53 protein-coding genes (2 of these 53 only partly in view) are annotated in these 54785 nt (G+C 67.7%); 27 read left to right on the top strand and 26 right to left on the bottom strand.

All coding sequences use genetic code 11. The features are described 5' to 3' along the window. The 4 genes in view from ACEYYA_RS01730 to ACEYYA_RS01715 are tightly spaced (each overlapping or abutting the next) and all read left to right on the top strand, a layout consistent with a single transcriptional unit that may run on beyond the window. A protein-coding gene (locus ACEYYA_RS01730) for a zinc-dependent alcohol dehydrogenase family protein (protein WP_374796934.1) crosses the window boundary here: on the top strand, positions 1 to 539 show its 3' portion. It extends 487 nt beyond the left edge of the window; only the last 539 of its 1026 coding nucleotides appear in the window; its start codon lies off the left edge, out of view; the stop codon is at positions 537 to 539. After that, positions 530 to 2005: a class I adenylate-forming enzyme family protein gene (locus tag ACEYYA_RS01725; protein ID WP_374796932.1), complete on the top strand. Its 1476-nt coding sequence runs from the start codon at positions 530 to 532 to the stop codon at positions 2003 to 2005. Before ACEYYA_RS01730 ends, ACEYYA_RS01725 begins: the two co-directional genes overlap by 10 nt. Continuing rightward, positions 1998 to 3152, top strand: coding sequence for a thiolase family protein (locus ACEYYA_RS01720; protein WP_374796930.1), 1155 nt, complete (start codon positions 1998 to 2000; stop codon positions 3150 to 3152). Before ACEYYA_RS01725 ends, ACEYYA_RS01720 begins: the two co-directional genes overlap by 8 nt. Beyond that, positions 3149 to 3913 (top strand): SDR family NAD(P)-dependent oxidoreductase, encoded by a 765-nt coding sequence (locus tag ACEYYA_RS01715; RefSeq protein ID WP_374796928.1) that lies wholly within the window; start codon positions 3149 to 3151, stop codon positions 3911 to 3913. The genes ACEYYA_RS01720 and ACEYYA_RS01715 overlap by 4 nt, the downstream gene beginning before the upstream one ends. Here the strand turns inward: ACEYYA_RS01715 and ACEYYA_RS01710 are convergent, their stop codons facing one another. Continuing rightward, the gene (locus tag ACEYYA_RS01710) at positions 3914 to 4525 is read right to left on the bottom strand and encodes a riboflavin synthase (protein ID WP_374796926.1); all 612 of its coding nucleotides are present in this window, start codon (positions 4523 to 4525) and stop codon (positions 3914 to 3916) included. A gap of 124 nt (positions 4526 to 4649) precedes the next feature. Between ACEYYA_RS01710 and ACEYYA_RS01705 the strand changes: the two genes are divergently transcribed. The 3 genes from ACEYYA_RS01705 to ACEYYA_RS01695 all read left to right on the top strand — a co-directional run bounded on the left by ACEYYA_RS01705 (position 4650) and on the right by ACEYYA_RS01695 (position 9256). Then, the gene (locus ACEYYA_RS01705; RefSeq protein ID WP_374796924.1) at positions 4650 to 5975 is read left to right on the top strand and encodes a capsule biosynthesis protein; all 1326 of its coding nucleotides are present in this window, start codon (positions 4650 to 4652) and stop codon (positions 5973 to 5975) included. A gap of 146 nt (positions 5976 to 6121) precedes the next feature. Beyond that, entirely contained in the window at positions 6122 to 7219 is a 1098-nt protein-coding gene (locus ACEYYA_RS01700) for a polysaccharide biosynthesis/export family protein (RefSeq protein ID WP_374796922.1), read from the top strand. 3 nt (positions 7220 to 7222) lie between these two features. Then, positions 7223 to 9256, top strand: a complete 2034-nt coding sequence (locus tag ACEYYA_RS01695) for a capsular polysaccharide biosynthesis protein (protein ID WP_374796920.1) — start codon at positions 7223 to 7225, stop codon at positions 9254 to 9256. 65 nt (positions 9257 to 9321) lie between these two features. On the opposite strand, the gene ribD is transcribed toward ACEYYA_RS01695, so the two are convergent. The 7 genes from ribD to ACEYYA_RS01660 form a co-directional block, all read right to left on the bottom strand. Beyond that, a complete protein-coding gene (gene ribD / locus ACEYYA_RS01690) occupies positions 9322 to 10320 on the bottom strand; it encodes a bifunctional diaminohydroxyphosphoribosylaminopyrimidine deaminase/5-amino-6-(5-phosphoribosylamino)uracil reductase RibD (RefSeq protein ID WP_374796918.1) in 999 nt (332 codons plus the stop codon). Continuing rightward, positions 10317 to 10775 (bottom strand): transcriptional regulator NrdR, encoded by a 459-nt coding sequence (nrdR, locus tag ACEYYA_RS01685; RefSeq protein ID WP_374796916.1) that lies wholly within the window; start codon positions 10773 to 10775, stop codon positions 10317 to 10319. The genes ribD and nrdR overlap by 4 nt, the downstream gene beginning before the upstream one ends. A 153-nt stretch (positions 10776 to 10928) precedes the next feature. Then, on the bottom strand, positions 10929 to 11348 hold the full coding sequence (locus ACEYYA_RS01680) for a secondary thiamine-phosphate synthase enzyme YjbQ (RefSeq protein ID WP_374796914.1): 420 nt from the start codon (positions 11346 to 11348) through the stop codon (positions 10929 to 10931). Positions 11349 to 11351: 3 nt separating this feature from the next. After that, positions 11352 to 11768, bottom strand: coding sequence for a BLUF domain-containing protein (locus tag ACEYYA_RS01675; RefSeq protein ID WP_374796912.1), 417 nt, complete (start codon positions 11766 to 11768; stop codon positions 11352 to 11354). A 77-nt stretch (positions 11769 to 11845) separates the two neighbouring features. Then, entirely contained in the window at positions 11846 to 13822 is a 1977-nt protein-coding gene (rpoD, locus tag ACEYYA_RS01670) for an RNA polymerase sigma factor RpoD (protein WP_374796910.1), read from the bottom strand. A 105-nt stretch (positions 13823 to 13927) separates the two neighbouring features. Beyond that, on the bottom strand, positions 13928 to 15907 hold the full coding sequence (dnaG, locus tag ACEYYA_RS01665; RefSeq protein ID WP_374796908.1) for a DNA primase: 1980 nt from the start codon (positions 15905 to 15907) through the stop codon (positions 13928 to 13930). 162 nt (positions 15908 to 16069) lie between these two features. Next, positions 16070 to 16657, bottom strand: coding sequence for a TetR/AcrR family transcriptional regulator (locus ACEYYA_RS01660; protein ID WP_374796906.1), 588 nt, complete (start codon positions 16655 to 16657; stop codon positions 16070 to 16072). 75 nt (positions 16658 to 16732) lie between these two features. Here ACEYYA_RS01660 and ACEYYA_RS01655 point away from each other — a divergent pair, with 75 nt between their 5' ends. Together ACEYYA_RS01655 and ACEYYA_RS01650 are read left to right on the top strand one after the other, a co-directional pair. After that, the gene (locus ACEYYA_RS01655) at positions 16733 to 17005 is read left to right on the top strand and encodes a hypothetical protein (RefSeq protein ID WP_374796904.1); all 273 of its coding nucleotides are present in this window, start codon (positions 16733 to 16735) and stop codon (positions 17003 to 17005) included. Between the two features lie 67 nt (positions 17006 to 17072). Then, positions 17073 to 18365: a homoserine dehydrogenase gene (locus ACEYYA_RS01650; RefSeq protein ID WP_374796902.1), complete on the top strand. Its 1293-nt coding sequence runs from the start codon at positions 17073 to 17075 to the stop codon at positions 18363 to 18365. Here the strand turns inward: ACEYYA_RS01650 and dusA are convergent. After that, positions 18362 to 19348 carry a tRNA dihydrouridine(20/20a) synthase DusA gene (gene dusA / locus ACEYYA_RS01645; protein ID WP_374797398.1) on the bottom strand — a complete coding sequence of 329 codons (987 nt, stop codon included), beginning with the start codon at positions 19346 to 19348 and terminating at the stop codon, positions 18362 to 18364. The genes ACEYYA_RS01650 and dusA overlap by 4 nt on opposite strands. 1099 nt (positions 19349 to 20447) lie before the next feature. On the opposite strand from dusA, the gene ACEYYA_RS01640 reads away from it, so the two are divergent. Continuing rightward, positions 20448 to 21257 carry a sulfite exporter TauE/SafE family protein gene (locus tag ACEYYA_RS01640; RefSeq protein WP_374796900.1) on the top strand — a complete coding sequence of 270 codons (810 nt, stop codon included), beginning with the start codon at positions 20448 to 20450 and terminating at the stop codon, positions 21255 to 21257. 4 nt (positions 21258 to 21261) lie between these two features. Here the strand turns inward: ACEYYA_RS01640 and ACEYYA_RS01635 are convergent, their stop codons facing one another. The 3 genes from ACEYYA_RS01635 to ACEYYA_RS01625 form a co-directional block, all read right to left on the bottom strand. After that, the gene (locus ACEYYA_RS01635) at positions 21262 to 21777 is read right to left on the bottom strand and encodes a MarR family winged helix-turn-helix transcriptional regulator (RefSeq protein WP_374796898.1); all 516 of its coding nucleotides are present in this window, start codon (positions 21775 to 21777) and stop codon (positions 21262 to 21264) included. 88 nt (positions 21778 to 21865) lie between these two features. Further along, positions 21866 to 22132 carry a succinate dehydrogenase assembly factor 2 gene (locus ACEYYA_RS01630; protein WP_374796896.1) on the bottom strand — a complete coding sequence of 89 codons (267 nt, stop codon included), beginning with the start codon at positions 22130 to 22132 and terminating at the stop codon, positions 21866 to 21868. After that, entirely contained in the window at positions 22129 to 22488 is a 360-nt protein-coding gene (locus tag ACEYYA_RS01625) for a helix-turn-helix domain-containing protein (RefSeq protein ID WP_374796894.1), read from the bottom strand. The genes ACEYYA_RS01630 and ACEYYA_RS01625 overlap by 4 nt, the downstream gene beginning before the upstream one ends. Positions 22489 to 22562: 74 nt before the next feature. Here ACEYYA_RS01625 and ACEYYA_RS01620 point away from each other — a divergent pair, with 74 nt between their 5' ends. Next, positions 22563 to 23765 (top strand): pyridoxal phosphate-dependent aminotransferase, encoded by a 1203-nt coding sequence (locus ACEYYA_RS01620; RefSeq protein ID WP_374796892.1) that lies wholly within the window; start codon positions 22563 to 22565, stop codon positions 23763 to 23765. Between the two features lie 61 nt (positions 23766 to 23826). Here ACEYYA_RS01620 and ACEYYA_RS01615 read toward each other — a convergent pair whose 3' ends face one another. Together ACEYYA_RS01615 and ACEYYA_RS01610 are read right to left on the bottom strand one after the other, a co-directional pair. After that, on the bottom strand, positions 23827 to 24402 hold the full coding sequence (locus tag ACEYYA_RS01615; RefSeq protein ID WP_374796890.1) for a PRC-barrel domain-containing protein: 576 nt from the start codon (positions 24400 to 24402) through the stop codon (positions 23827 to 23829). A gap of 117 nt (positions 24403 to 24519) precedes the next feature. Then, positions 24520 to 25614 carry an anhydro-N-acetylmuramic acid kinase gene (locus tag ACEYYA_RS01610; protein ID WP_374796888.1) on the bottom strand — a complete coding sequence of 365 codons (1095 nt, stop codon included), beginning with the start codon at positions 25612 to 25614 and terminating at the stop codon, positions 24520 to 24522. Positions 25615 to 25674: 60 nt separating this feature from the next. Here ACEYYA_RS01610 and tyrS point away from each other — a divergent pair, with 60 nt between their 5' ends. Next, entirely contained in the window at positions 25675 to 26925 is a 1251-nt protein-coding gene (tyrS, locus tag ACEYYA_RS01605) for a tyrosine--tRNA ligase (protein ID WP_374796886.1), read from the top strand. Positions 26926 to 27019: 94 nt separating this feature from the next. Here the strand turns inward: tyrS and ACEYYA_RS01600 are convergent, their stop codons facing one another. Then, positions 27020 to 27808, bottom strand: coding sequence for a heme-dependent oxidative N-demethylase family protein (locus ACEYYA_RS01600; protein ID WP_374796884.1), 789 nt, complete (start codon positions 27806 to 27808; stop codon positions 27020 to 27022). 110 nt (positions 27809 to 27918) lie between these two features. Here ACEYYA_RS01600 and purB point away from each other — a divergent pair, with 110 nt between their 5' ends. From purB to gap, 4 genes are all read left to right on the top strand, one after another. Further along, complete coding sequence (gene purB, locus ACEYYA_RS01595) at positions 27919 to 29223, top strand: adenylosuccinate lyase (RefSeq protein ID WP_374796882.1); 1305 nt, start codon at positions 27919 to 27921, stop codon at positions 29221 to 29223. A gap of 78 nt (positions 29224 to 29301) precedes the next feature. After that, entirely contained in the window at positions 29302 to 30321 is a 1020-nt protein-coding gene (locus ACEYYA_RS01590; protein WP_374797396.1) for a flagellar motor switch protein FliG, read from the top strand. Positions 30322 to 31137: 816 nt separating this feature from the next. Continuing rightward, positions 31138 to 31281 (top strand): hypothetical protein, encoded by a 144-nt coding sequence (locus ACEYYA_RS01585; protein ID WP_374796880.1) that lies wholly within the window; start codon positions 31138 to 31140, stop codon positions 31279 to 31281. 135 nt (positions 31282 to 31416) lie between these two features. Next, on the top strand, positions 31417 to 32418 hold the full coding sequence (gene gap, locus ACEYYA_RS01580; protein ID WP_374796878.1) for a type I glyceraldehyde-3-phosphate dehydrogenase: 1002 nt from the start codon (positions 31417 to 31419) through the stop codon (positions 32416 to 32418). Positions 32419 to 33884: 1466 nt separating this feature from the next. Here gap and ACEYYA_RS01575 read toward each other — a convergent pair. Continuing rightward, complete coding sequence (locus ACEYYA_RS01575; RefSeq protein ID WP_374796876.1) at positions 33885 to 34211, bottom strand: hypothetical protein; 327 nt, start codon at positions 34209 to 34211, stop codon at positions 33885 to 33887. Between the two features lie 274 nt (positions 34212 to 34485). Between ACEYYA_RS01575 and pyrC the strand changes: the two genes are divergently transcribed. The 3 genes from pyrC to ACEYYA_RS01560 all read left to right on the top strand — a co-directional run bounded on the left by pyrC (position 34486) and on the right by ACEYYA_RS01560 (position 37899). Next, positions 34486 to 35541: a dihydroorotase gene (gene pyrC / locus ACEYYA_RS01570; protein WP_374796874.1), complete on the top strand. Its 1056-nt coding sequence runs from the start codon at positions 34486 to 34488 to the stop codon at positions 35539 to 35541. Beyond that, positions 35538 to 36218, top strand: coding sequence for an orotate phosphoribosyltransferase (locus ACEYYA_RS01565; protein WP_374796872.1), 681 nt, complete (start codon positions 35538 to 35540; stop codon positions 36216 to 36218). The genes pyrC and ACEYYA_RS01565 overlap by 4 nt, the downstream gene beginning before the upstream one ends. Positions 36219 to 36378: 160 nt before the next feature. After that, a complete protein-coding gene (locus tag ACEYYA_RS01560) occupies positions 36379 to 37899 on the top strand; it encodes a replicative DNA helicase (protein WP_374796870.1) in 1521 nt (506 codons plus the stop codon). Between the two features lie 25 nt (positions 37900 to 37924). Here ACEYYA_RS01560 and murD read toward each other — a convergent pair whose 3' ends face one another. Genes murD through mraZ form a run of 8 tightly spaced genes read right to left on the bottom strand, consistent with a single transcriptional unit; the run spans position 37925 to position 47029 of the window. Further along, entirely contained in the window at positions 37925 to 39325 is a 1401-nt protein-coding gene (gene murD, locus ACEYYA_RS01555; RefSeq protein ID WP_374796868.1) for a UDP-N-acetylmuramoyl-L-alanine--D-glutamate ligase, read from the bottom strand. Positions 39326 to 39382: 57 nt separating this feature from the next. Beyond that, entirely contained in the window at positions 39383 to 40465 is a 1083-nt protein-coding gene (gene mraY / locus ACEYYA_RS01550) for a phospho-N-acetylmuramoyl-pentapeptide-transferase (protein WP_374796866.1), read from the bottom strand. Then, positions 40465 to 41910: a UDP-N-acetylmuramoyl-tripeptide--D-alanyl-D-alanine ligase gene (locus tag ACEYYA_RS01545; RefSeq protein ID WP_374796864.1), complete on the bottom strand. Its 1446-nt coding sequence runs from the start codon at positions 41908 to 41910 to the stop codon at positions 40465 to 40467. The genes mraY and ACEYYA_RS01545 overlap by 1 nt, the downstream gene beginning before the upstream one ends. Further along, positions 41907 to 43391: a UDP-N-acetylmuramoyl-L-alanyl-D-glutamate--2,6-diaminopimelate ligase gene (locus tag ACEYYA_RS01540; RefSeq protein WP_374796862.1), complete on the bottom strand. Its 1485-nt coding sequence runs from the start codon at positions 43389 to 43391 to the stop codon at positions 41907 to 41909. Before ACEYYA_RS01540 ends, ACEYYA_RS01545 begins: the two co-directional genes overlap by 4 nt. 35 nt (positions 43392 to 43426) lie before the next feature. After that, positions 43427 to 45208, bottom strand: a complete 1782-nt coding sequence (locus ACEYYA_RS01535) for a peptidoglycan D,D-transpeptidase FtsI family protein (protein WP_374796860.1) — start codon at positions 45206 to 45208, stop codon at positions 43427 to 43429. Continuing rightward, positions 45205 to 45552 (bottom strand): cell division protein FtsL, encoded by a 348-nt coding sequence (gene ftsL / locus ACEYYA_RS01530; protein ID WP_374796858.1) that lies wholly within the window; start codon positions 45550 to 45552, stop codon positions 45205 to 45207. Before ftsL ends, ACEYYA_RS01535 begins: the two co-directional genes overlap by 4 nt. Next, entirely contained in the window at positions 45552 to 46532 is a 981-nt protein-coding gene (gene rsmH, locus ACEYYA_RS01525; RefSeq protein ID WP_374796856.1) for a 16S rRNA (cytosine(1402)-N(4))-methyltransferase RsmH, read from the bottom strand. The genes ftsL and rsmH overlap by 1 nt, the downstream gene beginning before the upstream one ends. Positions 46533 to 46534: 2 nt before the next feature. Further along, a complete protein-coding gene (mraZ, locus tag ACEYYA_RS01520; protein WP_374796854.1) occupies positions 46535 to 47029 on the bottom strand; it encodes a division/cell wall cluster transcriptional repressor MraZ in 495 nt (164 codons plus the stop codon). A gap of 813 nt (positions 47030 to 47842) precedes the next feature. On the opposite strand from mraZ, the gene ACEYYA_RS01515 reads away from it, so the two are divergent. The 7 genes from ACEYYA_RS01515 to ACEYYA_RS01485 all read left to right on the top strand — a co-directional run bounded on the left by ACEYYA_RS01515 (position 47843) and on the right by ACEYYA_RS01485 (position 52134). After that, positions 47843 to 48025 carry a hypothetical protein gene (locus ACEYYA_RS01515; RefSeq protein ID WP_374796852.1) on the top strand — a complete coding sequence of 61 codons (183 nt, stop codon included), beginning with the start codon at positions 47843 to 47845 and terminating at the stop codon, positions 48023 to 48025. Position 48026: 1 nt separating this feature from the next. Then, a complete protein-coding gene (locus ACEYYA_RS01510; protein ID WP_374796850.1) occupies positions 48027 to 48239 on the top strand; it encodes a DUF1127 domain-containing protein in 213 nt (70 codons plus the stop codon). 503 nt (positions 48240 to 48742) lie between these two features. Beyond that, positions 48743 to 49537: a 23S rRNA (adenine(2030)-N(6))-methyltransferase RlmJ gene (gene rlmJ, locus ACEYYA_RS01505; protein ID WP_374796848.1), complete on the top strand. Its 795-nt coding sequence runs from the start codon at positions 48743 to 48745 to the stop codon at positions 49535 to 49537. Positions 49538 to 49586: 49 nt separating this feature from the next. Then, on the top strand, positions 49587 to 50678 hold the full coding sequence (locus ACEYYA_RS01500; RefSeq protein ID WP_374796846.1) for a bifunctional transcriptional activator/DNA repair enzyme AdaA: 1092 nt from the start codon (positions 49587 to 49589) through the stop codon (positions 50676 to 50678). Positions 50679 to 50806: 128 nt separating this feature from the next. Beyond that, positions 50807 to 51094, top strand: a complete 288-nt coding sequence (rpmB, locus tag ACEYYA_RS01495; RefSeq protein WP_374796844.1) for a 50S ribosomal protein L28 — start codon at positions 50807 to 50809, stop codon at positions 51092 to 51094. Between the two features lie 100 nt (positions 51095 to 51194). Beyond that, positions 51195 to 51557, top strand: a complete 363-nt coding sequence (locus tag ACEYYA_RS01490; RefSeq protein WP_374796842.1) for a hypothetical protein — start codon at positions 51195 to 51197, stop codon at positions 51555 to 51557. 43 nt (positions 51558 to 51600) lie between these two features. Further along, positions 51601 to 52134 carry a copper chaperone PCu(A)C gene (locus tag ACEYYA_RS01485; protein WP_374796840.1) on the top strand — a complete coding sequence of 178 codons (534 nt, stop codon included), beginning with the start codon at positions 51601 to 51603 and terminating at the stop codon, positions 52132 to 52134. Between the two features lie 52 nt (positions 52135 to 52186). On the opposite strand, the gene ACEYYA_RS01480 is transcribed toward ACEYYA_RS01485, so the two are convergent. Next, positions 52187 to 53278, bottom strand: a complete 1092-nt coding sequence (locus ACEYYA_RS01480; RefSeq protein ID WP_374796838.1) for an alkane 1-monooxygenase — start codon at positions 53276 to 53278, stop codon at positions 52187 to 52189. A 118-nt stretch (positions 53279 to 53396) separates the two neighbouring features. On the opposite strand from ACEYYA_RS01480, the gene ftsY reads away from it, so the two are divergent. Next, positions 53397 to 54509, top strand: a complete 1113-nt coding sequence (gene ftsY / locus ACEYYA_RS01475; RefSeq protein ID WP_374796836.1) for a signal recognition particle-docking protein FtsY — start codon at positions 53397 to 53399, stop codon at positions 54507 to 54509. On the opposite strand, the gene ACEYYA_RS01470 is transcribed toward ftsY, so the two are convergent. Then, positions 54500 to 54785, bottom strand: the 3' portion of a protein-coding gene (locus ACEYYA_RS01470; protein WP_374796834.1) for an MgtC/SapB family protein. 227 nt of this gene lie beyond the right edge of the window; only the last 286 of its 513 coding nucleotides appear in the window; the start codon falls outside the window, past its right edge; its stop codon occupies positions 54500 to 54502. The two genes, ftsY and ACEYYA_RS01470, sit on opposite strands and share 10 nt — an antisense overlap.

The raw sequence follows: 54785 nt of genomic DNA, 5'->3' as shown, positions 1-54785 counted from the left end.
CGGGTTCGGTCATCGGGCGGATGATCCTGCGGCTGGCGACCCGGCGCGGGCTGCGGCCGGTTGCGGTGCTGCGCAGCCCGGCCAGCGTGGGTCGGCTGGCGGGGCTGGATCTTGCGGGCATCATCACCGACCCCGACCCCGGCCCGGCGCTATCACGGGTCTGGGGCGGCGCGGGGGCGGATCTGGCGCTGGATTGCGTCGGCGGCGCGACCGGCCATGCGCTGATGGCGGCGCTGCGGCCCGGTGGGCGGCTGGTGCATTACGGTCTGCTGTCGGGCCAGCCGATCGGCACCAGCCAGCCGCTGCGCCGCGATGTCACATTCCAGCTTTTCGTGCTGCGCAACTGGGTTCACGCCCGACCGCGCGCAGAGCTGGCCGCAGCGATGGCGGACCTTGTTCCGCTGATCCTCGACGGCACATTGGCGACAAAGGTCGCGGGCCGCATGCCGCTTGGCCAGTTTGGCGATGCCCTGGCGCGGCTGGCCGAACCCGGTCGTGACGGCAAGTGGCTGCTGATACCGGATGCGCCATGCCGCTAAGCCGCGCCCTGCCTGACCATGCCGCGACCCAAGGCGACGCCCCTGCCCTGCGCCTGGGCGATCTGGCGCTGGATCGGGCGGGCTTGCACGCGGCGGCGGGCGGTGTGGCGGGGCTGGTGGCCGGGCTGCCTCCGCGCGGCGGGGCCACACCCGGCTGGCCGCTGGTCGCGCTGATCGCGGGCAATCATCCGCAGGCGGCGGTCTGGATCACGGCGGCCCTTGCCCACCCTTTCTGCATCGCGCTGCTAGACCCGGCCTGGCCCTCGGCGCAGATCGCCGCCGTGCTGGCGCGGCTAAGGCCCGATCTGGTGCTGGTCGCGGATGAGCGCGCGCGCGACGCCGCCACGGGCCACCCGACCCGCGACCTGCGCGACCCTCTGCCCACACCCGCGCCGATCACCAGCCCGCTCGCGCCTGATGACAGCCCGTTCTTCATCGGCTTCACCTCTGGCTCGACCGGGCTGCCCAAGGCATTTCTGCGTCAGCGCGGCCAGTGGCGGGCCAGCCTGCGCGCCGGTCATGATCATTTCGGCCTGACGCCCGCCACCGCCACGCTAGCCCCCGGCCCGCTGGCGCATGGGCTGACGCTGTATGCCTTGGCCGAGACGCTGCACGCCGGGGCCGCCTTCACCGGGCTGACGCGGTTCAGCCCCAAGGCGATGGCGCGCGCGCTGACCGGCCAGCGGCGGCTGGTCGGGGTGCCGACGATGATGGCGGCACTGATCGCTGCGCATCGTGCGACAGGCGCAACTTTCCCGGCGCTGACCGCCATCACCTGCGCGGGCGCCCGGCTGGACGGCGCGCTGATCGCCGCGCTTGCCGGTCCGGCGCCCCAGGCCCGTGTCACCGATTATTACGGCGCATCCGAACTGGGCTTTGTCACCACCGCCACGCATCCCCTTGGCCGGGCCGATCCGGCGCTTGGCTGCGGGCGCGCCTTTCCGGGGGTCGATCTGGCGATCCGTGACGGCCTTGTCTGGGTGCGCAGCCCGCTGGTGCTGGACGGCTATCTGTGGGGCGGTGACGCGACCGGTCTGCGCTGCGACGGCGATTGGCGTAGCGTTGGCGATCTGGGGCGGCTGGACGCGGCGGGGCGACTGCACCTGCTGGGGCGCGCCGATGGCATGGTGGTGACCGGCGGGCGCAACATCCACCCCGATGCGGTCGCCGCCGGGCTGCGCGCCGCCGACCCCACGCTGGCCGAGGTCGAGGTTCTACCCCGCCCCGATGCCTATCTGGGGCAGGTGCTGGTGGCGGTGATCCTGGCCGACACGCCGCCCGACCCCGCCCTGCTGCTGGCCGCCGCCGCCCGTCACCTGCCGCGCCACGCCCTGCCGCGCGCGATCTGGTGGGCGCAGGCGCTGCCCCGCACCAGCAGCGGCAAGACCGCGCGGGCGACGCTTGCCGAATGGCTGGACCGCGCCGATTCCCATCTGACCCAGATCTGGCCCGACGCCGATGCGTGACCTTCCCGCCGAGTGCCAACCCGTCATCATCGCCGCCCGCCGCAGCCCGATAACGCGCCGGGGCGGCGCGCTGTCGGCGCTGCCGCTTGAGGAACTGGCCGCCCCGGTGATCCGCGCGGCCCTGTCCGATGCCGGTCTGCCGGGCGATGCAATCAGCGATGTGATCCTGGGCAATGCGGTCGGTGGCGGCGGCAATATCGCGCGGCTGGCTGCCTTGCAGGCGGGGCTACCGCTGGCGGTGCCGGGCGTGACCGTCGACCGGCAATGCGGATCGGGGCTTGAGGCCGTGGTGCTGGCCTGCCGCCTGATCGCGGCGGGGGCGGGCGATGCCTATCTGGCGGGCGGGGTGGAAAGCACCAGCCAGGCGCCGATCCGCGCCCGCCCCGGCCCGCCGCCCGAACCCTATGCGCGCGCCCGCTTTGCGCCCGATGCCATCGGCGATCCCGACATGATCGAGGCCGCCGACACCGTGGCCGCCCGCTTTGGCATCAGTCGCGCGCGTCAGGACGCCTTTGCGCTAAGCAGCCACCGCCGCGCCCTCGCCGCCGCCAAGGCCGGTCGCTTTGCCGCCGAGATCGTGCCCATGGCCGGGGTCCAGGTCGATGACGGCCCGCGCCCCACGACCAGCCTTCAGGCCCTGGCGGCGCTGCCCGCCCGCAGGCCCGGCGGCACGGTGACGGCGGGCAATGCCTGCCCCTTGAACGATGGCGCGGCTGTGCTGGCGATCACCAGCCGGGCGCGGGCGCGGGCGCTTGGTCACACCCGCGCGCTTGCCTTTGTCGATGCCGCCGCCGCCGGGGTCGATCCGAATATCCTGGGCATCAGTCCGGTCGCCGCCATGGCCGCGCTGCGCGCCCGACGCCCCGATCTGACCCCGGACGCGGCCCGCTTCATCGAGTTCAACGAGGCTTTCGCCGCGCAGGTTCTGGCCTCGCTGGACCAGATCGGGGTTGAGGCCGACCGGGTGAACCGCGACGGCGGGGCGATTGCGCTTGGCCATCCGTTCGGGACCTCCGGCGCGGTGCTGGTGGTGCGGCTGATGGCGCAGGCGCGGGCCGATGGGCGGCCCGGCGATCTGGGGCTGGCGATGATGGGGATCGCGGGCGGCATCGGTCTGGCCGCCGCCTTCCGGGTAATCGCGCCATGATCGGCACCTGGTCCTGCATCGTCATCACCGGCGCCAGCGGCGGGATCGGCGCGGCATTGGCGCGCGAACTGGCCGGACCGGGGCGGCATCTGGCGCTGTTCGGGCGCGATCCCGACCGGCTGGCGGCCACTGCTGACCTTGCCCGCGCGCAGGGCGCGACCGCCAGCCTGCATCCCGTCGATGTCACCTGCGCGCCGGCCATGGCGCAGGCCTTGGCCGAACTGGACGCGCGCCACCCCATCGACCTGCTGATCGCCGGGGCGGGCATCGCCGCGCCGGGCCGCGAGACGGCGGATGACGCGCGCGCGATCACCCGCACCAATGTCGATGGCCTGCTGAACACGGTCGATCCGGTCATCGCGCTGATGCGGGCACGCGGGCGCGGGCAGATCGGGGTTGTCAGTTCGCTCGCCGGGTTCCGCGCGCTTGGCGGGCCGCCGGCCTATGCCGCCTCAAAGGCCTGGGCGCGGCTTTATGCCGAGGCATTGCGCGGCCAGCTTGCCCGCCACGGCATCGGCGTCAGCGTGATCTGCCCCGGCTTTGTCGACACGCCGATGGTCGATGCGGCGACTCGGGCACGGGTCGGCGGACTGGTCCCCGCCCCCCGCGCGGCGCGCATCATCGCACGCGGGCTGGCGGCGAATGCGGCGCGCATCAGCTTTCCGACCGGCATGGCGCTGCGCGTCTGGTGGCTGGCGGCGGCGCCCGTCATCTGGACCGACCGCCATCTGCGCGCCCGCCTGCGAAAGGCCCGCCGCTGATCAGCCCTGCGCCCCGCCCCATTCGCGCAGCCGCGCGACATAGCGGGCCAGCGGGTCGATTTCCAGGTTCACCGCATCGCCCACCGCGACCCCGCCCCAGGTCGTCACGGCCTTGGTATGCGGGATCAGGTTGACGCCGAAGCGCGCGCCCGCGACCTCGTTCACGGTCAGGCTGGTGCCGTTCAGCGCGACCGAGCCTTTGGGCGCGATGAACCCCGCGAGATCGTCGGGCGCCTGAAAGGTGATGCGCGTCGATTCGCCCTGGTCGTGGATCTCGACGATGCGAGCCAGGCCGTCGACATGGCCCAGCACGATATGGCCGCCCAGTTCATCCCCCACGCGGACGGCGCGTTCCAGATTGACCTTGCGCCCGACCGGCCAGCCCGCGCCGATGGTGGTTTTCGACAGGGTTTCCGCGGAAATCACCACGTCGAACCAGTTGCGTGCGCCGGTGCCGGTGGCCACGACCGTCAGGCACACCCCGTCGCAGGCGATCGAGGCGCCGATCTCGATCCCCGCCGGGTCATAGGCGGTGGCGATGCGGGCGTGCAGATCGCCCCGCTGCTCGGCGGCCAGAACCTCGCCAATGTCGCTGATGATGCCGGTGAACATGCGCGCCCCCTTGCTGGATTGCCCCTGCCTAGCCCGGCGGGCGGGCGCGATCAAGCAAGGCCGGGTGTCGCGGCGCGCGCAAATCCCCCTTACGCGGCGGCGGCTTGCGGCCTAAGACGGGACCATGACCCAGTTGCCGACCCCCGTTTCCGCCGCCCCGCCCCGCCCCGCCCCTGCCGATCAGCACCTGCTGTTCCTGCAAGGCCCGCACGGCCCGTTCTTCCGCCGCCTGGCCGATCAGTTGCGCCGGGCCGGGCTGCGGGTCAGCCGGGTCGGCTTCAACCGCGGCGATCAGGTGTTCTGGGGCAGCGCGCCCGGCTATATCCCCTATCGCGGCACGCCCGAGGATTGGCCCGCCACGCTGACCCGGCTGATCGACGATCTGGGCATCACCGGCCTGGTGCTTTACGGCGATGTGCGCGCCATCCACGCCCAGGCCATCGCCATCGCGCGCGAACGCGGCCTGATCGTGCATGTGTTCGAGGAAGGCTATCTGCGCCCCTATTGGGCGACCTATGAACGCGGCGGGTCGAACGGCCATTCGCGACTGATGCAGATCGACATCGACGCCATGGCGCGCGGCCTGGCCACCAGCCAGCCCGATGGCCGCAAACCGCCCGCCACCTGGGGCGACATGCGCGAACATGTGACCTATGGCTTTGTCTATCACCTGTTGGTGCTGCTGGCCAACCGCACCTATCCCGGCTTTCGCCCGCATCGCAAGATCAGCGTCGCGGCCGAGTTCCGCCTGCATCTGCGCAAGATGCTGACGACGCCAGGGCGGATCGTGCAGCGCGGCTGGCTGACGCGGGCCTTGCTGTCCACCGGCAGCCCCTATCACCTGGTGCTGCTGCAACTGGAACATGACGCCAGCTTTGTCGCGCATTCGGGCTATGACTGCATGGCCGATTTCACCGCCGAGGTGCTGGCCGCCTTTGCCCAAGGCGCGCCGCGTCATCACCGGCTGGTGTTCAAGGCCCACCCGCTTGAGGATGACCGCGGCCGCATCATCACCCGCATCCGCGAACAGGCCGCCGCATTGGGGCTGGCGGATCGGGTTGACGTGATCCCCGGCGGCAAGCTGGCGCGGCTTCTGGCGCAGGCGCGATCCGCCGTCACCGTCAATTCGACCGCCGCCCAACAGGCGCTGTTGCGCGGCATCCCGGTGCGCGCCATGGGCCGCGCGGTCTATGCCAAGCCGGGCATCGTCTCGGATCAGCCGCTAGCCGATTTCTTCGCCGCGCCCCAGCCCCCCGACCGGCGCGCCTATACCACCTACCGCGAATTTCTGCTGGACAGTTCGCAAGTGCCGGGGGGGTTCTATTCGGCGCATGGGCGGCAGTATCTGTTGCGCCAGGTCACCGATCTGATGCTGGCCGCGCATGACCCCTATGACCCGATCCTGGCCGGTGCGCGCGGCGGATCACGCGCGCAGATGCATGATGGCTAGGGCTGTTCGTTTTGCTGGAAAGCCCCTTGAAAATTGTCTAACGTCCCGCGAGATGACGCCCCAAGGGCGCGACAGGCGACCGGCGAACCGCCGATGAAGGAGTTGAGATCGTGATGATATCCGCGAAAACAGGCCTTCGCCTGGCGATGCTTGGGGTTCTTGTCACGGCGCTTGCCGCCTGCGGTCTGCCGCGATCCGGCCCGACACGGGCGCAACTGATCAAAAGCTCGGTCACGGCGGGGCAAGGCGGCACCACCCATGTCGTCGACGTCACCCATCAGGTCGCGCGCATCACCGCCACATCGGCGGCGCTTGGCTTCGGGTCGTCCTTCCGCGGCGCGGGCGCCGTGGGCGCCGACGAGATCCGCCCCGGCGATGTGCTGGGCCTGGGGGTCTGGGAAAACGTCGATGACGGCCTGCTGTCCAGCATGGGCACCAGTTCCACCGAACTGCGCGAGATTCAGGTGGACAGCCAGGGTTACATCTTCGTGCCCTATGCCGGACGGATCCGTGCCGCCGGCAATTCGCCCGAGGCGCTGCGCCAGTTGATCACCAACCGCCTGTCCAGCCAGACCCCCGACCCGCAGGTCACCGTGACCCGCGTGGCGGGCGACGGGGCGACCGTCTCGGTGATGGGCAAGATCGGCGGTCAGGGCGTCTATCCGATCGAACGGCCGACCCGCACCCTGTCGGCGATGCTGTCTAAGGCGGGCGGCGTCACCATCGAACCCGACGTCGCGCAGATCACCGTCAAGCGCGGCGGCACCTCGGGGCGGGTCTGGCTGTCGGAACTGTATTCCAACCCCGCCAATGACATCGCGCTGCGCCCCGGCGACGTGATCCTTGTCGAGGAAGACAAGCGCACCTTCCAGGCGCTTGGCGCGCTTGGCGGCCAGCAACGGATGAAGTTCGACACCAAGGATCTGTCGGCTCTGGATGCGGTGTCGATGGTGGGGGGCCTGTCCAGTGCCTCGGCCGACCCGACCGGCGTGTTTGTGCTGCGCGAGGAAGGCCCGAATGTCGCCAGTCAAGTGCTGGGCCAACCGGTCTCGGGCGCGCAGCGCATGGCCTATATCCTGGATCTGACCAAGCCCGACGGGCTGTTCGTGGCGCGCGATTTCATCATCCGCGACGGCGACACGCTGTATGTGACCGAGGCGCCCTATACCCAATGGCAAAAGACCATCGGCGCGCTGACCGGCTCGCTTGGCACGGCCAATACCCTGCGCAACCTGTCCCAATAGCCGATGCGGCAGGATGCGCCACAGGCCGACGCCGGGGATCTTCCCCGGCGTCTGCGTTTCCTGACCGGCGGCTTTCTGGATGCCGGGCTGCGGCGGGTGCTGCGGCTGGCCGGGCATGATCTGGCGCCGGGCCTGCCGCGCGCGGGTGAAGGCGTGATCGTGTGGGGGCGCGGCCCCTATGCGCATCGCGGCGAATGGGCGGCGGCGCGGGCAGGGGTGCCGCTGATCCGGGCCGAGGATGCGTTTCTGCGCTCGGTCCACCCGGGGCGGGCGCGCAGGCGGGCTGCCTTGGGGTTGCTCCTGGATCCAGTGGGGGTGCATTACGACGCCAGTCGCCCCTCGCGGATCGAGGTGATGCTGGCTGCCGGTCCCACGACGGACACCACCCTGCGGGCGCGCGCCGTCGATGGCATCGCCCGACTGCGCGCCGCTGACCTGTCGAAATACAACAGCCATGATCCCGATGCGGCGCTGCCCGAACCGGGCTATGTGCTGGTCATCGACCAGACGCGCGGCGATGCCTCGATCCGGTTCGGTGGCGCGGATGCGGCGCGCTTTGCGATGATGCTGGCGCAGGCGCGGGCCGACCACCCCGACCGGACCATCGTGGTGAAATCCCACCCCGAGGTCGCGCGCGGCCTGCGCCCCGGCCATTTCACCCCCGCCGACCTGCAACCGGGTGAGGTCTGGCTGGATGGCCCCGTCTCGCCCTGGAAGCTGCTGGCGGGGGCGGCGGCGGTCTATGCCGTCACCTCGCAACTGGGGTATGAGGCGGTGCTGGCGGGCCATCGGCCGGTGATCTTCGGCCAGCCCTTTTACGCCGGTTGGGGCCTGACCGAGGATCGCGCCGCGCCCCTGCCCCGGCGCGGTATCACCCATGACGCGGCCAGCCTGTTTGCCGTCACCCATCTGACCGCGCCGATCTGGGTCTCGCCCTGTCTGGATCGCTGCCTGACATTCGAGGAGGCCGTGGATCAGCTTGAGGCCGAGGCCCGCGCTTGGCGCGAGGACCGCGCGGGCTATGTCGCGCTGAACATGCGGCTGTGGAAGCGGCGGTTCCTGAACGGGTTCTTCGGCCAAGAGCGCCCCCTGCGGTTTGCCCGCGACGCGCACCAGGCGCTGCGCAGCGGGCGGCCCGTTCTGGTCTGGGGCAGCGCCCCGGCACCCGATGGCGCGATCCGGGTTGAGGACGGCTTTCTGCGCTCGCGCGGGTTGGGGGCAGAGCTGGTGCCGCCGGTGTCGCTGATCGCGGATCGCACCGGCGGGGTCTATTACGACCCCGCCGCGCCATCGGGCATCGAGGCGGCCATGGCCGAGCCGCTACCGCCCGGCGGGGCGGCACGCGCCAGGCGGTTGGCGCAGGCGATCCGCGATGCGGGGATCAGCAAGTATAACCTGACCCCCGGCGCGCTGCCCGACCTGCCGCCGCGCAATGGGTCACGGCTGCGGATCCTCGTGCCGGGCCAGGTCGAGGATGACGCCTCGATCCGGCTGGGCGGGGGGGTGGTGCGGCGCAATCTGGACCTGCTACGGGCGGCGCGGGCAGTGCACCCCGGCGCGTTCATCATCTTCAAGCCGCATCCCGATGTGCAGGCTGGGCTGCGCCCCGGCGCGGTGGATGACACGCAGGCAGCGGGGCTGGCCGATCTGGTGGTCAACGATGCCGACCCGCTGGCACTGATCGGCGCGGTGGACCGGGTCTGGACGATGACCTCGACCCTGGGGTTCGAGGCGCTGCTGCGCGGTTGCCCCGTGACCTGTCTGGGCGCGCCGTTCTATGCGGGCTACGGCCTGACCGATGATCTCGGCCCGGCGCCCGCCCGCCGCCAGCCCGCCGATCTGGCGGCGCTGATCCACGCCTGCCTGATCGCCGCGCCGCGATACCGTGATCCGGTGACCGGCCTGCCCTGCCCGCCCGAGGTGATCGTGGCGCGGCTGGCCAGCGGTCAGGTGCCGCGCGGCGGGCCGGGGTTACGGCTGCTGGCCAAGGCGCAGGGCGCGCTGTCGGGGGCAAGCTGGCTATGGCGAGGGCGCTAGGGGCGCTGCCCCTCTGGCGGCCAGGGCCGCCATTCAGCCCGGGATATGTCGGCCAAGAAGAAAGCCTAGTCGCGCGACCAGATTTGCACGCTGTCCGGGCCGAGTTGGTGAAGCGCGCGCAGGATGAAGCGCCGGTGATCGGCCAGCGGCAGGTCAGGCAGCGCACCGATGCCCGGGCGCCCGGTCGCGCCGAAGGTCAGCCCGGCGTGATAGATGACCAGATCGTCGACCAGATCGGCGGCCAGCAACTGCGCGGCCAGATCGCCGCCGCCTTCGCAAAAGATGCGGGTCAGGCCATGGGTCGCAAGGTCGCTGAGGATACCGTCGAGTGGTCCCCAGACGCGGTGGAGCGGACCGTGGTCGGGGCCTTCCGGCGGCAGATCGGGCAGCGGCTGGCGGGTGACAATGATGCGGTGCGGCTGGCGAACGGGGCCAAAGCCGCGCACGTTCAGCGCGGGGCGGTCGGCGCGGGCGGTGCCGCCGCCCACCATCACCGCGTCATGGATGCGGCGCAGGCCATGGGCGTGGTGGCGGGCGGCGGGCCCGGTGATCCACTGGCTTTCGCCTTGCGCGGTGGCGATGCGGCCATCCAGTGTCAGCGCCAATTTCAGCGTGACCAGCGGCCGCCCTTGGGTCACGCGCAGGAAAAAGCCGCGGTTCAGATGGCGCGCTTCGGCTTCACGGCAGCCCTCGGTCACGGCGATGCCGGCGGCGCGCAGCATGGCATGGCCACGCCCCGCCACACGCGGGTCAGGGTCGGTGGTGGCGCTGACCACCCGCACGACGCCCGCCGCGATAAGCCCCGCCGCGCAGGGCGGTGTCTGGCCGGTATGGGCGCAGGGTTCCAGCGTGACAAAGGCGGTCGCCCCGCGCGCCGCCGCACCGGCCTGATCCAGCGCGACCCGTTCGGCATGCGGTCGCCCGCCCGGCTGCGTCCAGCCGCGCCCGACAACGCGACCATCAGGCAAAACGATCACGCAGCCAACAGCCGGATTGGGCCAGACCTGCCCCAGCCCCCGCGCCGCCAGCCGCAGCGCATGGCCCATCTGGGCCGCGTCGGTCATTCCTCGGCCGGGCGCAATTCCGACACGAAGCCGTCGAAATCGTCGGCTGTCTGGAAGTTCTTGTAAACGCTGGCAAAACGGACATAGGCCACGGTGTCGATGCGGGCCAGCGTCTCCATCACGATCTCACCGATGATCTTGCTGGAAATGTCGGTATCGCCCAGGGATTCCAGCCGCCGCACGATGCCCGAGATCATCTGGTCGATACGGTCGGGCTGGATCGGGCGCTTTTGCATGGCGATACGGATCGACCGTTCCAGCTTGCTGCGGTCGAAATCCTCACGCCGGCCCGAGGATTTGATGACCACCAGATCGCGTAACTGCACACGTTCATAGGTGGTGAAGCGGCCCCCGCAGGCGGCGCAAAAGCGGCGTCGGCGGATGGCGACATTATCTTCGGCCGGGCGGGAATCCTTGACCTGGGTATCGACATTTCCGCAAAACGGACAGCGCATGATGATCCCTTATCTGGTGGGCAGGGGGCGACAGCCACGCAGGGGCTGCGGCTGCCACTATATGCAGGGGCGATGCGCTTTCATAGCACCTGATCCGGCGATGATTCGCCCGCGACAGATGTGTGGCCTTTGCGACTCACCCCAGGGCGCGGCTCAGGGCATGGGCTGAAACAGCGCCGCGACCTCGCGCCGGTGGGGGGTGCTGCGGTGTTCGACCAGATAGATCCCCTGCCAGGTGCCAAGCGCCATCCGCCCCGCCACCACCGGGATCGACAGGCTGGTGGGCAGGATCGCCGCCTTCAGATGGGCGGGCATGTCGTCCGGCCCCTCGGCGCGGTGACGCAGCCAGGCCATCGACGGGTGGTCGGCCTGCGGCGCAATCCGATCGAGCCAGGACAGAAGGTCGGCCTGCACATCGGGGTCGGCATTCTCCTGGATCAGCAAGCTGGCAGAAGTATGGCGCACCATCAGCACCAACAGTCCGTCGCCCGCGCCGCGCAGCCAATCGGCGATCTGGTCGGTCAGTTCATGGAAGCCGGGGCCGTTGGTGGCGCAATGAAAGCGCCGCTGCATGGCCTAGCCCGCAAGGCGCGCAACGGCCAGATCACGCAGGAAATCGCAGATCGCCATCACCTCGCCCTCGCGCCCGGCGCGGCCATGTTCGGCCAGATAGTCGAACAGGCTGTCATCGCGCCGTTGCAGCATCAGCATCCGCCAATCGGGGAACATCCGCTGCCGCAGCCGCCCCGAGGCCAGAACCTTGATCGACCCGTGGCGCGGATCGGCGTACAAAATCGCCAGCAAGCCGTCACAGGCGGCCTGCGGCCCCTCGAACCACTGAAAGAAGAAATCCGATTCCGTATATAGCGCGCCGGTCAAGCCGAACTGGCGGTTGTACTTGTCGGCGACGGGCGCCACCTCCTCCATCACACGATAGGCGTCGGGACGGGTGGATTCGCTGCGATACAGGCAAAAATGCAGGTCGTCGCTCATGGCTGGTTTCTCCTGCATGGGTGCGGCTGGCCAAAAGGCCAGCCCGACCCTAGCATGATTATTCGATCAGGGAAGGGTCACTGATCCAGGAAGCTGCGCAACTTGCGCGAGCGCGACGGATGTTTCAGCTTGCGCAGCGCCTTGGCCTCGATCTGGCGGATGCGTTCGCGGGTGACGCTGAACTGCTGGCCGACCTCCTCCAGCGTGTGATCGGTGTTCATGCCGATGCCGAAACGCATCCGCAGCACCCGTTCCTCACGCGGCGTCAGGCTGGCCAGAACGCGGGTCGTGGTTTCCTTCAGGTTCTCCTGAATGGCGGAATCCAGCGGCAGGACGGCGTTCTTGTCTTCGATGAAGTCGCCAAGCTGGCTGTCTTCCTCGTCGCCGATCGGGGTTTCCAGGCTGATCGGTTCCTTGGCGATCTTCATCACCTTGCGAACCTTGTCGATCGGCATTTGCAGCTTTTCCGACAGCTCTTCGGGCGTCGGTTCGCGGCCGATCTCATGCAGCATCTGGCGGCCGGTGCGCACCAGCTTGTTGATCGTCTCGATCATATGCACCGGAATGCGGATCGTGCGCGCCTGATCGGCGATCGAGCGCGTGATCGCCTGGCGAATCCACCAGGTCGCATAGGTGCTGAACTTGTAGCCGCGGCGGTATTCGAACTTGTCCACCGCCTTCATCAGGCCGATGTTGCCTTCCTGAATAAGATCAAGGAATTGCAGGCCGCGGTTGGTGTATTTCTTGGCGATCGAGATGACCAGGCGCAGGTTGGCCTCGACCATCTCCTTCTTCGCCTGCCGGGCCTCTTTCTCGCCCTTTTGCACCTGGTTCACGATGCGGCGGAACTCGGTGATGTCGACGCCGACATATTGGCCAATCTCGGCCAGCTTCAGGCGCTGCTCCTCGACCTGGCTGCGCGACCGGTCGATCAGCGCCTGCCAGCCGCGACCGGGCTTGGCGGTGATGCGGTCGATCCACATCGGGTCCAGTTCGGTGCCGCGATATTCGTCGATGAACTCCTTGCGGTTGATGCGGGCGCCGTCGGCCAGCCGCACCATGGCGCTGTCAATCGACATCAGCCGTTTGTTGACGCCATAGATCTGGTCGATCAGCGCCTCGATACGGTTGTTGTGCAGGTGCAGCTCGTTGACCAGCAGCACGATTTCGCCGCGCAGCTTCTGATAGGCGGCCTCGGCGGCGGCAGAGAAGCTGCCATCCTCGTTCAGCGTGGCCGACATCCGCTGGTCCTGCATTTCGGCCAGGGTTTCATAGTCGCGCGCGATCAGGGCCAAGGTCTCCAGCACCTTCGGCTTCAGCGCGGCCTCCATCGCGGCTAGCGACATGTTGTTGCCGTCGTCTTCCTCGTCCTCGTCCTCGCCGCGCGGCAGCGGGTTGCCGTCGGCGTCCAGCTCATCCTCGCCGCCGGGGCGCGCGGTGGTGGGGCTGGTGGTGACCAGATCGCCCACCACGTCCTCATCGTCGCCATCCAGGCTGGAACCGAAGGTCGATTCCAGGTCGATCACGTCGCGCAGCAGAACCTCCTCGTCCAGAAGTTCGCGCCGCCAATGGGTGATCGCCTTGAAGGTCAGCGGGCTTTCGCACAGGCCCGCGATCATCGTGTTGCGGCCGGCCTCGATACGCTTGGCAATCGCAATCTCGCCTTCGCGCGAAAGCAGTTCGACACTGCCCATTTCACGCAGATACATGCGCACCGGATCGTCGGTGCGATCCAGCGTTTCCGATTGCGTCGTCGCCACCGCAATCTCGCGCGAGGTGGACACCGGCACGACATCCCCGCCTTCGGGTTCTTCACCATCCTCGTCATGTTCGACGACCTGGATGCCCATTTCCGACAGCATCGACATGACATCCTCGATCTGGTCGGAACTGACCTGATCGGGCGGCAGCACGGCATTCAACTGGTCATAGGTCAGATAGCCGCGCTCGCGCGCCTCGGCGATCATGCGTTTGACGGCGGCCTGGCTCATGTCCAGCGAGGGGTCGCTGTCCTGATCTTCCGGCTTGGCGTCGTCACTATCCTTGGCGGCCATGGTGCATCCTTCGGTTCGGGCGGCGAATCGTCTGCCCTGTTTATCCCGTCATCCAACCGAATCACAGATCCGAATCGGAGGGACCGATTCGCCGGTGATTCGCCCCTAGCGGTCGCGCCGCCAGACCTGATCGTCGATCAGCGCCTGAAGCCGCGCCCGCAACGCCTCGCGGTCCTCGCCCATGTCGCTGGTGTCCTGATCGGCCAGACGTTCGGCGCGGTGGCGGGCGGCGGCGGCCTGTTTCAGCCGCCAGGTCAGCCCCTCATCCGGCAGACCGTCCAGATCGGCAGCGGCCTCGGCGACCTCGGCGCGGATCGCGCGGTCGGCGGACAGGCGCGCGAACTCTTGTGTCAGGACCAGGGCAGCCAGATCGGCATCCTCGCGGCGTTGCACGGTGGGGGCGCAGGTGACATGGGGTTGGGCCATCAGGCTGTCAAGGGCGGCACCCGCGCGGTCGACCAGCCGCACCGCCAGATGGCCGGGGCGCGCGTCCGCATCCACGGCGGCCGCCGACAGCAGCGCATCGGCCAGTGCGGCCAGATCGGGGTCGTGCGGGCGCATGTCCTCAAGCTCGGCCTCGAACCGGTCGATCAGCGCGGGATGCACGACAAGCGTGGCCAGGATGATGCTTTCGCGCAGCCGCTGTTCCACCCCCGCAGGGGCCGAGGCCAGGGCCGAATGCCGCGCCGTGGCCGAGGGCGCGATCGGCAGCGCCGGACCAAAGCGCCCGCCCAGCCGCCCGCGCGGGACGCCAAAGGCAGGCCGCACCGCACTTTGCGCATCGCCGCGCGGGCTGCGGGCGGGGGCGAACAGCGTCCGGCGGCGGTCGCGGATCGCAGCCTCGGTATGGGCGCGGATCGCGGGATCGGTGAAGCGCGCGACGAGGGCGCGCAGATCCTTGTCCAGCGCGGCGCGGCGTTCGGGGCTGTCGATGGGTCGGCCTTCGGTTGCGGCGTGCCACAGCACGTCGATCATCGGCACAGCGGCGTCAATCACCGCCAGCATCGCCGCCGCACCGCCGGCCTTGATCAGGTCGTCGGGGTCTTGCCCGGCAGGCAGCGTGGCAAAGCGCAACGCCTGGCCCGCCTCGATCATCGGCGCGGCCAGATCGGCAAGCCGGGTCGCGGCCCGCATCCCCGCCGCATCGCCGTCCAGCGCGATCACCGGCTCGGGCGCGGTGCGCCACATCAGGCGAAGCTGATCCTCGGTCACCGCCGTGCCCAGCGGCGCCACCGCGCCTTCGATCCCGGCCTGAACAAGGGCGATCACATCCATATAGCCTTCGGCCACGATCAGGGGCGCGCCCTTGGCCACGGCGGCGCGGGCCGATTGCAGGTTGTAAAGATTGCGGCCCTTGTCGAACAATTCGGTTTCGGGGCTGTTCAGGTATTTCGCGCGCGCATTCGGGTCCATCGCCCGCCCGCCAAAGGCGATGGCGCGGCCGCGACCGTCGCGGATCGGGAACATGATGCGGCCACGAAAGCGGTCATACGGCTCGCCCCCGTCGTCGGGCGTGGCGCAAAGGCCCGCGGCCTCGATCAGGTCGGTGGCGATGCCGCGGTCGCGCAGGGCGCGGAACAGGGCGTGGCGGTTGTCGGGGGCAAAGCCGATTTCGAATCGCTCGACCGTTTCGGGGGCAAGCTGTCGGCTGGCGATATAGTCGCGCGCCGCAGACCCTGCGGCGGTCTGCAACTGCATCCGGTAATGGCGGATCGCGGCCTCCATCACCTCGGCCAACTGGCTGGCGCGGTCGGCCTTTTCGCGCGATTTCGGGTCGGGCGCGGGCATCTGCATCCCGGCCTCATCGGCCAGAACCTGCACCGCCTCGATGAAGGACAGGTTTTCGGTTTCCTTCAGGAATCCAATGGCATCGCCCTTGGCGTGGCAACCGAAGCAGTAATAGAACCCCTTCTGGTCATCGACATGGAAAGAGGCCGTCTTTTCGTGGTGGAACGGGCACGGCGCCCACCAGTCGCCCTTGGCCGGATTGGTCTTGCGCCGATCCCACGCGACCTTGCGCCCCACGATCTTCGAGATCGGGACGCGGTTGCGAAGCTCGTCAAGGAAACCGGGGGGCAGCGACATGGGCGGGGATTATCGGCGCAGCGGACCGGCGCGGCAAGGGGTGGCGGGGGGAAGCCTTCGGCGCGAGTATTTCTGAACAGAGGGAGCCCGTTGTGGCGCGCCAGAGGCTGAGGCGCGGGGGACGCGCCGCGCACCGGGTGTGCGGCGGATTATTCAGCGACATCAGCCGCCAACGGCGCGGCGGGCCATGTCCCAGTGGACCTCCTCGACCGCGGCGCGATCCAGCCGCCCGCCCTCGCGGAACCAGGTGTTGACGCCGGTCAGCATGGCGATCAGCGCAAAGGCCGACAGTTTGGGTTCCGTGACCGCAAAGTCGCCGCTGGTCGCGCCGTCTTGCAGGATCTGCGCCAACTCGCCTTCATAGCGGCGGCGCAGGCCCTCGATCGCGGCGAAATTGTCGGGGGAAAGGTTGCGCAATTCCATATAGGACAGGAACACCGCCTCGGGCCGGTCGATGTTGAAGCGGATGTGGAAGCGGACGAAATCTTCCAGTCTGCGCAAGGGGTTGGCGGCGACGGGTAAGGCCGACCAACCGGCCAGCAGCTCCTCCATATGGTCGCGCAGAAGGTCGAACAGCAGAGCTTCCTTGTCGGGGGTGTAAAGATACAGCGCCCCGGCCTGAACGCCGACCTCGCGCGCGATCTGGCGCATCGACACGGCGGCAAAGCCATGGCGCGCGAACAGCCGCCGCGCGGCCTGGCGCACGCGCGGGCCGGTGATGTCGGAATGCGATCCGGTTTTCCGTGCCATGTGACGGCTTTAGCAGGCGGGGGGCGGCGCGGAAAGCCCGCGATCCGGGCGCTTGCCCTTCGGACGGCCCGCGCTATGCTGCCCGCCATGATGCCGCGCCCCGCCCCCGTGATGATCCTGGCCCTTGCCCTGGCCGCCTGTGGCGGGACCGATGCCGATTATCCGCGCCTGGTGCCGATGGACGCCCTGCTGGCCGATCCGGCGGCTGCCGTCGATCCGGTTGCGGTGCAGGCGGAACTGGGTGCCGGGGCGTCCGGCCTGCGCGCCCGCGCCAGTGCCCTGCGTGGCCCGGTGATCGACACCGCCACCCGCGCCCGAATGCAGGCGATGCGCAGCCGCCACCGCTAAGCCGTCGCGCGTTGCGCAGGGCGTGACAATTGGCTAACACCGACCCGTTCATTTGCAGGAGTTTCCGATGACCGCCCCCGCCCCCCTTCGCCTTGGCATCGCTGGTTTGGGCACCGTCGGGGTTGGCACCGTGCAGATCCTGCAACGCCATGCCGATCTGATCGCCCGCCGCGCCGGGCGCGCCGTGGCCATCACCGCCGTCTGTGCCCGCGACCGCCTGAAGAACCGCGATGTCGACCTGTCGTCCTATGCGTGGGAGGACAGCGCCGTCAGCCTGGCCCGGCGCAGCGACATCGACGTGCTGGTGGAACTGGTCGGCGGCCATGACGGCGCAGCGCGCGATGCGATCACCGTGGCGCTGACCACCGGCAAGGATGTGATCACCGCGAACAAGGCGCTGCTGGCGATCCACGGTCAGGAACTGGCCGAACTGGCCGAGGCGAATGGCCGCGTCATCCGCTATGAGGCCGCCGTCGCCGGGGGCATCCCCGTCATCAAGACCCTGACCGAGGGCATGGCCGGCAACGCCATGAAGCGCGTCATGGGGGTGATGAACGGCACCTGCAATTACATCCTGACCCGCATGGAAAGTGCCGGTCTGCCCTATGCCGCGGTGTTTGAGGAGGCGCGCCAACTGGGCTATCTCGAAGCTGACCCGACGCTGGACGTGGGCGGCATCGACGCCGCGCACAAGCTGTCGATCCTGGCCGCGCTTGCCTTTGGCACCCGCGTCAATTTCGACGCCGTGGAGATCGAGGGGATCGAGCGCGTCAGCATCGACGACATCCACCGCGCCGCCGACATGGGCTATCGCATCAAGCTGTTGGGCGTGGCGCAGATGACCGGGCGCGGGCTGGAACAGCGCATGTCGCCCTGTCTGGTGCCCGCCGACAGCCCGCTGGGGCAATTGCAGGGCGGCACCAACATGGTCGTGCTGGATGGCGATGCCGTGGGCCAGATCGTGCTGCGTGGGGCCGGTGCGGGCGCAGGCCCCACGGCCAGTGCCGTGCTGTCGGATGTGGTCGAAATCGCGCGCGGCGTCCGCCTTCCGACCTTTGGTCAGCCCGCAAGCGCCCTGGCCGAGGCCCCGGCGGCCCGCACCGCCGCCCCTGCCCCCTATTACATGCGCCTGGAGTTGCTGGATAAACCCGGCGCCCTGGCGAAAGTGGCGACCGTTCTGGGCGATTGCGGCATCTCGATCGACCGGATGCGGCAATATGGCCATCAGGATGTGTCGGCGCCGGTGTTGATCGTCACCCACAAGACCACGCCCGACGCCATCGACACCGCCATCGAACGCCTCCCCGGCACCGGCGTCATCAAGGGCGAACCGGTCGAGCTGCGCATCGAAGAGCTTTAGGTCGCGCCTCGGTCCTCCATCGCGGCCAGAACGGCGTCGTAATGGTCCAGCCGGTCGGGGATCTGGCCCGACAATTGCTGGCGCCAATACCGCGCACCCGGCTGGCCGTGAAACAGCCCCAGCATGTGCCGCACCACCTGATGCAGCCGCCCGCCGGTGGCCAGATGCCGGTCGATATAGGGCCGCATCGCGCGCGCGGCCTCGATTGCGGTCGGCCCCGCCGCGCCACCCCACAGCGCCGCATCGGCCCCCGCCAGCACCGCCATCGGCATGTGATAGGCCGCGCGCCCGACCATCACCCCATCGAGGCCCTGACCCAGCAGGCCTTGCACCTGCGCCAGATCCGCGACGCCCCCGTTCAGCGAGATGTGCAGATCCGGGAAGGCCCGCTTCATCGCCAGCACCAGCGGGTAATCCAGCGGCGGCACCTCACGGTTTTCGCGCGGGCTAAGGCCTTGCAGCCAGGCCTTGCGCGCATGGATGATGACGCGCCGAACGCCCGCCGCGCGGATCACCTCAAGAAAGGCAGGCAGCACCTCGGCCGGGGTCTGATCGTCGATGCCGATGCGGGTCTTGGCGGTGACCGGCACCGGGCTGGCCGCGACCATTGCCGCCAGGCAGTCGCCAACCAGCCCCGGCTGCGCCATCAACGCCGCGCCAAAGCAACCCGCCTGCACGCGGTCGGACGGGCAGCCCAGGTTCAGGTTGATCTCGGCATAGCCCCAATCGGCGGCGATCCGCACCGCCTGCGCCAGTTGCGCGGGATCCGACCCGCCCAGTTGCAGCGCGACCGGCTGTTCGGCGGCATCGAAATCCAACAGCCGCGCGCGGTCGCCATGGATGATCGCGGGGGCGGTGATCATCTCGGTATACAGCAGCGCGTGGCGCGACAGGATGCGGTGAAACGCCCGACAATGCCGGTCGGTCCAGTCCAGCATCGGCGCCACGGAAAGGCGCGCGGCAAGATCAAGGTCGTGGGTCATGGCCGACAGATAGGCCGCGCCGGGGCGGGCGTCCAGATGAACGATGGCGCCGGGGGCGATGCGCCTGGCGCCCTTGGGCCGCGAACTCGGCATGGTGGCACCATTTCGGGTGCCCCGCTTGAAGGGCGTGAGGGTGGATCAGGTGTGACGCGCGTGGGGCCTGGATAGCGGCCGACGCACGGTGCATAGGCCGGCGGCGACGGCGGTCGGGCAGATGGGCGTTGTCATTTGATGTGATGCGCGCTGACGGACGGTGCGGGGACGTCCTTGGCGTCGGCGTGATGTTCGGGGCGCGGGTTCAGCGATGGCGGGCTGCGGGGTGGTCTTGCGGATGAGCGTTGCGGTTTGATGCGATGCGGCCTGACGGAACGTGCGGGTGCCGTCCTTGGCCTCGGCGTGGTGTTCGGGGCGCGGATTCAGCGGCGGCGGGCTGCGGGGCGGTCTTGTGGATGCGCGTCGTGGTTTGATGCGATGCGCCCTGACGGAACGTGCGGGCACGTCCGTGGCGTCGGCGTGGTGTTCGGGGCGTGGATTCAGCGGCGGCGGGCTGCGGGGCGTTCAGACGGGCGTTGCGGTTGACGCGATGCGCACTGACGGAACTTGCAGGGGCGGTCCTTCGCATCGCGGTCGGCCTTTCGGGACGCCGGTTCAGCGGCGCCGGGTGCCGAGTCGCCGGGTGATGGCTGCGGTCTCGTGATGGATACAGCGTGACGGAACGTGTGGGCGCAGTTCTTCGCAGCGTCGTCTGCTTTCGGGGCGCGTATTCGGCTGATGAGCGCTGCGGGTCCGGGTAAGTGCGGCGAGTGCATACCGCGCCACGCATGGATGGGCCGGGTGCTAAACCTCGGCGCGGCCGGAATCGTCCTGAGGCGCGGCGCATCGGCAAGCGCCGTGACGACATGGCCAGCGGCCCTTTGGCAGGTCTCGCACCAAGCCACCGCGAACCACACAAGCCCCCCGACCCGCTGACCTCTGCCCCACCGCACAATGCTGGCCGAGACTGCCGCTGGCCTGCGCGCGGTAGTCGGCGCGCCTTTACCCCGCGGGCGATCCGTGACCATTCTGGCCGCGACGAGGACCACCGCTACATGAGGCACCCATGACCGAACTGATCCCGATGCTGTTGACGCTGATGGCGGTGGGGGCCTTGGCGGGCGTATTGGCCGGGCTGCTGGGGGTTGGCGGCGGCATCGTGCTGGTCCCGGCCTTCCTGTGGCTGTTCACGGCGATGGGGCATCATTCCGATCAGATCATGCAGGTCTGCCTGGCAACCTCGCTTGCGACGATCATCGTGACCTCGCTGCGGTCGGTGCTGGCGCATCATCGCAAGGGGGCGGTGGATTGGACGGTCATTCGGACCTGGGCGCCGGGCATCATGATCGGCGCCCTGATCGGGGTGATGGTCGTGGCGCGGCTGCGCACGCCGACGTTGCAGGCGATCTTTGGCGTCATGGTGCTGCTGATCGCCGCCTACATGGCCTTTGGCCGCAAGGATTGGCGGCTGTGGGCGGCGATGCCGGGCGGGATTGTCCGGGCGGTCTGGTCGGCGTCCATCGGCTTTCTGTCGGTGCTTCTGGGGATCGGCGGCGGCTCGCTGGCGGTGCCGACGATGACGCTTTCGGGTGTCGCCATGCACCGCGCGGTGGCGACAGCGGCGGGCTTTGGCGTCGCCATCGCGCTGCCCTCGGTGCTGGCCTTCCTGCTGGTCAAGGTGCCCGAGGCGCCGCCCTATACAATCGGCGCGGTCAACCTGCCCGCTTTTGGCGTGGTCATCGCCATGACCCTGATCACCGCGCCCTGGGGCGCCGCCCTGGCGCATCGCACCGATGCGGCCCGGCTGAAACGCGTGTTTGCAGGCTTTCTGGCATTGGTCGCACTGAACATGCTGCGCAAGGTGATCTGGGGCTAGGCGATCAATAGATATAGCGGATCTGATCGGCCCAGTATCGTTCCAGCCCGCCCAGATCGGCCGCCACCCGGTCCAGCACGCCCGGATCGGCCAGACTGCCCGCCTTGGTCAGACCGGCGGCCTGGCGCGCGAACAGCGCGGTCAGCACATGGCGCAGATCATGGCCCTTTTCGGTCAGCCGGATCCGCACCGACCGGCGATCGACCGCACAGCGGGCGTGGTGCAGATAGCCCAGCTCCACCAGCTTTTTCAGATTATAGCTGACGTTCGATCCCTGATAAAAGCCGCGCGATCGCAATTCGCCGGCCGTCACCTCATGATCGGCGATATGGAACAGGATCAGCGCCTGCACCGGGTTCACGTCCAGCAGCGAAAGCCGCTCGAACTCATCCTTGATCAGGTCCAGCAGAAGATGTTGCAGCCGTTCGATCAGCGCCATCAGCCCCAGATAGGGGATCAGCGCCCCGCCGACCGGATGCGGTTCGGGCAGGGTCATCATGCGTTGCGCGTGCAGGGTCATGCGGTCTACCTCCGTTCTGGGCAGACTTGCCGAAAATCCCCAATATCCCGTTAAGCCAGACCCGGCCGCACGGAAAAAAACCCGAACATCAGCCGTGCCGGGCGCCTGCAAAGGCCAGAAGCCGCGCGATCAGCGGCGCATGGGCGGGCGGCAGCGGCTGCGCGCCGGTGATCCAAGGGTATAGGTCGCTGTCGTTCTCGGCCAGAAACGCCTCGAACGCATCCAGCGATTCGTCGTCCATTCCGGCCAGATGCGCATCGGCATAAGGCCCCAGGATCAGGTCCATCTCTTTGGTGCCGCGCCGCCAGCTGCGCATCGACAGCCGTTTCAGGCGATGCTCGCGGGTTTCGGTCATTTCGACGCCCCCTGTTCCAGCGCGGACAGCCGGGCGGCCAGATCCTGCGCGATCTGCCGCAAGGCCGCGATCTCGTCCATCACGGCCGGGGCCGCGCGCGATACGGGCGCATGATCGGGGGCGGGCAGGCCCGCGCCCTCGCCGGTCATCAGCCAGATCAGGCTGACCCCCAGCACGCCCGACATCATGTGCAGCCGGTTGGCGCGGGGTTCGGCGCGGTCGTCCTCCCATTCGGCCAGGGTCTTGCGGCGTACCCCCAGCCGGTCGGACAATTCCTTTTGGGTCAGGCCCAGGGCCTCGCGCGCGGCGGCGATGCGGTCGCCCAAAGTGGCCTGATCGGCGGCGTAATAGGACATCCCCTCCTCCTTCTTGCGGCGGGTTCGCGCCGACCCTAGAAGATGGGACGCCGAAACACAAACCGGAGCGTCCCATGGCCTTCCTGTCCGACACGCTGGCCCGCGTGAAGCCCTCGCCCACCATTGCCGTCACCAACAAGGCCCGCGAGCTGCAAGAGGCGGGGCGCGACGTCATCGGCCTGGGCGCGGGCGAGCCCGATTTCGACACGCCCCAGCATATCAAGGATGCGGCCATCGCCGCGATCCAGGCGGGCAAGACGAAGTACACCGCAGTCGATGGCATCCCCGAGCTGAAAAAGGCGATCTGTGCCAAGTTCGCGCGCGAAAACGGGCTGACCTATACGCCCGCGCAGGTGACGGTCGGCACCGGTGGCAAGCAGGTGCTGTATAATGCGCTGATGGCCACGCTGAACCCCGGCGATGAGGTGATCATCCCGGCGCCCTATTGGGTCAGTTATCCCGACATGGTTCTGTTGGCCGGTGGCACGCCGGTCTTTGTCGAAGGGCCGATGCAGACCGGCTACAAGATCACCGCCGACCAGCTTGAGGCGGCGATCACGGAAAAGACCAAGTGGTTCATCTTCAACAGCCCCTCGAATCCTTCGGGCGCGGGCTATAGCCGCGATGAGCTGAAGGCGCTGACCGATGTGCTGATGCGCCACCCGCAGGTCTGGGTCATGTCGGACGACATGTACGAACATCTGACCTTCGGCGGTTTCCAGTTCGTTACCCCGGCGCAGGTCGAACCCGGCCTTTACGACCGCACGCTGACCTGCAACGGCGTCAGCAAGGCCTATGCGATGACCGGTTGGCGGATCGGCTATGCCGCCGGGCCAGAGGCGCTGATCAAGGCCATCGGCAAGGTGCAGTCGCAATCCACCTCGAACCCCTGTTCGATCAGCCAGCACGCCGCGGTGCAGGCGCTGAACGGGCCGCAGGATTACATCCGTGACAGCCGCGCGGCCTTTGAACGCCGCCGCAACCTGGTGGTGGCGGCGCTGAACGACTGCCCCGGCATCACTTGCCCGACGCCCGAGGGGGCCTTTTACGTCTACCCCTCGATCGCCGATCTGATCGGCAAGACCTCGCCCAAGGGCGTGGCGATCACCGATGATGAGGTCTTCGCCACCGCTCTGCTGGAGGAGGAGGGCGTGGCCGTGGTGTTCGGCGCGGCCTTCGGCCTGTCGCCCAATTTCCGCATCAGCTATGCGACGTCGGACGCGGCCCTAACCGAGGCCTGCGCCCGGATCAAGCGGTTCTGCGAGGGCTGCCGCTAAGACTGGGACACATGCAAAAAGGGCGGCCCTGGGGCCGCCCTTTCCGCATCTGAATGATAGATCAGTTCTTCACCACGTCCTTGTCGAACTCGGGCAGGGCCTTCAGTTCGTCCTGGGTGTAGTGGGTCGCGAAGAAGGTGTCGTCGCCGATGTGCATCATGCGCAGGGCGTTCGGGTCCAGAGCGACGCGCTTGGCGCCAATGCCCAGGAAGCCACCGATATCGACAACATAGCCGGTGATCTTGCCGTCGGCGTCGATCACGATGTCATCGATGTTGGCGATGTTCTTCCACTCGGCCGGACGCTCGGTGACGTTGGTGTAGGCGTCCCAGCTGGTGCCGGCGGGCTGTACGGTGGTCCAGACGTTGCGGTCCATGATCCACGAACCCAGCATGTGCGTGGCTTCGGTCATCGGCGCAGCGGCAGCCTCGGTCGGGGCGACGACGGTTTCCGCGGGGGCCGCGTCGGTTGCGACACCGGTCATGCCGTCCATGCCTGCGGTGCCAGCGGTGCCTGCCATACCCGCCATACCTTCCATGCCCGGCGCGGGCTGCTCAGTGGTGGTGGTCGCGGTCTGGGCGGTCGCCATACCAGCGATCAGCGACAGGGCGGCGGCGGAAGCGAAAAACTTTTTCATGGTCTTCTCCTGTTGGTCGGGCGCGGTGGCGCCCGGCTTCGGGTGAACCGGCAGCGCCGGGACACCTTCACAACCTTCGGCCCTGATTTCAGTTCCAATTAAGCCGACAGCGCCTGTTCACAGCCGCGTGAGGCGCCCCCCGGCCAGCGGGCGCGCCACGCCCGTTGTGCCGGGCGCGGTCAGCGGCAGCCCCCGCGCCACACGCGCGGCAAGATAGGCGAAGGCCTGCGCCTCGATCAGGTTGCCGTCCAGCCCCATATGCTCGACCGGCTGGACGGGGCAGGCACAGGCGGCGGCCAGCATCGCCATCAGCGTCGCGTTCAGCCGCCCGCCGCCACAGACATGGATCCGTTCGGGGCGTTCTGGCAGCAGATCCAGCCCCGCCGCGACCACTTGCGCGGCGGCCGCCGTCAGCGTGGCACAGGCATCGGCATCGACCAGGTCATCGACACGCAGCGCCTGCGCGAAACTGTCGCGATCCAGCGATTTCGGCGCGGGGGCGGCAAAGAACGGATGCGTCAGGAAATCGGCCACGCGCACCGCATCGGCCACCCCCTGCGCGGCCAATGCGCCGCCGGTGTCGCAATCAAGGCCTCGCCGCGCCATCATCAGATCGTTGATCGGCGCATTGGCCGGGCCGGTGTCGAAGGCCAGACAGGCCCCCGGCGCCGCGGGATCGTCGATGCGTGGATCTGCCCATGTCAGATTGCCAACCCCGCCGAGGTTCAGAAACACCACCGGCGCGCCCGCCCCCAGATGCCGGGCCAAAGCGTGATGGAAGAACGGCACCAGCGGCGCCCCCTGCCCGCCCGCCGCAACATCCGCGCTGCGGAAATCCCAGGCGACGGGGCGGTTCAGCGCCCGCGCCAATCGCGCGCCATCACCCGCCTGATGGGTGCCGCGCCCGCCTGGATCATGTGCCAGCGTCTGTCCGTGAAAGCCGATCAGCGCGGCCTCGGGAAAGTCCGCCAGCAGCGCCAGATGGGCATCTTCGACCACCCGCGCGGCGCCGCTGACCCCCGCCTCGCCCGGCCAGCGGCCAAGCGCGGCGCGCAGAATGTCACGCTCATGCCCGGAAAACGCGCGATAGGCGCTGCGCCCAAAGCCGCCGATCGCCACGCCATCGGTCTGGATCAGCGCCACATCGACCCCATCCAGCGACGTGCCCGACATGCATCCTGCCACCCAGTCCATCGCTTTCCCTTTCGCCATCGTGCCGCTATAGGCATTTGGACCGTGGCACAGGGCCACGGCAAGACCCGGAGTGCGGCCATGACCTATCATCCCAAATCCGACTTCCTGCGCGTGATGACCGAGCGCGGCTATCTGGCCGACTGCACCGATTATCAGGGGCTGGACGAGGTTCTGGCGAAGGGCGTGACCCCGGCCTATATCGGATATGACGCAACGGCGGCCAGCCTGCATGTCGGCCATCTGCTGAACATCATGATGTTGCGGTGGCTGCAAAAGACCGGGCACAAGCCGATCACGCTGATGGGTGGCGGCACGACGAAAGTGGGCGACCCGTCGTTCCGCAGCGAGGAACGCCCGCTGCTGACGCCCGACAAGATCGACGAAAACATCGCCGGCATGAAGCGGGTCTTCGCGCGCTATCTGTCCTATGGCGAGGGCGCGACCGATGCGGTGATGCTGAACAATGCCGAATGGCTGGACGGGCTGAACTATCTTGAGTTCCTGCGCGACATCGGCCGTCATTTCAGCGTCAACCGGATGCTGAGCTTTGAATCCGTCAAGTCGCGGCTGGATCGGGAACAATCGCTGAGCTTCCTTGAGTTCAACTACATGATCCTGCAAGCCTATGACTTTCTGGAACTGTATCGCCGCCATGGCTGCCGGTTGCAGATGGGCGGGTCGGACCAGTGGGGCAATATCGTCAACGGCATCGACCTGACCCGCCGGGTGGTCGAGGGCGAGATCTTTGGCCTGACCAGCCCGCTGCTGACCACCAGCGACGGGCGCAAGATGGGCAAGTCGGCGGGCGGCGCGGTCTGGCTGAATGGCGACATGCTGTCGCCGTTCGAGTTCTGGCAGTTCTGGCGCAACACCACCGATGCCGATGTGGGCCGGTTCCTGAAGCTTTACACCGAACTGCCGGTCGAGGAATGCAACCGGCTGGGCGCGCTGTCGGGGGCCGAGATCAACGAGGCCAAGGTGATCCTGGCCAATCAGGTCACCGCGCTTTTGCATGGCGATGAGGCCGCCCAGGCCGCCGAGGCAACCGCCCGCGCCGTCTTTGCCGAAGGCGGTGCCGGGGGCGCGTTGGACAGCGTGACGCTGGCCGCGACCGATCTGGGTGACGGCCTGTCGGCGGTGCAATTGCTGGTGCGCACCGGGCTGGCACCTTCCGGGAAAGAGGCGAAACGACTGATCGCCGAGGGCGGGCTGCGGCTGAACAACGAGGCCGTGGCCGATGGCAATCTGCTGATCGACGCCGCGATGATCGGCGAGGGGCTTAAGGTCTCGATCGGCAAGAAAAAGCACAAGATGGTGGTGCTGGGCTGATACCGGCCACCTGCGGGGGTGGCGGCTGCGGACGCTCCGCGGGGGATATCTTTGCAAAGAAGAAAGGGCGGCTTTGCGGGGCCGCCCTTTGTCGTCATGCGGCGTCGCGGATCGGGAACTCGGCCAGGGTGGCCGCCTGATCCGGCGTCAGATCGGCGGGGTCGATCACGCTGGTATGGATCGAGAACACGACCGCGCCGGTCTGCGGCAGGCGAAACAGGCACTGACGTTCGACGCGAATGAAGGGCAGCGGGCCTTCGGGGGCGCGACCCTGTGCCTCGGTTCTTGGGTTGTGAAGGGGGGCGTTTGAATGATGCGCCGTGCCGCGCATCAGGCCGATGCCGGGACGCACACCGTCCAGCAGGCGCTGGACGCGGGCACCGATGTCGGGCGTATAGCTGGCGACCGGGCGGTGGATCGCCATCATCGGTCGGGCCATTTTCTCGGCCAGCGTCCAGCCCGCCGGAAAGCACAGGATGGCTCCGGTCAGCACATGTTCGCCCGCGCCGCCGGGCTGCATCAGGCAGAAATCCTCGGCGCAAAGCTGACCCAGGCTGCGCAGGGGCTGGGCGGGGTCCAGCGTGACCGAGGCACCATCGGGGCGGGTGATCTTTTCGCCTTGGATCTGGTGGCCAAGCGCGGGCAACAAAGGCAGCACCATCGCCAGCAGCTCATCCGCCGCCGGGCGCGCCTGGGGCGTCAGCGCGTGAACCCGGTCGGGCGTGGTGTCGATCAGCCGGTCGCGCAGGCCCATCTGCGCGCCATAGGCGTCATCGACCAGCAGCCAATCCTGCGGCGCAACCGGGATCGTGCCCGGCATCCGCCGCGTGCGCGGATCGTGCCAGGGCGCAAAGGCCAGATGCTTTTGGCGAATGTCGCTCATCCCTGTCCTCTTTGGATCAGTTGCGCCGAAATCCCGCCGCCTCGCAAGCCCCCGGCCATTGCCCGATGGCCGACCAGCCGCTAAAGCCGTTGCAACCACAGGAGGCCCCGATGATCCCGCGCTATGCCCGCCCGCAGATGACCGCCATCTGGTCACCCGAAACCAAGTTCCGCATCTGGTATGAGATCGAGGCCCATGCCTGCGACGCCCAGGCCGATCTGGGCGTCATCCCGCGCGAAAACGCCGAGGCCGTCTGGCGGGCGAAGGATGTGCAGTTCGACGTGGCGCGCATCGACGAGATCGAGGCGGTGACCAAGCATGATGTGATCGCCTTTCTGACCCATCTGGCCGAACATATCGGCAGCGACCAGGCGCGCTTCGTGCATCAGGGTATGACCAGTTCCGACGTGCTGGACACCACGCTGAACGTGCAACTGGTGCGCGCCGCCGACATCCTGATCGAGGACATGGACAAGGTTCTGGCCGCGCTGAAGCGCCGCGCGCACGAGCACAAGGACACCGTGCGCATCGGCCGCAGCCATGGCATCCACGCCGAGCCGACCACCATGGGTCTGACCTTCGCGCGCTTTTACGCCGAAATGGCGCGCGGTCGGGCGCGCCTGCTGAACGCCCGCCACGAGGTGGCGACCGGCGCGATTTCCGGCGCGGTCGGCACCTTCGCCAATATCGACCCGGCGGTCGAGGAGCATGTCTGCGCGCAAATGGGCCTGCGCCCCGAGCCGATCAGCACCCAGGTGATCCCGCGCGACCGCCATGCAATGTTCTTTGCCACGCTTGGGGTGATCGCCAGCAGCATTGAAAACATCGCCATCGAAATCCGCCACATGCAGCGCACCGAAGTACTGGAGGCCGAAGAGTTCTTCAGCCCCGGCCAAAAGGGATCGTCGGCGATGCCGCACAAGCGCAACCCGGTGCTGACCGAAAACCTGACCGGTCTGGCGCGGCTGGTGCGGATGTGCGTGGTGCCCGCGATGGAGAATGTCGCGCTGTGGCACGAACGCGACATCAGCCATTCCAGCGTCGAACGCGGCATCGCGCCGGATGCCACGATTACGCTGGATTTCGCGCTGAACCGGCTGGCGGGGGTCATCGACAAGCTGGTGATCTATCCCGATAACATGCTGAAGAACATGAACAAGTTCCGCGGTCTGGTGATGAGCCAGCGGGTGCTTCTGGCGCTGACGCAGGCCGGCGTATCGCGCGAGGATGCTTACCGGCTGGTGCAGCGCAATGCGATGAAGGTTTGGGAACAGGGTGCCGATTTCAAGACCGAGCTGCTGGCCGATGCCGAGGTGACGGCGGCGCTTAGCCCCGCCGAGATCGAGGAAAAGTTCGACCTTGGTTATCACACCAAGCATGTCGACACGATCTTTGCGCGGGTTTTTAACGACTGATCGGTTCTTTACCCGCCCTTAACCCCGTCCTGCCATCTTGCCGCGAACGCGCAGGTGAAAGGGCGGGCGGTGGCGCTGATGTCTTCATCCCTTGGCGGGCTTCCCGGCCCGCTGACGCAACGACAGAAGGTGGCGATCATCGTCCGCCTTCTGGCGGCGGAGGGGGCTGACCTGCCACTGTCGGATCTGCCCGCCGACATGCAGGAAGCGATCACCGAATCGATCGCCGGGATGGAGCCGATCGACCGCGACACCCTGGATCACGTCGTGCATGAGTTTTGCACCCTGATTGAGGGGATCGGCCTTGCCTTCCCCGAGGGGCTTGGCGGCGCGCTTGACCTGCTTGAGGGGCATCTGTCGCGCGAAGCAGCCGGGCGGTTGCGGCGCATGGCGGGGGCCAGCTCGGGCGGCGACCCTTGGGAACGGGTCACCGGCCTGTCAGCCGAGGCGCTGCTGCCCGTGGCGCAGAACGAAAGCGTCGAGATTGCGGCGGTGATGGTCTCCAAGGTTGCCGTGTCAAAGGCCGCCGACATCCTTGGGCGGCTGCCGCAGGAACGGGCGCGGGCGGTGGCCTATGCGGTGTCGCTGACCTCGAACATCGCGCCGGAAACCGTGCGCCGCATCGGCCTTGCGCTTGCGCATCAACTGGATGCGGCGCCGGTGCGCGCCTTTGACACCGGCCCGGTCGAGCGTGTCGGCGCGATCCTGAACTATTCCCCCGCCAATACCCGTGACGCGGTGCTGTCCGGTCTGGAACAGGATGATGCCGATTTCGCGGCCGAGGTGAAGAAGGCGATCTTCACCTTTACCAACATCCCGGTCCGCATCGATCCGCGCGACATCCCGAAAATCCTGCGCGAGATCGACCAGACCGCCCTGCTCAAGGCGCTTGCCGGGGCCAAGGGCAAGGATGCCGAAGCCGCGGAGTTCATCCTTGGCTGCATGTCGCAACGCATGGCCGCCACCCTGCGCGAGGAGATGGGCAACCTTGGCAAGTTGAAGGACAAGGACATCGAAGAAGCGATGGCAGGGGTCGTCACCACGATCCGTCAGATGGAGGCGGCCGGCGAGATATTCCTGATCGCCGGTGAGGACTGACGCGTGCAGGCTCTGCCATTAGCCAGGCACTGTCAGACCAGGTCGCTGGCCGATGGACCGCACAGTCGGGCCACGCACGGCGATTGGAATCGTTTCCGTGGGTGGCGGCGCAGCGCCTCAGCCTGGAACGAACATGCCCAACAGAAGGGCGACCCTTGCGCGTGCGACAGGTAACAGCGGCGGCGAAGGGCATGCACGGGAAACGCGCCACAGATCGAAGGTGCCGATGCTGGTAACAGGCAAGCACCGTCAGACCCGCTTTCTGACTGATAGGCCGCACATTCGGGCCACGCACGGCGATGGGGATCGTTTCCGTGGGTGGCGGAGCAGCGCCTCAGCCTGGAATGAACATGCCCAACAGAAGGGCGACCCCTGGCGCGTGCGACGCGTAGCAGCGGGGGCGCCAGGCGTGCACGGGCAACGCTCTACAGATCGAAGGTGCGGTTTCTGGTGTCAGGCGCGCCGCGTCACACCCGTTCAGGGAGTGCGATGTCGATTGCACCTATGGCGTCCGGATCCGGCCACTGCGTCACATGACCACCAAGCCCCCCGGTCGGGCGCGGCACGATGGCGCGACAAGCGGCGCCCTTGCGGCGAACCAAGACCGGCCCCTGCGCCCTCACTGCGATCAGCAGCAGCGGCAGCGCCTTTGCCCGGACAGTCCCACGACAGAACCACCCTCGGCGCGGACCGGGATGTGGCACCGCACTGGCCCCGATCACGGCGGCCCCTGCCGCGCTCATCTGGCTTGGCCCGCGCCCCGTGCTCGGTTATCACCCGGGCCAGACCTGCGCCGCAACCAAAGGATCGGCCGCCATGACCAACCGCCTGGCCCTTGTGCTGCTTGTCACGATTCTGGCCTTGATCGTGGCGGACCTTGCGCTGAACCAAGGCCGCGGCACCTTCTTCATGCTGAAACGGACCGACCGTTTCATCGAATATCTGGCCTTCTGGCGCTGACACCCCCCCGATTTTGGTCGCAACTGGGCGACGTTGGCGCGAACAGCCGTTGCCTTTTGTCAGGATTTCCCCATGGTGACCGGCGACGGTGGCGCCCTGCCGCGCCGCCCTGCCCTTGTCAGACAGGAGGACTTCATGACGGTCAAGGTTGCCATCAACGGCTTCGGTCGGATCGGCCGCAACGTGCTGCGCGCGATCATCGAATCGGGCCGCAAGGATATCGAGGTCGTGGCCATCAACGATCTCGGCCCGGTCGAAACCAACGCGCATCTGCTGCGCTATGACAGCGTGCATGGCCGCTTTCCGGCGCAGGTGACCGTCAAGGGATCATCCATCGATGTGGGCCGCGGCCCGATCGAGGTGACGGCGCTGCGCAACCCCGCCGAACTGCCGTGGAAAGACGTCGACGTGGTGATGGAATGCACCGGCATCTTCACCAGCAAGGAAAAGTGCCAGGCCCATCTGGAAAACGGCTCCAAGCGGGTGCTGATTTCGGCGCCGGGCGACAACGCCGACAAGACCATCGTCTATGGCGTGAACCACGATTCGCTGACCAAGGACGATATCGTCGTGTCGAACGCCAGCTGCACCACCAACTGCCTGTCGCCGGTTGCCAAGGTGCTGAATGATACCGTGGGCATCACGCGCGGCTTCATGACCACGATCCACAGCTATACCGGCGACCAGCCGACGCTGGACACGATGCACAAGGATCTGTATCGCGCCCGCGCCGCCGCGCTGTCGATGATCCCGACCTCGACCGGCGCCGCCAAGGCCGTGGGCCTGGTGCTGCCGGAACTCAAGGGCCGCCTGGACGGCGTGGCGATCCGCGTGCCGACCCCGAACGTGTCGGTCGTCGATCTGGTGTTCGAAGCCGCGCGTGACACCAGCGTCGAGGAAATCAACGAGGCGATCCGCAGCGCCGCGAATGGCAAGCTGAAGGGCATCCTGGGCTTCACCGATGAAAAGCTGGTTAGCAGCGACTTCAACCACGACCCGCATTCCTCGGTCTTCCACATGGATCAGACCAAGGTGATGGAGGGCAAGCTGGTCCGCATCCTGACCTGGTACGACAACGAGTGGGGCTTCTCGAACCGGATGAGCGACACCGCCGTTGCGATGGGCAAGCTGATCTAAGATCGGCAAACCAGCACGAAAGGGGCCGGGCGCGTCGTTGCCCGGCCTTTTTCGTGGTGATCTGTGGCGGGATGGGCATGGGGCCGTCCGCGTGCGCCGCGCGTCGGCCGGCCGGTGCGGTCCACGCGGGGCATTGCGCCAATCGCATCGCCGTGACGCGGCTGAGGCAAACGGCCACAGGCGACAGGCTTGAGGACAACTCGGGTGGCAACGGGGCCGCCTGGCGCAATCACCCGATCGTCGGAACAGCCGGGCAAGCTGTCGGCCACCCGTCGCACCGGGTCGCACCCTGCTGCATGACTTTCAGGCTTGTGAACCGCTTACGTGGGCGCCTCGACCGAATGCGCCAAACGAGGGGTCTGAAGAACGCGTCGCCAGGCGGCCGACCGAGGTTGACCGTGGAGCGAGCCTTTCGAGGAAGGGACTGTCTTGGCTTCAAGACGTCGGCCAGTCCGGTGCCGGGTTGCTTCGGCAGGACGGCGAAGAGTCGGCGGGCGTGTTGAGCCAGTTTGCAGCGCGGTGCAGTGGTGAGGGCCTTCGCCGTAGCGACCGCGATCGCGATCGCCGAGGTGTGGATCAGCGGGCATACCGAATGTTCATGTTCGACGGGGACAAGGTGGCGGCGCGGTGAGGCTAGGGTGGGCCCGGTGGAAGCGGCTGGCGGCCTGACAAGGTGGGCGGGCTTGGTAGAATGCCGGTCCTGAGCGTGGCGCAGGAGGTCGATGGGCCATGAGCGGGCCGAGATGACAAGGTTTGTCAGGTGTCACATGGTCGAAGCTACCGAGCCGGCGATGCCAATTGGAACAAGGCTGACCCTTTACAAGGCGGGTAGGCTTTCAGGGGAATGAGTGAGGCGCGCCAAGGGTAACCGGTCGCCTCAGCCCGGCGACCTGATAGGAGCTTGCAAACCGGCAATGCGCCGCGCCGCCGGCGGCGTAGCCATAACCAAGCGGTGCCGTTGCATTCTAGGCATGAGATGTCACCCCTTCGCGGACACGCCATTTCGCCGCTGTGCGGGCGTTCGAGGCGTGGCCCTGCGGACATGCCCTACAGCCGCTATGGTTAGTGTCCGTTGCAGGCCCAAGGTCTCGCACCTCAAACCTTCTCCGAAGATCGACGTGACCGCCAGCGTGTCCCAGCCGCCCGCGCTGTGGTAAGGAAAACGCTCCGCGCGCGGCCTCCTCCACCAACACGATCGCCGCTGTGCGGGTATGCGACATCCCCGCCACGCGGGCATGCGACGTGTAGCATTTGGGTACGCCTCATCGCTGCTCTGCGGTCACCCTAAGTCACGCCTTGCGGGCATGGGCGAACGATCTTGCCGCTCCGAAAGATCAGCGGCACCCGGGTGGCCAGTCGACGAACGCGCCGTGCCCTCCAACAGACCGGGCACATCTTGCAGAACTCGCACAACCGCCACACCCGCAGCCCTCTTTCGCACCCACGAGGGTCTGGCGCGCGGGGCCTTAGCTGCGCTTGGCCCGCAGGCCCTGCCGCGTCAGGCGGGTGGCATTGGCGTGGGCCTTGCGACTGACGGGCTTCAGCGCGGCCTGAACCACGCGATCGGGCGTTTCACCGCGCGCCATCGCCAGGCTGGCGGCGCGCATCGACAGGGCCGCAGCCTGGGATTTTTCGGACACCATGCGCGCCGCCTCACCCGGCGGCATGGACCAGATGCCCATCAGACCGGCCGACCGCAGGGCGATGACCCGTTGCGAATCCATGCCCAGTTGCAGCAACGCGCAACCAAGGGTCACCGGCGCCATCAGGCTGTCCAGAAAGGGATTTCGCATCTTGCACCTGTCATAGGGAGGCCGCGGCGGGCAGTACGACAGCCGCCGACGCCAGCCCGGGCGGCCAATCAATCATCTGCGCAACCTGCGCGCCAGCGGGAAAGTTTCTTGCCGTAGCGTCAGTTCTTGTGAAGGGGGGCGCACGAACCATCCGGTCTAATACGTCGCGGTGCCCATGCCCGCCGCTGCTGCCGAGAAGCCGCCCCGTGGGCGACCTGACCATCGCCTGCTGCAACCGCTGGATTTGCACCGTGCCCCGGTGTAACTCCGTCCCATGACCCAGACCCTGACGATTCCGCGCCCCGACGATTTTCACCTGCACCTGCGCGACGGCGCCATGTTGGCCGGGATCGCCCCGGAAACCAGCCGCGATTTCGCCCGCGCCATCATCATGCCGAACCTGGTGCCACCGGTCGTCACGGGTGCACAGGCCGCAGCCTATCGCGACCGGATCAGCGCGGCGATTCCGGCGGCGGATGCCTTCACCCCGCTGATGACCCTGTATCTGACCGAGGACACCGACCCGGACGACCTGCGCGCGGCGGCGGCCGCCGGGATCATTCGCGCGGTCAAGCTGTATCCGGCCGGTGCAACGACCAATTCGGCGTCGGGCGTTGTGAACTTCGACCGTGTTCGCCCCGCGCTTGAGGTGATGGCCGAGATCGGCCTGCCGTTGTGTGTGCATGGCGAAGTGACCGACACCGCCGTCGACATTTTCGACCGTGAGGCGGTCTTCATCGACCGTGTGCTGGATCCGGTGCGGCGGGCCACGCCCGGTCTGCGTGTGGTGATGGAGCATGTCACGACCAAGGATGGCGTCGATTACGCGCGGTCGGGCGGCCCGGATCTGGCGGCGACGATCACCACCCACCACCTGATCATCAACCGCAATCACATCCTCGTTGGCGGGATCAAGCCGCACTATTATTGCCTGCCGGTCGCCAAGCGCGAAAGCCACCGGCTTGCCCTGGTCGAGGCCGCGACCTCGGGCGATCCGACCTTCTTTCTGGGCACCGACAGCGCGCCCCATGCCGATCCGGCCAAGGAATGCGCTTGCGGCTGCGCGGGCTGCTTTACCGCGACCAACACCCTGCCGCTGCTGGCCCATGTATTTGAGGCGGCGGGCAAACTGGACAAGCTGGGCGATTACACGTCGAAACATGGCGCCGATTTTTATCGGCTACCCGTGAACAAAGGGTTTATCCGTCTGGAAAAATCCGACCAGCCCAGCCATTTCCCCGCGAAAATCGACACTGGAGCCGGCCCGGTCACCGTGTTCGACCCCGGTTTTCCGATTTTCTGGCGCGTCGCCGAAAGGACCACCGCATGATCCCCGCCACCTTCCCCCCCCGGTCCGAAATCGCCCGCCTGACCGCCCGCGCGCTGTTGGAGATCAAGGCCGTGCATTTCAACGCGGCGGAACCCTTTATCCTGGCCTCGGGCCTGCCCTCGCCGACCTATATCGACTGCCGCAAGCTGATTTCCTATCCGCGCATCCGCTCGATGCTGATGGATTTCATGGCCGCCACGGTCATGCGCGACGCCGGGATCGAGGCCTTTACCAACATCGCCGGGGGCGAAACCGCGGGCATTCCCTTTGCCGCTTTGGTGGCCGAACGCCTGGCCCTGCCGATGACCTATGTGCGCAAGAAGCCAAAGGGTTACGGCCGCAACGCCCGCATCGAAGGCGTCATGACCGAGGCCGACCGCGTGCTGCTGGTCGAGGATCTGACCACCGACGGCGGCAGCAAGCTGTCCTTCGTGCAGGCGATCCGCGACACCGGGGCGACCTGCGCGCATACCGCCGTGATCTTCAGCTATGGCATCTTCCCGGATACCGAATCGCGGCTAGCCGAGGCGGGCGTGACGCTGCACAGCCTGTGCACCTGGTGGGACGTGTTGGCGGCCGCCCGCGACATGGGCAGCTTTGACGACGCCACCCTGGCCGAGGTCGAATCCTTCCTGAAGGCGCCGCGCGCCTGGCAAGAGGCGCGCCAATCGCGGTAAGGGCCGCAGTCGGCGCTTTTCCGCCCGCACCGCCGCTGACGAAAAACCCAAGGCCCGCGCGGCCTTGGCCGACCGAACCCGCGCCCGCGGGTTTTCCACAGATTTATACAATTTGCCGCGCCCCGCCCGGCCTTTTAGGAAGGCAGCGACGGAGACCCAGATGACCGACATTCGCGCCCTGCCCCAGACCCGCCAGCCCGCCGGCCTGCCCGCCTCGCCAGACGCCGCCCCGGACCAGAACCCGCTGCCGCATTCGATCGAGGCCGAACAGCAGCTTCTGGGCGCGCTGCTGACAAATAACGAGGTGCTGGACAAGGTGGCGGGCCTGCTGAAGCCCGACCATTTCTATGACCCCGTGCATCGGCGCATCTATGAAATCGCCGCCGCCCGCATCCACAAGGGCGCGTTGGCCAGCCCGGTCACGATCAAGAGCTTTCTGGAGGATGACGAGGGGCTGAAGGAACTGGGCGGCCCGGCCTATCTGGCGCGTCTGGCGGGGGCGGCGATCGCGGCCTATGCGGCGCGCGATTATGCGCAACTGATCCGCGATCACGCGCTGCGCCGCGCGCTGATCGGTCTGGGCCAGGACATTACCGCCCGCGCCCAGACGGTTGCGGTGGACAGCGACCCCTCTGATCAGATCGTCACGGCTGAACAGCATCTGTATACGCTGGGCGAACAGGGCACGACCGAGCGCGGCTTTCAGTCGTTTCTGAAGGCGACGACCGAGGCGGTGAACATCGCGCTTGCCGCCTATCAGCGCGGCGGCGGGCTGGCGGGGATCTCGACCGGGTTGACGGATCTGGACAAGAAGATGGGCGGGCTGAACAAATCCGACCTGATCATCCTGGCCGGTCGGCCGTCGATGGGGAAAACCTCACTGGCGACGAACATCGCCTATAACATCGCCAAGGCCTATCAGCAGGGCACCCGGCCCGATGGTTCGGTGGGCGCGGTCAAGGGCGGGGTCGTCGGCTTTTTCAGCCTGGAAATGTCGGCCGAACAGCTTGCGGCCCGCATCCTGTCGGAAGCCGCCGAAGTGCCGTCGGAAAACATCCGCAAGGGCGACATGCCCGAAACCGACTTCCGCCGCTTTGTCGAGGCCGCGAAATCGCTGGAAAAGGCGCCGCTTTATATCGACGACACGCCCGCCTTGCCGATCAGCCAGTTGGCCGCCCGCGCCCGGCGGCTGAAGCGCACGCATGGGCTGGATGTGGTGATCGTCGACTATCTGCAACTGGTCCGCCCGGCCAGTGCCAAGGACAGCCGCGTCAACGAAGTCTCCGAAATCACCCAGGGCCTGAAGGCCATCGCCAAGGAGCTGGAGGTGCCGGTGATCGCCCTGTCACAGCTGTCGCGCCAGGTCGAATCCCGCGAGGACAAGCGCCCGCAACTCTCCGACCTGCGCGAATCCGGGTCGATCGAACAAGACGCCGACATCGTGATGTTCGTGTTCCGCGAGGAATATTACCGCGAACGCGAAAAGCCCGCCGATCACCAGATCGACAAGATGGCCGAATGGCAGGCGCTGATGGAAAAGGTCCATGGCAAGGCCGAGGTCATCATCGGCAAGCAGCGCCACGGCCCGATCGGATCGGTCGAACTGGCGTTCGAGGGGCGGTTCACCCGGTTCAGCGATCTGGCGCGCCCCTATCAGGGCGACGGCGGCGAGGGTTTCTGACCGCGCAATCCGCGGCGCAACGGCCTTACCCCTGCAAGCCCTTGACCAGTTCCGCGAAATGCTCACCGCGCTTTTCGAAGTTCGGATATTGGTCGAAACTTGCCGCCGCCGGGGCCAGCAGAACGGTATCACCCGCCTCGGCCTCGGCCGCCGCACGGGCCACGGCGCGGTCCATCGTCTCGCAGATCTCATGCGGCAGATCACCCAGTTCCAGCGCGAAATCCCGCGCGGAATGGCCGATCAGATAGGCCTTCTTCACCGCGCCCAGATGCCCGCGCAAGGCACCGATCCCGCCCTCTTTCCCCAGCCCTCCGGCAATCCAGCGGATGCTCTGAAACGCCTCCAGCGCCTTTTCGGCGCTGTCGACATTGGTGGCCTTGCTGTCGTTGACATAGCGCACGCCACCGATCTCGGCGATGGTCTGGCTGCGATGCGGCAGGCCCGCAAAGCTGTGGAAACCGGCCTCGATCTCGCGCGGGGACAGACCAAGCGACCGGCAGGCCGCATAGGCCGCACAGGCATTCTGATGGTTATGCGCGCCGGGCAGGCCGCGGACCTCGCGCAGGTCGATGCTGGCCACCTGGCGCCCCTTGCGCCATTCCGCCAGAAAGCCCTTACGCGCAAAGACCGACCAGCCCCAGTCGCCCAGCTTCTGCGCGGATGAGACGCGGATCACCCGGTCATCCCCCGCCATCTCGGCGATCTGATTGGCAAGGAACACACCCTCGACCTCATCCACGCCGATCACCGCGCGCGACGGCCCGCCTTCGACAAACAGCCGCCGCTTGGCCGCGAAATAGCCGCCCATCCCGGCATGGCGATCCAGATGATCGGGCGAGAGGTTGGTGAACACCGCCACATCGGGCGACAGCGCGCGGGCCAGGTCGGTCTGATAGCTCGACAGTTCCAGCACCACGATCTCGCCCTCGCCCGGCGGGTCGATGTCCAGCACGCCACGCCCGATATTGCCCGCCATCTGCGTCGGCCGCCCGGATTGATGCAGGATGTGATGGATCAGCGCGGTCGTGGTCGATTTCCCGTTCGAGCCGGTGATCGCGACCACGCGCGGCGGCACGTCGAACTGCGCCCAGTCCGCCCGCCCCAGCGACCGGAAGAACAGCCCGATGTCATTGTCGACCGCAACCCCCGCAGCCATCGCACGGGCGATGATCGGATTCGGGCGCGGATAAAGATGCGGGATACCGGGGCTGACGATCAGCGCGGCCACACCGTCAAACGCCCCCTCGCGCGAAAGATCATGCACGGCCAGCCCCAGACCTTCCGCCTTGGCGCGGCTTTCGGGGCTGTCATCCCAGCACAAAGCCTCGGCCCCGCCCGCGACAAGCGCCGCCGCCGTTGCCAGCCCGGACCGCCCCAGACCCAGCACCGCCACCTTCGCGCCCTTGTAACCCTGCACCGCGATCATGCTTTCCCCTGTTTCCAAATACTCCGCGGGGGTCCGGGGGCGCGAAGCCCCCGGCGCTTACCGCAGCTTCAACGTCGCCAGACCGATCAGCGCCAGCACCAGGGCAATGATCCAGAAGCGGATGACGATCTGCGGCTCGGCCCAGCCCTTCTTCTCGAAATGGTGGTGGATCGGGGCCATCAGGAACACCCGCCGCCCGGTGCGCTTGAAATACATCACCTGAATGATGACGCTCAGCGCCTCGACCACGAACAGGCCGCCGACGATGGCCAGCACGATTTCATGCTTGGTCACCACGGCAATCGCCCCAAGCGCGCCACCCAGGGCCAGGCTGCCGGTATCGCCCATGAACACCGCCGCAGGCGGCGCGTTATACCACAGAAAGCCCAGCCCGCCGCCGATCAGCGCCGCGACAAAGATCAATATCTCACCCGCGCCGGGCACGAAATGCACGCCCAGATAGCTGGCGAAATTGGCGTTGCCGACCATATAGGCGATCACCCCGAACGTGCCGGCTGCGATCATCACCGGCCCGATGGCAAGGCCGTCCAGCCCGTCGGTCAGGTTCACCGCATTGGCCGCGCCGACGATCACCACCATGGCAAAGGGCACGAACAGGATGCCCAGATTGATCAGCGCATCCTTGAACACCGGCAGCGCCAACTGCCCGGTCAGCGCGTCGGGATGCACCCATGCCGCCGCCGCGCCCGCCATCGCCGCAAGCACCAGCCCCAGCCCCATACGCACCCGGCCCGACACGCCCTTGGTGTTGTGCTTGGTCACCTTGGCATAGTCATCGGCAAAACCGATCGCCGCATAGCCATAGGTCACGGCCAGGATGATCCAGATATAGGCATTGTCCAGCCGCGCCCACAGCAGGGTCGAGACGAGCAGCGCCGACAGGATCAGCAGGCCCCCCATGGTGGGCGTGCCCGCCTTGACGAAATGCCCCTCGGGTCCGTCGCTGCGGATCGGCTGGCCCTTTTTCTGCTTGATGCGCAGCCAGTTGATCAGCGGCCGCCCGAACAGAAAGCCAAAGATCAGCGCGGTGAAAAAGGCCGCACCGGCGCGAAAGGTGATGTATCGGAACAGGTTGAACAGGTCACCCCCTTCCGAAAAACTCGACAGCCAATACAGCATCAGGCAGTTCCCTCTGATCCTGCGGTCAGGGTTTCGCCCTGCCGCAGTTTTCGCAATGCATCCACGACCAGCGACACCCGGATGCCCTTTGACCCTTTCACCAGCACCACATCGCCCGCATCCACCAGCCGTCCCGCGACCGCCGCGAGCGAGGTCGCCGCCTGCACCCATTCCCCCCGCTTGTCGCGCGGCAGGGCGTTCCACAGCTTGAACATGCGCGGCCCCACGCAATGCACGACCGCCACATCGGCCAAAGCGGGGTGATCGGCCATCGCCTCATGCTGGGCCATCTCATCGGCACCCAGTTCCAGCATGTCGCCCAGAATGGCGATGCGGCGGCCCTTGCGGATGCGCCCGATCCCGTCGCGCGGGGTAGCGGTCGCCAGCACCTCAAGCGCCGCGGCCAATGAGACGGGGTTGGCGTTATACGCATCGTCGATCAGGTCAAACGACAGCGCGGGATCGGCGGCATCCAGCACGATCCGCTCGGTCAGGCCGCGCCCGGCGACCGGCTGCCAATCGGCGATATGAATGGCCGAAATCGCAGCATCAGCCCCCGCCGCATCGGCGGCCGCCAGTGCGCCCAGACCGTTCAGCGCGAAATGCCGACCGGTGGTGGCCAGCTTGAACACGAACGGCTGCCCGGCGGCCTCGGCCTCGATCACCATGCGGCCTTGCGCGGGCGTGGCGCGGGTCAGCCGCCAGTCGTCATCCACGCCGGTGCCAAAGCCGATGATCCGGGCCGCGCCCGCGCCATTCATCAGCACCGGGGTCGTCCCCAGCCCCTGCGGGATTACCGCGACACCGCCGGGTTCCAGCCCCGAGAAGATCGCGGCCTTTTCGCGGGCGATGTCGTCGATGCTGTCGAACGCCTCCAGATGGGCGGGGGCGATGGTGGTGATCATCGCCACATGCGGGCGGGCAATGGCGGCCAGCGGCGCGATCTCGCCCGGATGGTTCATGCCGATCTCGATGATCGCAAAGTCCGTCGCGGCGGGCATCCGCGCCAGCGTCAGCGGCACCCCCCAGTGGTTGTTGTAGCTGGCTTCGGCGGCATGGATCGCGCCCTGCCCGGTCAGTGCCGCGCGCAGCATTTCCTTGGTCGAGGTCTTGCCGACGGACCCGGTGATAGCGATCACGCGGCCCGCCATCCGCGCCCGCCCGGCGCGGCCCAGATCCTCAAGCGCGGTCTGCACGTCATCGACGATGACCAGCGGCGCGGTGTCGTCCAGCCCGTCGGGGATGCGGCTGACAAGCGCCCCCGCCGCGCCCTTGGACAGGGCGTCGGCCACGAAATCATGGCCGTCGCGCGCCGCCGCCAAAGCGATGAACAATTCACCGGGGGCCACCTTGCGGCTGTCGATCTCGATGCCCTGCACATCGAAATCGCGGGTCGCGTGCCCGCCCGTGGCGGCGGCAATCGCGGCGGATGTCCACAGGCTCACAGCACACCATCCAGTGCGGCCACGGCGATGGACGCCTGTTCCGCATCGTCAAAGGGATAGACATTGCCCATGATATACTGCCCCGTTTCATGGCCCTTGCCGGCAATCAGCAGCGCGTCACCCGGTTGCAGCGCATCGACGGCGCGCAGGATCGCCTCGGCGCGGTCGCCCACCTCGGTCGCGTCGGGACCGGCCCCGGCCATCACCTCGGCACGGATCGCGGCGGGGTCTTCGGTGCGGGGGTTGTCGTCGGTGACAAAGACCACATCGGCATATTGCGCCGCCGCCTGCCCCATCAGCGGACGCTTGCCACGGTCGCGGTCACCGCCCGCGCCAAGCACAACCACGATCCGGCCCATCACATGCGGGCGAAGCGATTGCAGCGCGGCGATCACCGCGCCGGGCTTGTGGGCGTAATCGACAAAGACCGTGGCACCATTGGCGCGGGTCGCGGCCAACTCCATCCGGCCACGCACGGTGCGCATCCGCGGCAGCGCGGCCAGCACCTGATCGCGCGGCGAGCCGGACAGCATCGCAAGCGCCGCCGCCGCCAGCACGTTCTCTGCCTGAAACCCGCCGATCAGGTTCAGCCGCAGCCGCTCGGTCACGCCGCGCCAGTCAACCAGCACATCCTGGCCGGTCGCGTCAAAGCGTTGCCCCAGAATGCGGGCGTCAGCGCCCTCGGCCCGGCCAATGGTAAAGACCGGCTGGCTGCGCGCCTTGAGCCGCGCCACCAGTTCACGGCCCCGGTCGTCGTCGGCATTGATGACGGCGGGCGCATCATCGGGCAGCACCCGGTCGAACAGCAGCGCCTTGGCGGCGAAATAGCTGTCGAAATCCTTGTGATAATCCAGATGATCCTGGCTGAAGTTGGTGAAGGCTGCAGCCTTCAGCCGCACCCCGTCCAGCCGGTGCTGATCCAGCCCGTGACTGGATGCCTCCATCGCCGCATGGGTCACACCGGCCGCCGCCGCCTCGGCCAGGATGCGGTGCAGGGTGACGGGTTCGGGCGTGGTATGGGCCAGCGGCGCCTGAAAATCGCCGGTCACGCCCATGGTGCCGATGGCGCAGGCGGGCAGGTCAAGCGCCTGCCAGATCTGCAAGGTGAACTGGCTGACCGAGGTCTTGCCAGAGGTGCCGGTGACGGCGACCACGGTGTCGGGCTGACGGTCGAACCACAGCGCCGCCGCGCCCGACAGCGCGGCGCGGGCGTCCTCGGCCACCACCACGGGGATGGTCGCGCCCTTCAACGCTTCGGCAGCCTGCGCGGCCCCCGCCCGGTCGGTCAGAATCGCGCCGGCCTGCATCCGCAGCGCATAGGGAATGAACTCGGCGCCATGCACGGCGCTGCCGGGAAGTGCGGCGAACAGATGACCGGGCTTGATCGTGCGGCTGTCGACCGAGATCCCGGTGATCTGCGCCTCGCGCCCTTCGCGCGCGGTCAATCCCAGATCCGCCAGCGTCTTTGCCTGCCCTGTCATGTCTGCCCCCAGCCTGTCCGGGTAATGTCCCGGCGTCAGTTTCCGGCGACCTTTACCTTACCGCCCTTGCCCTGTTCAACCTCGGGCCGCAGCCCCAGCAGCGGCGCGACGCGGCGGATCACCTGCGCGGCGACCGGCACGGCGGTCGCCCCGGCCACCCGGCTTTCGCCGCCGCCCAGGGTGCCGGTGGGTTCATCCAGGCTGACGACCAGCACATATTTCGGATCATCCGCCGGGAACACCGAGGCGAAGGTGGCGATCACCTTGTTGTCGTAATAGCCGCCCTGCGGGCGCGGCTTGTCGGCGGTGCCGGTCTTGCCCGCGACCTTGTAGCCCTCGATCTCGGCGCCGCGCGCGGTGCCGCGCACCACGACCTGCCGCAGCAATTCGACGGTGGTTGCGGCCACGGCGGGCGACACGACCTGTTCGCCCTGCGGGTGGCTGTCACGATGCACGATGGTCGGCGTGACGCGCTGCCCGCGATTGGCCAGCGTGGCATAGGCGGCGGCCAGATGCAGCGGGCTGGCCGACAGGCCGTGGCCAAAGGCGACAGTCGCCGAGGTCACCTCGGGCCAGCGGCGCGGCACCAGCGGGCGGGCGGTCGGGGCCTCGATCAACTCGACCGGGGTGGCCTCCATCAGTCCCAGTCGGCCCAGGAAGGCGCGCTGCCGTTCCGCCCCGATCATCCGCGCGACCGAGACGGTGCCGATGTTCGAGGATTTCACGATCACATCGGTCACCGACAGGCTGGCGCCGTAATTGTGAAAATCGCGGATCGAGAAGCGGCCAATCCGCAGCGGCCCGCGGGTCGAGACCTGGGTGCGCGGGTTGACCAGCTTCAGCTCCAGCGCCTGTGCGACGGGGAAGATCTTGAAGGTCGACCCCAATTCGTAAAGCCCCTGCACCGCGCGGTTGAACAGCGGGCTGTCGGACGGGTCGCCCTTCAGCAGCGGGCTGGGGCGTCGGTTCGGGTCGAAGTCGGGCAGGCTGGCCATCGCCAGGATCTCGCCGGTCTTGACCTCCATCAGCACGCCGGCGGCACCCTTGGCGCCCATCAGCTTGATGCCGCCCGACAGCACGTCCTCCATCGCGTGCTGCACAGGCAGGTCGATGGACAGGGCCAGCGGCGCGCCATTGTTGGCAGGATCGCGCAGCCAGACGTCGAACGACTTTTCCACGCCCGCGACGCCGACCACCTCGGCCGATGACACGTCTTCCTTTTCGAACCGCGCGCCGCCCAGGATATGCGCGGCCAAGGTGCCGTTCGGATAGATCCGCATCTCGCGCGGGCCGAACAGCAGGCCGGGGTCACCGATGTCGTGGACCGCCTGCATTTCCTCGGGGCTGATGGTCTTTTTCACCCACATGAAGCTGCGCCCGTCAGTGAACTGCCGGGTCAGGCGCTCGGCATCCAGATCGGGGAAGATCGCCATCAGTTCCTGCGCGACGCGCTTGGGGTCGACCATCAGACGCGGCTGAACATACAGCGAATGGGTCGCCAGGTTGGTGGCCAGCACCCGGCCACGGCGGTCGGTGATGTCGGCACGCTGCGTCAGGATCTGGTTGGTCGAGACTTGGCTGCGCGGCTCCTCGGGCCGGGCCGAGGCCATCGCCCCCATCCGCAGCCCGACCGTGGCAAAGGCCCCCAGGAACACGATCGCCAGCAGCACCAGCCGCGCCTCGGCCCGCAGCCAGGCGCGTTCGCGCACCGGCTCGGATCGGATCGCGCGGTTTTCGCGTTCGATCACGTCGGGGTTTTCGCCCTGTTCGCGGGCCTTCAGGATGCGGGCCAGCGGGCGCAGCGGCAGACGGGTCATTGGCTCGCCTCCTCGGGGGTGGGTTCGGGGGTGGCTTCGGGGGTCGGTTCGGCGGGCGGCGCGGGCCGGGCCACCTGTTCGACACTGCCGAATTGCGCGGCATCCATCGGCAGCAGTTGCAGCCGGTCGAAGTTCAGGTTTACCAGTTCCTGCAAGCGTTCAGGCCGGTTCAGATAGGCCCATTCGGCCCGCAGCACGCCCAGGGATTCCCGCAGGCCCGCAATGTCGCGGCGCACCTGGGTCATCCCGTCGATGGCGGCCTTGGTGCGGTAGTTCTCATTATAGGCCCAGAACGCAAGCGCCAGCACCACCAGCGTGCCCAGGACCAGCAGAAAGCCACGCATCAGATCCGTCCTTTCAGCATCGGGCCGGGCAAGCCCAGCGTGGTGCGGTCGCGGCGCGTGGCCGCAGCCTCGGTGCGTTCGGCCACCCGCAGCTTGGCGGAGCGTGCGCGCGGGTTCACGGCCAGTTCGGCGTCATCCGGGCCGATGGCGCGGCGCGACAGCAGGCGGAAGGCGGGGGCGGGGCGGTCCAGCACCGGGGCGTGGCGACTGCCCTGCCCCACCTCGCCCGCGGCCTCGGCCAGATAGCGTTTGACGATCCGATCCTCGAGCGAGTGAAAGCTGACGACCGCCAGCCGACCACCGGGTTTCAGCGCGCGCTCAGCCGCCTCAAGCCCGGCGACAAGCTGGCCAAACTCGTCATTCACCCAGATGCGGATTGCCTGAAAGGCGCGGGTGGCGGGGTGGCTTTGGCCGGGTTTGGGGCGCGGCAGGCAGGATTCGACCAGTGCCGCCAGCTCGGCGGTGGTGGTCAGCGGCGCGGTGCGCCGCGCCTCGACGATGCGGCGCGCGATACGGCGCGAGGCGCGCTCTTCGCCATAATGATACAGCACATCGGCCAGCACGCCCTCATCGGCGCTGTTGACCAGATCGGCGGCGGATGGCCCGTCGCCGCCCATCCGCATGTCCAGGGGGCCGTCCTTCTGAAAGGAAAAGCCGCGCTCGGCTTGGTCAAGCTGCATGGACGACACGCCCAGATCCAGCACCACGCCATCGACCGGGCCGCCCGCCAGATCATCCAGATCGGAAAACGTGCCCTCGACCAGTCGCAGCCGGTCGCCGTAGTCACCGGCCCAGGGCGCGGCCATGGCAAAGACCGAAGGGTCGCGGTCGATACCTGTCAGCAGGTCAGCCCCGGCATCCAGCAGTCTGCGGGCATAGCCGCCCGCACCAAAGGTGCCATCGACCCAATGCCCCGCGACCGGCGCGACGGCACGGATCAGCGGGTCGATCAGCACCGGAATATGCGGCGCCGACCCCATGATCACAGATCCGGCAGCAAGGACAGGATGTCGACGCCGAGCGGCAGCTCCTCGGCATCGCGGGCATCCAGTTCGGCCTCGACCACGGCGAATGTGTCGGGGTTCCAGATTTCCAACGTGTCAGAGCCTGCGACGAAATAGGCCTGATCGGTCAGCCCGATCTTGTCACGGTGCTTCGCGGGCAGGACCAGGCGGCCCTCCTCGTCGATCTCGGCCTCATAGGCATAGGCGTTCATCTTGCGCTCGGCGCGGCGACGCAGGGCAGAGCCGCGCGGCAGGCGGCTGATGCGGGCGTCGATTTCCTCGGCCGCCTCGATCGTGTAAAGTTCAAGGCATTTCTGGTGGTCATCGCCAAAGACGATCAGGATCTGCGGGCGCTTGCCGGTTTCCCATTCGGGATCACCCTGTTCGATCACACGGCGAAACCGGGCCGGGATCGAGACCCTGCCCTTGCCGTCGACCTTGTAGGTCTCTGATCCTCTGAACCTGCGCGCCACCGGCCGCTGCTCCCGTCCCGTCCTGTCCCATCCGCCGCAAAAGGAAACGGCGGATCGGGCTGCTGCCACTGCCCGATCCGCCGCCCTCGTTCCCTTCGCGGGCCCCTTGCGGGGTCGTCCGGTTTTTTGCGCCACCTGGGGAAGGTGCTGCTCATGCGCGGCCGGATCGTCATGCCGGAAAATCGGGTGCCTGTATGAAACCTGCTCTCGCCGGTGGGGTCTTGCTGCCCCTTGCCCGTTTTCCGTGACTCAGGAATGCCATGGGAAAACATGGGAAGCAATGGAAATATTTGGCCACCAGACGGGATGAAGCCGGGATTTTTGCGGCGCGACAAGGGATTAGATGGGGCCGACCGGTCGGGCGCAGGCAGATATAGACGCCACACCCATAACAACCCCCATATGTTGTTTCCCATCCCGTCCCATACCGCCACCCATGCTTTCCCATCGACAACTAAGGATGCGCGACTTTTCGCCGATCGCACCCTTGCGGCGCACCAGGTGTGCCCGGGCCGAACGCCATCCGCACCAGATGATTCGCGCGCGCACGGGCAATTTGCCCCGCGCGTCGCGAAAAGGGAATCGCCCACCCGCCCCCACCGCATGCGTTCGGGACAGCGATTTTCTGCACGGCAGCGTTACCGCACACATAAGCGCCACCGGTGACGCTGCGTCACCCTCCCACAGGCCTCCGCACGGAGATCACAGGCGCGTGTCCTATGTAACGGCTGCATGACCGGAAATTGGTCACGACCTGCCCTTTCCGGCAGGTCACTGACCACCGAAGGCCCGGATTTTGTGCAATTTTGATGAATGACGCTGCGTTTTTCGGCGGCGTGGTCACTTGGGGGGAACCAGGCGGATAAGCCATGCGTCACGCGCATGGCTGAAATGCCATTTGCCCCTATTGTGCAGATGCAGCATTTCGCCCATCTTCGCCTCAACAGACAGCCCGAACCGCTTTGGGTTGCGCTAACGACGAAAGATGAGGGCTGAAATGGCCATGATGAACACCAACACCGCGGATGTCGGGCTGATCGCCCGCCTGCGTGGAACGATCGCCTCGCTGGCTGACGCCTATGCGCGCCGCCGCGTCTATAACGAAACCCTGCGTGAGCTGAGTGCCCTGACGGCGCGTGACATGGCCGACCTGGGCATCCACCGGTCGATGATCACCCGGATCGCGCACGAAGCCGCTTACGGCAAGTAATTCCTAACCCGAGGCCACCTCCTCCCCGGCCTCGGACATCGGCGGCGCCCGCTTCCTCCCCTGGGCGCCGCCAGAACACCGGCCGCAAGGCCAGACATCCGAAGGCCATCCTCCTCCCCGGCCTTTGTGATCGGCGGCACCCGCCCTCCTCCCCTGGGGGCCGCCAGAATACCGGGCCGCAAGGTCCACAGATCCGCGGGCCACCCTCCTCCCCGGCCCGATGATCGGCGGCGTCCCGCCTCCTCCTCTGGGGCGCCGCCAGAATACCGGGCCGCAAGGCCCAGACATCCGAAGGCCATCCTCCTCCCCGGCCTTCGTGATCGGCGGCGCCCATCCTCCTCCCCGGGGGCCGCCAGAATACCGGGCCAGACGGCCCCGATATGCGCGATCCACTCCTCCCCCTTGGGGTCGCGCGGATGGCGCGGCGGTTTTCTTCCTCCTCCCTGGAAACCGCCGCTGCCTCCCCCCCTTCTTCCCAAAGGCGCGACGGTGTATGCAGGGCCATGCTGTCCTATCAACACCTTTACCATGCCGGGAATCTGGCCGATCTGCACAAGCACGCGGCGCTTGCCTGGATGCTGGATTACCTGACGCGCAAGGATAAGCCGTTCAGCTATCTGGAAACCCATGCCGGGCGCGGGCTTTACGATCTGGCCGCGCCCGAGGCGATCAAGACCGGCGAGGCCGCGCAGGGCATCCGCCGCGCGACCGCAGGGGGCTGGCTGCCCGCCGATCATCCGCTGCTGCGGGTGCTGGCGCAGGTCCGCGACCAGCACGGGCCGAGTGCCTATCCCGGATCGCCGCTGATCGCTGCACTGATCGCCCGCCCGCAGGATCACCTGACCCTGGCCGAGCTGCACCCCCGCGAACATGACGAACTGGCCCGCGCCATGCTGCCCTTTCAGGCGGTGGTGAAAAAGGTCGACGGGCTGGCGATGGCGGTCGCCGCGACCCCGCCAACACCGCGGCGCGGGCTGATGCTGATCGACCCCAGCTATGAGGTGAAGGCCGATTACGACACCCTGACCCGGCTGGTGCCGCAGATCGCGCGCAAATGGAATGTCGGGATCATTGCGCTGTGGTATCCGATCCTGACCTCGGGCGCGCATCGTGCGATGACGGATGGGCTGCGCGCCGCGCTGCCCGACATCACCCTGCATGAGGTGGGCTTTGCCCCGGCCCGGCCCGGCCACGGCATGATCGGATCGGGGCTGGCGGTGGTGAACCCGCCCTTCGGCTTTGACGATCAGGCCGCGATGCTGACCGCGATGTTCCGTCGCCATGGCGGGGGCAGATAAACGCCCGATTTCCGGCCCCATGCCGATCGGAATCGTGCAGGATACCGCCATGACCCAGAACCTGTTCCCGCTTCCCGACCCCGACACGCTGTATCAGGCGCTGCTGGCGCGCGACCCCGGATATGAGGGGCGCGCGCTTGTCGGCGTGACCTCGACCGGGATCTTTTGCCGCTTGACCTGTCCGGCGAAAAAGCCGTTGGCGCAGAATTGCCGCTGGTATGCCACCCCGGCCGAGGCGATGGCCGATGGCTTCCGCCCCTGCCGCCGCTGCCACCCGATCGGCCCCGCCGCCGATCACGATCCGGTGGTGCAGGTGCTGATGACCGCGCTTGAGGCCGACCCCGACCGCATCTGGCGCGAGGGCGACATCACCGCCATGGGCCTTGACCCGTCCACCGTGCGGCGCGCGTTCCGGCGGCATTTCGGCATGACTTTCCTTGATATGGCGCGCCTCAGGCGGCTGCGCGCGGGGGTGGCCAGTCTGCGGGCGGGCGATCCGGTGATTGCCGCGCAGCTGGATGCGGGGTTCGACAGCGCATCAGGCTTTCGCGATGCCTTTGCCCGGCTGTTCGGCCATCCGCCCGCCGCGATGCGCGCCCCGCACGGGCTGGTCGCCGACTGGATCGACACGCCGCTGGGCGGGATGATCGCGGTCTGCGACGACCAGGCGCTGCACCTGCTTGAGTTCGTCGACCGCAAGGGCCTGCCCGCGGAATTGCAACGCCTGTCGCGCGCCGTGCGGGGCGCGATCGGCCTGGGGCGCAGCCCCATCACCGACCAGGCCGAGGCCGAACTGGCCGATTACTTTGCCGCCCGCAGCGCCCGCTTTACCCTGCCCCTGGCCCTGCATGGCACGCGCTTTCTGCGTCAGGTCTGGGCGGAACTGCGCCGAATCCCAGCGGGCGAGACCCGCAGCTATGGCGATCTGGCCCGCGCCATCGGCCGCCCCACCGCCAGCCGCGCCGTGGCCCGCGCGAATGGCGCCAATCAGATCGCCATCGTCATCCCCTGCCACCGGGTGATCGGCGCCGACGGCAGCCTGACCGGCTATGCGGGCGGGCTGTGGCGCAAACAGGCGCTGATCGATATCGAGCGTCGGCTGAAGGGGCAAAGCGGCGCGGGATCAGCGGGAATCGCTTGACCTTGCCTGCGCCACCGCCTATGTCCCGGCCTCAGATTTGGGCGCTGCCTTGCGGCGCCCGTTGACTTTCTGTCAACCGCATGGAATAGACCGGGCTTTCCGCTGCCCGATGATGAAGGAAGAAGACCATGTCGCGCGTTTGCGAACTGACCGGCAAAGGCCCGATGTCGGGCAACAACATCAGCCACGCCAACAACAAGACCCGGCGTCGGTTCCTGCCCAACCTGAATGAGGTCACGCTGATCTCGGACGCTCTGGGCCAGTCCTACACCCTGCGCATCTCGGCCCATGCCCTGCGCTCGGTCGACCACCGTGGCGGCCTGGACGCCTTCCTGGCGAAAGCCAAGGATGACGAACTGTCGCCCAAGGCGCTGAAAATCAAGCGCGACATCGCCAAGTCGGCGACCGCTGCCTGATCGCAGCTACGCGGCACGATGACGCAAGGCCCCGCCTCGGCGGGGCTTTTGTCATTTGTGACTTTCCTTTCGCGGGGCCGCGCGGCTTAATCGGGCGGTGATGCGACGCAGCCGAGCCGCCCTGACGAAACCCCTGCTGGCCGCCCTTCTGGGCGCGGTGCTGGCCCTGACCTCGGTGACCATGGCCATGGCGCGGGGGCAGACGCGCGACATGGCGGGGCAGATCGTCATCTGTTCGGGTGCGGGCGTCACCACCATCAGCGTCGACCGCGACGGCCATCCGGTGCAGCAGATCCATCTGTGCCCGGATATGGTGTTGGGCTTGCTGGCGACCCTCGATCTGCCCGACCCGGCTGTTCTGCGTCCCCAGACACGGGCCGAGGATCTGGTGCCCGCCGCCGCCCCGCACCGCGCCGCCGCCACTGCACCACAACCACGCGCCCGTTCACCGCCGGTGGCGTGACCCGAACCGTCACAGCCACAACCCGCGTCTGAAAGGAAATCCCATGCGCAAGATGCTGACTTTGGCCGCCGTCGCGGCCCTGACCTCATTCACCGCCCTGCCCGGCTTTGCCCAGGACAGCGCCATCAAGATCACCGATGCTTATGCCCGCGTGGCCGGTGCCTCGGCCAAGGCCGGTGCGGCCTTCATGGTGATCGAAAACACCGGCGACAGCGATGACCGGCTGGCCGACGCCAAATCCGACGTCGCCGCCAAGGTCGAACTGCACACCCACAAGGCAGATGCCAATGGTGTCATGTCGATGGTGCATGTGCCCGACGGCTTTGCGATCCCCGCCCATTCCAGCCACGCCCTTGCGCGCGGCGGCGACCATGTCATGTTCCTGGGCCTGAACCGCCAACTGAACCATGGCGACAAGGTGACGGTCACGCTGGTCTTTGAAAAGGCTGGCGAAATCACCCTGGACGTGCCGGTCGATCTGGAACGCAAGGACGGGATGCCGACGGGGATGCAGGGCATGGGCGCCATGGATCACGGGATGCACGGGATGCACGGCATGGCCGCGCCGTCGAACTGACCAGCCGCCACAGGAATGCCGCAAAGGGGGGCCATGGCCCCCCTTTGTCGTATCAGCGCGCGGCCTCCAGCGCCGCCAGCCGGGGGTGCATCAGCTTGCGAAACCGTCCCGGCCACAGGGCCAGCGTCGCCATCATCGGCAGCGGATAGGGCAGGATCGGCCGGGCCGGGCCGCCGGCCTCGGGGTCCAGCCGCAGCGCGGGATAGGCGCGCAGGGGATGGGCATGGTGGTCGGAATGGCGCGGCGCGTTTAACATCAAAAGCGAGGACATCGGATGCGGCGCGTCCCAGCTATGGCGGGCGCTGACCGGCTCGGGGCGGCCATCGGGGCCGATGCGGCGGCGCAGCCCGTAATGCTGGACGTAATCCGACAGCAACAGCTGCGCCTGCGACCACAGGCACAGCAGCAGATAGTCCAGAACGCCGCGCGCCCCCAGCATCACCGCCACCGCCAGCACGATGCCAAGCCCGCCGCCGACATAGACCACATAGGGGTTTAGCCGCCCCGGCTTGCGCGCGCACAGGCTGCGTTCCGCCGCCAGCCCGGCCCGGAACGACCCGACCCAGGCGCGCGGCGCAAAGCGGTAATAGCTTTCGCCCCGCCGCGCCGAATTGGGGTCGGCATCGGTCGCCACCTGGCTGTGATGCACCAGCCGATGCGCCGAGGCGTGATGCCCGAACAACAGCGACACATAGACCGCCACCCCCAGCCCGTGCAGGACACGCGACCCCCGGTGGATCAGCTCATGGGCATTGGCGTTCGAGACCTGGCCGAAGAAAATCCCGTGGCCGAAGAAAATCCCGGCGCGCTCGGCCCAGGTCAGGTCGGCGCGCGCCAGCACCATCACCGCGACCGCCAGCAGCACAAGATGCGACAGCGCCAGCACGACCGACAGGCTGTCGGCGGCGGGAAACTCGGTCCCTTCGGGGGCGTCGGGGGCAGCGCGGGCGATCAGCACATCCAGCCCCCAGGTCAGGCAGGTCAGATAGGCGACCGCGACCCATGGCCAGATGCCGCCCGCCAACGATCCGGCCAGCAACAGCGGCACCGGCAGGATCGCGGCGATGGAAAAGGCGCTGACGCCCGGCACGCGGGCGGTGAACAGGCGGGTCAGCGGGTGGCGGGCAGGCAGGCGCGGCATCATGGGTTTCCGTTTTCGGCCAATCTATCGCCCCGCCCGGCCCCGCGCCAGTGTCGTGCGCCCCTTCCTTTGCGCGCCGCGATTGACTAGGTGGGGGTGGGGCCAAGCGAAAGGAAAGCCGATGTCGTTCTTTTCCAAACTGAAGGCGCGTCTGACGCGATCCTCATCCAGGCTGGATGAGGGGCTGGACGCGATCATCGGCGACGCACCCGAGGCTGAAGCGCAGGCCGCCCCCGACGCCCCTCCGGCCGCGCAGGCGACCCCTGCCCCTGCACCGGAACCGGAACCCGAGGCCGCGCCCTCCGGCAGCTTGCTGGGCCGCATCTTCGGCAAGCCCGACCCCGCCCCGCAAGCCGCCCCGCAAGCCGCCCCCCCGCCTGTCGCGACCGAACCCCGGCGCGAGCTGGACGATGCCATGCTGGAAAGCCTGGAAGAATTGCTGATCCAGGCCGACATGGGCGTGGACACCGCGCTGCGCGTCAGCGCCAATATCGCCGAGGGCCGGATGGGCAAGCGCCTCTCCGCGACCGAGATCAAGCGCCTGCTGGCCGATGAGATCACCCGCATCATGACCCCCGTCGCGCGGCCGCTACCGATCTATCCCAAGCGCCCGCAGGTGGTGCTGGTCGTCGGCGTGAACGGCTCGGGCAAGACCACGACCATCGGCAAGCTGGCCAGCCAGTTCCGCGCCGCCGGCAAATCCGTTGTGATCGCTGCCGGCGACACCTTCCGCGCCGCGGCGGTCGAGCAGTTGCAGGTCTGGGGCCAACGCGCCGGGGTGCCGGTGATGACCGCCCCCGAGGGCAGCGACCCCGCCAGCCTGGCCTTTGACGCCATGACCCGGGCCGAGGCCGAGGGCGCCGATCTGCTGATGATCGACACCGCGGGCCGTCTGCAAAACCGTGCCGATCTGATGGAGGAACTGGCCAAGATCGTCCGCGTCATCCGCAAAAAGGACGCAAGCGCGCCACATAACACCGTGCTGGTGCTGGACGCGACCACTGGCCAGAACGCGCTTGGCCAGGTCGAGACCTTTCAAAAGATTTCAGACGTCTCGGGCCTGGTGATGACCAAGCTTGACGGAACCGCGCGCGGCGGCGTGTTGGTGTCGCTGGCCGACCGCTTTGGCCTGCCGATCCATGCGATCGGGGTGGGCGAACAGATCGACGACCTCGCGCCCTTTGACCCTGCCGAATTCGCGCAGGCTCTGGTCGGGCTGGCCGATCAATCCTGATCGGCGTTCCGATCGGGGGTGATGTCGGGCATCAGCCGGCGCACGATCCACAGCACGATCAGCGCAAAGACCATCGCCACCAGGGCCAGTTGCAGCTTGCCGATGCCGCAGGCCAGCCCGACCGCGCCCGCCATCCACATCGACGCGCCGGTGGTCAGCCCCTTCACCTTGCCGCCCGAGGTGATGATCGACCCCGCCGCCAGAAACGCCACGCCCGAGGTGACGGCCTCGATCATCCGCAGCGGGTCGCTGGTCAGCCGCACCCCGGCCTCATCG

This window comes from Paracoccus zhouxuedongae, from assembly GCF_041927815.1.
Lineage (GTDB): Bacteria > Pseudomonadota > Alphaproteobacteria > Rhodobacterales > Rhodobacteraceae > Paracoccus.
Note: the sequence above shows the minus strand (reverse complement) of the source record. Positions and strands in the feature narration are given on the sequence as shown.

What these genes read in the sequence shown, in the direction of transcription:
- ACEYYA_RS01720 (WP_374796930.1), top strand. Translation starts at nt 1,998, where the DNA reads ATGCGTGACCTTCCCGCCGAGTGCCAACCCGTCATCATCGCCGCCCGC.
- rsmH (WP_374796856.1), bottom strand. Translation starts at nt 46,532, where the DNA reads ATGGGGTCGGCGCCGCATATTCCGGTGCTGATCGACCCGCTGATCCGT.
- ACEYYA_RS01565 (WP_374796872.1), top strand. Translation starts at nt 35,538, where the DNA reads ATGATCCCCGCCACCTTCCCCCCCCGGTCCGAAATCGCCCGCCTGACC.
- ACEYYA_RS01585 (WP_374796880.1), top strand. Translation starts at nt 31,138, where the DNA reads ATGACCAACCGCCTGGCCCTTGTGCTGCTTGTCACGATTCTGGCCTTG.
- mraY (WP_374796866.1), bottom strand. Translation starts at nt 40,465, where the DNA reads ATGCTGTATTGGCTGTCGAGTTTTTCGGAAGGGGGTGACCTGTTCAAC.
- ACEYYA_RS01715 (WP_374796928.1), top strand. Translation starts at nt 3,149, where the DNA reads ATGATCGGCACCTGGTCCTGCATCGTCATCACCGGCGCCAGCGGCGGG.
- ACEYYA_RS01575 (WP_374796876.1), bottom strand. Translation starts at nt 34,211, where the DNA reads ATGCGAAATCCCTTTCTGGACAGCCTGATGGCGCCGGTGACCCTTGGT.
- ACEYYA_RS01655 (WP_374796904.1), top strand. Translation starts at nt 16,733, where the DNA reads ATGCTGCCCGCCATGATGCCGCGCCCCGCCCCCGTGATGATCCTGGCC.
- ACEYYA_RS01535 (WP_374796860.1), bottom strand. Translation starts at nt 45,208, where the DNA reads ATGACCCGTCTGCCGCTGCGCCCGCTGGCCCGCATCCTGAAGGCCCGC.
- ACEYYA_RS01560 (WP_374796870.1), top strand. Translation starts at nt 36,379, where the DNA reads ATGACCGACATTCGCGCCCTGCCCCAGACCCGCCAGCCCGCCGGCCTG.
- ftsY (WP_374796836.1), top strand. Translation starts at nt 53,397, where the DNA reads ATGTCGTTCTTTTCCAAACTGAAGGCGCGTCTGACGCGATCCTCATCC.
- rlmJ (WP_374796848.1), top strand. Translation starts at nt 48,743, where the DNA reads ATGCTGTCCTATCAACACCTTTACCATGCCGGGAATCTGGCCGATCTG.
- ACEYYA_RS01500 (WP_374796846.1), top strand. Translation starts at nt 49,587, where the DNA reads ATGACCCAGAACCTGTTCCCGCTTCCCGACCCCGACACGCTGTATCAG.
- ACEYYA_RS01625 (WP_374796894.1), bottom strand. Translation starts at nt 22,488, where the DNA reads ATGTCCTATTACGCCGCCGATCAGGCCACTTTGGGCGACCGCATCGCC.
- ACEYYA_RS01480 (WP_374796838.1), bottom strand. Translation starts at nt 53,278, where the DNA reads ATGATGCCGCGCCTGCCTGCCCGCCACCCGCTGACCCGCCTGTTCACC.
- ACEYYA_RS01590 (WP_374797396.1), top strand. Translation starts at nt 29,302, where the DNA reads ATGTCTTCATCCCTTGGCGGGCTTCCCGGCCCGCTGACGCAACGACAG.
- pyrC (WP_374796874.1), top strand. Translation starts at nt 34,486, where the DNA reads ATGACCCAGACCCTGACGATTCCGCGCCCCGACGATTTTCACCTGCAC.
- ACEYYA_RS01485 (WP_374796840.1), top strand. Translation starts at nt 51,601, where the DNA reads ATGCGCAAGATGCTGACTTTGGCCGCCGTCGCGGCCCTGACCTCATTC.
- murD (WP_374796868.1), bottom strand. Translation starts at nt 39,325, where the DNA reads ATGATCGCGGTGCAGGGTTACAAGGGCGCGAAGGTGGCGGTGCTGGGT.
- ACEYYA_RS01705 (WP_374796924.1), top strand. Translation starts at nt 4,650, where the DNA reads ATGACCCAGTTGCCGACCCCCGTTTCCGCCGCCCCGCCCCGCCCCGCC.
- ACEYYA_RS01510 (WP_374796850.1), top strand. Translation starts at nt 48,027, where the DNA reads ATGGCCATGATGAACACCAACACCGCGGATGTCGGGCTGATCGCCCGC.
- ACEYYA_RS01600 (WP_374796884.1), bottom strand. Translation starts at nt 27,808, where the DNA reads ATGAGCGACATTCGCCAAAAGCATCTGGCCTTTGCGCCCTGGCACGAT.
- ACEYYA_RS01650 (WP_374796902.1), top strand. Translation starts at nt 17,073, where the DNA reads ATGACCGCCCCCGCCCCCCTTCGCCTTGGCATCGCTGGTTTGGGCACC.
- ACEYYA_RS01725 (WP_374796932.1), top strand. Translation starts at nt 530, where the DNA reads ATGCCGCTAAGCCGCGCCCTGCCTGACCATGCCGCGACCCAAGGCGAC.
- ACEYYA_RS01675 (WP_374796912.1), bottom strand. Translation starts at nt 11,768, where the DNA reads ATGAGCGACGACCTGCATTTTTGCCTGTATCGCAGCGAATCCACCCGT.
- ACEYYA_RS01710 (WP_374796926.1), bottom strand. Translation starts at nt 4,525, where the DNA reads ATGTTCACCGGCATCATCAGCGACATTGGCGAGGTTCTGGCCGCCGAG.
- ACEYYA_RS01660 (WP_374796906.1), bottom strand. Translation starts at nt 16,657, where the DNA reads ATGGCACGGAAAACCGGATCGCATTCCGACATCACCGGCCCGCGCGTG.
- ACEYYA_RS01680 (WP_374796914.1), bottom strand. Translation starts at nt 11,348, where the DNA reads ATGCAGCGGCGCTTTCATTGCGCCACCAACGGCCCCGGCTTCCATGAA.
- ACEYYA_RS01620 (WP_374796892.1), top strand. Translation starts at nt 22,563, where the DNA reads ATGGCCTTCCTGTCCGACACGCTGGCCCGCGTGAAGCCCTCGCCCACC.
- purB (WP_374796882.1), top strand. Translation starts at nt 27,919, where the DNA reads ATGATCCCGCGCTATGCCCGCCCGCAGATGACCGCCATCTGGTCACCC.
- ACEYYA_RS01610 (WP_374796888.1), bottom strand. Translation starts at nt 25,614, where the DNA reads ATGGCGAAAGGGAAAGCGATGGACTGGGTGGCAGGATGCATGTCGGGC.
- ACEYYA_RS01615 (WP_374796890.1), bottom strand. Translation starts at nt 24,402, where the DNA reads ATGAAAAAGTTTTTCGCTTCCGCCGCCGCCCTGTCGCTGATCGCTGGT.
- ACEYYA_RS01630 (WP_374796896.1), bottom strand. Translation starts at nt 22,132, where the DNA reads ATGACCGAAACCCGCGAGCATCGCCTGAAACGGCTGTCGATGCGCAGC.
- gap (WP_374796878.1), top strand. Translation starts at nt 31,417, where the DNA reads ATGACGGTCAAGGTTGCCATCAACGGCTTCGGTCGGATCGGCCGCAAC.
- ACEYYA_RS01515 (WP_374796852.1), top strand. Translation starts at nt 47,843, where the DNA reads ATGACGCTGCGTTTTTCGGCGGCGTGGTCACTTGGGGGGAACCAGGCG.
- dnaG (WP_374796908.1), bottom strand. Translation starts at nt 15,907, where the DNA reads ATGTCGCTGCCCCCCGGTTTCCTTGACGAGCTTCGCAACCGCGTCCCG.
- ACEYYA_RS01635 (WP_374796898.1), bottom strand. Translation starts at nt 21,777, where the DNA reads ATGACCCTGCACGCGCAACGCATGATGACCCTGCCCGAACCGCATCCG.
- rpmB (WP_374796844.1), top strand. Translation starts at nt 50,807, where the DNA reads ATGTCGCGCGTTTGCGAACTGACCGGCAAAGGCCCGATGTCGGGCAAC.
- ftsL (WP_374796858.1), bottom strand. Translation starts at nt 45,552, where the DNA reads ATGCGTGGCTTTCTGCTGGTCCTGGGCACGCTGGTGGTGCTGGCGCTT.
- tyrS (WP_374796886.1), top strand. Translation starts at nt 25,675, where the DNA reads ATGACCTATCATCCCAAATCCGACTTCCTGCGCGTGATGACCGAGCGC.
- ACEYYA_RS01700 (WP_374796922.1), top strand. Translation starts at nt 6,122, where the DNA reads ATGCTTGGGGTTCTTGTCACGGCGCTTGCCGCCTGCGGTCTGCCGCGA.
- ACEYYA_RS01640 (WP_374796900.1), top strand. Translation starts at nt 20,448, where the DNA reads ATGACCGAACTGATCCCGATGCTGTTGACGCTGATGGCGGTGGGGGCC.
- rpoD (WP_374796910.1), bottom strand. Translation starts at nt 13,822, where the DNA reads ATGGCCGCCAAGGATAGTGACGACGCCAAGCCGGAAGATCAGGACAGC.
- nrdR (WP_374796916.1), bottom strand. Translation starts at nt 10,775, where the DNA reads ATGCGCTGTCCGTTTTGCGGAAATGTCGATACCCAGGTCAAGGATTCC.
- ACEYYA_RS01540 (WP_374796862.1), bottom strand. Translation starts at nt 43,391, where the DNA reads ATGACAGGGCAGGCAAAGACGCTGGCGGATCTGGGATTGACCGCGCGC.
- ribD (WP_374796918.1), bottom strand. Translation starts at nt 10,320, where the DNA reads ATGACCGACGCGGCCCAGATGGGCCATGCGCTGCGGCTGGCGGCGCGG.
- ACEYYA_RS01695 (WP_374796920.1), top strand. Translation starts at nt 7,223, where the DNA reads ATGCGGCAGGATGCGCCACAGGCCGACGCCGGGGATCTTCCCCGGCGT.
- dusA (WP_374797398.1), bottom strand. Translation starts at nt 19,348, where the DNA reads ATGACCCACGACCTTGATCTTGCCGCGCGCCTTTCCGTGGCGCCGATG.
- ACEYYA_RS01490 (WP_374796842.1), top strand. Translation starts at nt 51,195, where the DNA reads ATGCGACGCAGCCGAGCCGCCCTGACGAAACCCCTGCTGGCCGCCCTT.